This window comes from Glycomyces sp. YM15 (assembly GCF_016918015.1).
Classification (GTDB): Bacteria; Actinomycetota; Actinomycetes; order Mycobacteriales; family Micromonosporaceae; genus Glycomyces.
This window is the reverse complement of the sequence record NZ_JAERMK010000007.1, coordinates 1-57671: the sequence shown is the minus strand read 5'-3', so window position 1 is coordinate 57671 and position 57671 is coordinate 1. Positions and strand designations below refer to the sequence as shown.

Sequence of the window (57671 nt, the reverse complement as noted above, 5' to 3'; positions counted from 1 at the left end):
TGACGCGGGCGGCCTGCGCGAGGGTCGGGGTGCCGCGGGGCGTGATCTGGTTGCTCGGGTGGAGTCCGTACAGGTGCGAGACGTGTCGGTGGTGCTGCTCCGGCGCTCCGGCGTCCCAGTCGGCCTGCCATTCGCGCAGCTGCCCCTGGGCACCGGTCCGGTTGGGCACCAGGCGGGTCGCGAGGGCCCTGACTTGGTCGCGGAAGCCCGCGTCGGTGCCGAGGACGTCCGCCGCGGCGGCGACCGCGCCGAAGAGGTCCCGGAGGATCTGCATGTCCATCGTGGGCCCGGCGCAGACCGAGACGCCGCCGTGGTGGGAGTTCTCCGGCGAGTTCGACGGGCAGGTCACCATGTAGCCCGAGCCGGGGTCCTGCACGAGCGAGTCGACGAAGAACTGCGCGGCTCCCTTGAGGACGGGGTAGCGGGCGCGGAGGCCGTCCACGTCGCCCGTGAAGCGGTAGTGCTCCCAGATGTGCAGCGCCAGCCACGCCCCGCCGGTCTGCCACATCCCCCACAGCGCACCGTCGACCGGGGCGGTGCCCCGCCAGCCGTCGGTGTTGTGGTGGCAGACCCATCCCCTCGCCCCGTACTGGAGTTCGGCGGTCTCGGCTCCGGCGACCGCGAGTTCGGCGAGCATGTCCAGGACCGGCTCGGTCAGTTCGATGAGGTTGGTCGGCCCGGCGAGCCAGTAGTTCATCTCGGTGTTGATGTTGACCGTGTACTTCGAGCTCCACGGCGGGCGCAGCGCGTCGTTCCATATCCCCTGGAGGTTCGCCGGCTGCGTGCCGGGGCGGGACGAGGCGATGAGCAGGTAGCGTCCGAACTGGAAGAACAGGGTGATGAGCTGCGGGTCGGTGCCGTTCGCGAAGGCGGCGACGCGGTCGTCCGTCGGGTTCGCCGCGGCCGCGGTCGTGCCGAGGTCGAGGGTGGCGCGATTGAACAGCGCCTGATAGTCGTCCACATGCCGGGAGCGGAGCTGGTCGTACGTGCGGGACGCGGCGGCCTGGATCGGTTGCAGTGCCCGGGAGTTCTGGTCGCCGGTGAGGTTCTGGTAGTCGTCGTGGTTGGTGCCGGTCGACACCAGCAGGGTCACCGAGTCGGCGCCGTTGACCGACAGGCGGCCGCCGGAGCTGCTGACGGAGCCGCCGGTGGCGACCGCCCGCACCAAGGTGCGGAAGCGGATGCGGCCGGGGATGCCGCTCACGGTCTCGCCGGAGCCGTCCATGCCGATGGTCTGCTGGTCCGGCGAATGGACGGTGTGCGCCTGCGGGCTGTCGAAGTCGGCGGTGAAGGACAGGGCCGCGGCCCTGTCCGCGGTCAGGCGGAGGACGATCACCTGGTCGGGAGCGCTCGCGAAGACCTCGCGGGTGAAGGTGACCCCGCCCGAGGTGTACCGGGTGAGCGCGACGGCGGTGGTGAGGTCGAGTTCGCGGTGGTAGCCGGTGGCGTTGTCCGCGCAGTCGAAGTCGAGGTTGAGGTCGCCGACGGTCTGGTAGGGCAGCTCGCCCAGCGGGCTGCCCATGAACTCGGCGTCGATGAGCGACTGCGCTCCGCTCCAGTCATTGGCGAAGACCCGCCGCCGGATCTCCGGCAGGTGGTTCACGCCGCCGACGTTCGCCGGGGAGTACGGTCCGCCGCCCCAGACGGTGTCCTCATTGAGCTGGAGCCGTTCGCTCGCGGTGCCGCCGAACACCATCGCTCCGAGCCGCCCGTTCCCGATCGGGAGCGCCCGGAGCCATTCGGAGGCGGGCTCGTTGTACCAGAGACGCAGCTGGTGGTCTTGGGCTGCTTGCAAGTCGGATTCGGATTCATTGGCGACGGCGGCCGCGGTGCCGGCCGCGGCACCCGCGACGGCGGTGGCCGCGGCCAGGGTCAGGAAGTTCCTGCGATCGGTGGAGAGCGCCATGCTCACTCCTTTCAGGAGGCGATGACGGCGAGACGCACGCCGGTCGCGGCGCTGCCCGGGACCGGGCGCGCGATAGGTCGCGAGCCGGAAGCCGACGTTCAGTCACCGCTAGGGGTGCGGGGTTCGATGTTCGGTCAACTGGGTCAGCCGCCTGTTAGCGTTCACCAGCGCAAGGCGGATTCGAAACATTCGATGGAAGTTTCGAAAACAAGATACTTCAGACTATAGATAGTTATCGATACATAGTCAACGCCTCGGCACTGTCCCGGCCTGCCCGGCCGAGCCGAGGACCGGTCGCGCGTCTCGGCGCCCTACGCCGTCCACAGTTGCAGCAGGGCCCGGCGTCGCGACGCGGGGGCCCGGAGCCCCGGAGGGCCCGCCCCGCACCGCCCGCGGCCCGGGCGGGGGGACGGGGCGCCCCCGGCCGCCCCCCGTTCCTGCGGGCCCGGGCGTCGCGACGCCGGGCCCTGCTGCAACTGTGGACGCTCCCGTCCCTGCACGCGGACGAACCGGAGGAGCCCGGAAGATGCCGAGCACCAGAGCCCGTCCGCACCGACGGCTTCCGCGAACGACCGCTCAGCGCCGGAGGATCCGGGCCAGCAGACCGGGTTGCTTCTCGTGGCCTTCGCAGCGCTCGGCCTTGGGGACGCCGCTCATGACCTCTTGAGCGTGCTGGCCGCAGCCGGCCCAGGTGGTATTGCCGCACTGGCGGCACTTGACGGTGTAGCACATGGAGGATTGACTCCCTATTCTTCTCGGTCGTCCAGGCCCGGCGGGTCGCTCAGGCCAGCATGAGGAAGAGCTTCTCGAGCTCTTCGGCGGTCAAGCCGTCTTCGTCCGTGGCGACCCGCTCGGGGTCGGCGATGCAGTCCTTCATCGCTGTGGACACGATCGCGAAGCCGGCGCGGTCGAGCGCGGTCGAGACGGCGGCGAGCTGCGTGACGACGTCACGGCAGCGGCCGCCCTCCTCGACCGCGGTGATGACCGCGTCGAGCTGGCCGCGGGCGCGCTTCAGCCGGTTCAGGACGCGACGTTGCGCTTGCGGGTCGGGGATCGCCATGGTTCGGCTCCTTCTCGAGGTTCCATCTGCTGTCAGAGTCGGTCGGCCGCGGAAACGGGTTCCTCGGCGATGACCCGGTCGCCCAGCGCGGCGCGCAGCGTGAGCATGCCTCCCGACAGCGAGGCGCTGTCGAAACCGGCCTGCGCGAGCACCCGGTGGGCGATGTTCGACCGCACCCCCGACTCGCACAACACGCGCACTGGCCGCCCGCCCGCGGCCGCTCGGACCTCGTCGAGGCGTTCGCGCAGTTCAACGTGCGGTACATGCATCGCACCGGGCAGGTGGCCCGCGTCGTACTCGCCGCGGGTGCGCACATCCAACACGAGCGCCGCGTCCGACACGCCGTCGAGGTCGTCGGCGTGCCACGACCGGAGGGTCCCGTCGAGCACGTTCGAGCCGATCAGGCCCGCCAGGTTGACCGGGTCCTTGGCCTGGCCGTAAGGCGGGGCGTACGCCAGGTCCAGATCGATGAGGTCGGCCACGCCCATGCCGGCGCGCAGCGCCGTGGCGAGCACGTCGATCCGCTTGTCGACGCCTTCGCTCCCGACCGCCTGAGCGCCCAGGAGCAGCCCGTCCCCCTCGCGGTAGTGCAGCAGCAAATGGACGGTCGCGGCCCCCGGGAAGTAGGCGGCGTGGTGCTTCGGGTGCAGGTGCAGCGTGTGGAACGCGATCCCGGCGGCCCGCAGGCTCGCGCGGTTCGCGCCGGTGAGCGCCGCGGTCAGGCCCCCGACCCGCACGATCGCGGTGCCGACGGGCCGCGGCAGCGGACGGGCGGAGCCCGGCCTGAGGATGTCGTCGGCGACCAGGCGCCCGGCCCGGTTCGCCGGCCCCGCCAGCGCCACCGGCCGGTGCGCGCCGGTGACCTGGTCCGTGCTGGCCACCGCGTCGCCCACGGCCCACACGCCGGGAGCCGAGGTGCGGCCGTGCTCATCGGTGACGATCGCGCCGCGCTCGCAGGCGATTCCGGCCTGCTCGAAGATCTCGGTGTCGGGACGCACCCCTACCGACAGGACGATCAGATCTGCCGCGATCGTCGTGCCGTCGGTGAGGTCGACGAGGTCGTGATCGGCGCCCGATCGCACCCGTTCGGCGGCGACCCCGGTGCGCAGGTCGATTCCCAGTCGGCTGAGCTCGTCCGCGACCGGCTGCGCCATCTCGGTCTCCAACGGCGGCAACGGATGCGGAGCGAGTTCGACGAGGCTGACCTCGATGCCGCGCTGCGCCAGCGCCTCAGCGGTCTCGACGCCGATGAAACCGGCGCCGATGACCACGGCCCTCGCCGCGCCGAGATCGGCCGATCGCCGCAATGCGACCGCGTCCTCGACGGTCCGCAGGGTGCGGACCCGCGCGGAGTCCAGGCCCGGCACCGGCGGGACGACGGCCCGTGCACCGGGTGAGAGCACCAGGGCGTCGTACCGGAGCGGTTCGGTCCCGGTTTCGGTGCGCACCGTCAGCGTCTTCGAGGTCGTGTCGAGCCCGATCACCTCGTGCCGGGTCCGCACGTCCAGGTTCAGCGCCGCGCGCAGCGACTCCGGGGTCTGCACCAGCAGTGCCGACTCGTCCTCGATCTCGCCGCCGACGTGGTACGGGAGTCCGCAATTCGCGAACGAGACGTGCGCACCCCGCTCGAGCACCACGATCTCGGCGTGCTCGTCGAGGCGACGCGCCCTCGCAGCGGCGCTCATACCGCCGGCCACGCCGCCGACGACCACGATCCGCATCGGCTCGCCCGCGGAGGCGGCGCTGGTGTTCTGGCTGTCCTTCATATCGCAAATATACCCCCGGGGGTATTCGATCGACAAGGTGACCCGCCTCTCGGACACTCTGCCGTGGCGGATCCGCCTCTTCGCCTACGACGCACCGCAGCGCTCGGAAGCATCCGCGCGACACCCATGAGCGGTCGGCATGGTCCCCCGTTGGGATGACATCCGATCGTCTTCTCTTGTGGCACCGGCATATTCACCGGATGATGATGACGAGCCGAGAGAAGGGCCCCCATGACCTCCCGTACCACGAGCGAGCCGGAAGTCCCCGAGTCCAACGGTGCGGTCCTCATCGCGGCCGGAGTCGCCGACCTGGTCGTCAACGGCATCACCACCGCCCTGGGCCTCCTCGGCCGCAACGACGGGTCCGCGCTCGCCGAGGACGGCATCACCGAGCTCAAGGCCCGCGGCCGACTCGCTCTGGACCGGTACGCCACCGCCCCGCCCGCCTATCTGGAGGTCCTCGCGCAGCACGTGGAAACCGGCCGTGGCCACCGCGACCGTTGACGTCGAGCCCGGGACGAACCTGAAACAGCGAGTCGACCTCGTGCTCGGCGAATTCGTCGAGACGGAGACCGGCCACCTCCTCGCCATCGACGAGGACCTGCGGCCCGTGGCCGACCAGCTCCGGATCGCCACCGCCCACGGCAAGCGCCTGCGAGCCGCGTTCTGCTACTGGGGCTGGAGAGCCACCGGCCAGCCCGACAGCGCCGCGCTCGTCCGGGCTGCTGCCGCAATGGAACTGGTGCACGCGGCCGCGGTCGTCCACGACGATCTCATCGACAACAGCCGCCTGCGCCACGGACTTCCGACCGCGCACCTCGCCTTGCGGGACGCCATGGCCGGGCGCCCGCGGCCGGACGGCGCCGCCCGGTCGCTCGCGATGCTCACGGGCGATCTACTCATGTCCTGGGCCGGTCAACTGTTCACGGACAGCGGACTCCCCGCCGCCTACCTCGCGCGAGCGCGCCTCCTGTGGCCAGTGCTCGCCCGGGAACTGGTCGCCGGCGAATGCCTCGAGATCCTCCGCACCGGCGCACGGCCCGACGTCGACGCCTCACTGGAGGTGATCCGTTACAAGACCGCCAAGTACACCGTCGAGCATCCGCTCCATATCGGCGGCGTTCTCGGGGGCGCCTCCGCGGAACTGCGTGAGTGCTTCACCGCCTACGCACTGCCGCTCGGCGAGGCGTTCCAGCTGCGGGACGACCTGCTCGGCGTGTTCGGCGACCCGGACCGCACCGGCAAGGCCAACACCGATGACATCGCCGCGGCCCGCCCGACCGTGCTGGTCGCCCTCGCCTGGCATGCCGCCACCGGCGCCGAGCGGCGCGACCTGCGCCGCTTGCTCGGGTCCCGCCGCGCCGAAGCGGAAGGCCTGGAACGCGTCCGAACGATCATGCGGCGCACCGGAGCCCCTGCGCGCGTTGAGCGGATGGTCGCCGATCGCGTCGGCACCGCCGTCGACGTCGTGCGCCGCGCGCCCTTGCCCGGCGGCACGGCCGAGGCCCTCGTCGAGCTGGCGCACACCGCGACCGTCCGGCAGAGCTGAACCGGTACCGATCCAACTCGTGATTCAAGGAGCCCCGATGCACTACGACCCGAGCGACATGGACCGGTTCCGCAGTTACGGCGACGAGCTCGCCGACGCCACCGTGGCGGCCCTGTTCGAGCGAGGCGAGATCGGCGAGTTCAACACGCTCATGCGCTACTTCTCCAGCGCCGGCCAGGACCTGCCCGACGGACTCCCCGAGCCGGCACGCGAATACCTCGAAGCCACCTCGATGCCGCCGTCATGGATCGACTGGGACCAGATGGAGCGGGCGCGGTTGTTCTTCATCGACAACAACGTGCACATCTCCACGGCGCTCTCGTTCGCGTCGATGCCCGCGTGCTACGTCGTCCCGCATGTCGCGCGACTGCTCAGCGCGACGCACTCGCTCAAGTACCCGTCGAAGCGGATGGCCGAGACCGGGCAGTTCACCGTGTTCCTCATGCAGCCCGACGCGTTCGAGGCCGGCGGCCGGTTCATCCCCGCCGCGCAGAAGGTCCGGCTGCTGCACGCGTCCATCCGCCACCACCTCGCCCAGGGGGGCCGCTGGGATGTCGCCCGGCTCGGCACCCCGATCTGCCAGGAGGACATGATCGGCGGGCAGATGCTGTTCTCGCTGCTGGTCCTCGACAGCCTCGACCGGCTCGGGATCCAGATGAGCACCGAAGGCGCCGAGGCGTACTTCTACGCCTGGCGGGTGGTCGGCGCGATGCTCGGCGTTGACCGAGAACACGCCCCCGCCGACCTCGAGAGCGCCCGCCGCTTCCTCGACCTGTACCTGACCCGCCACATGGGACCGTCACCCGAGGGCGCCGACCTCACCCGCCAGCTCATCGAGTTGTACGAGGAGGTCGTACCCGGGACGTTCTTCGACCCGATCGTCAGCGCCATGATCCGCCACCTCATCGGCGACACCTGCGCGGACTGGCTCGACGTGCCGCGCTCCACTTGGGACGCCGTTGCGAGGGTGGCGCCGTCGCTGCTGCGGGCGGTCGAGTCGGTCGAGGAGCGCTCGCCGCTGGGAGCGTGGGGCGTCGACCGCCTCGGTCACCTCGCCACCGTGTTCCAGCTCAGTTCGCTGACGCGCGGCCGGGTCATGCACTACGCCATCCCGGAGGAGCTGAAGCCGGACTTCGGGGTGCCGACCAGCGGCGGGCGTTGGACGCCGCCGAGGACGACCGTGAGGTCATGACCTACGGCCGCTTCCGTCAGCTGCGCACGTGGCCGCAGGAAGCCGGGACACGTGCCGCGCCTGGTCAAAGCCGCGGAGCCCGAGAGAGCGCCCTCCCAACGGACCGAGGCGCGCGAGGGACCGGGTCCGACGCCAATACTGCTTGCAGACCAGGCGGTCCCGGGTGAACACCGTGAAGTTGTTCCCGTTGACGAAGACGTTGCCCGCGAGCGGAAAGGAGCCGTTCAAGAGCGGGGAGCCGTGAGCCATGGCGGCTTCATTCCTCGTATCCCGAATAACAACTGGAGCGCCAAATGGAGGACTTCGCCGGACTTCGCCGATTCGATGCTTCAAGAACGGGATTTCTCGTGCTTCAGTACATCTCCACCGGCCATGGAATCGATTCCATTCTCGGCCACGAAATGATTACGGACCGTTGTGCGAGAATATCGCCGATCCCTTATAACCGGCAGCCTAACCGGAGGCGAGACATGCCGAGCATACCGACCAGTACGAAACTCCTCAATGCACTGTTGCGGCCCACGCTCGCCGGTCAACGCACTCCGGACCGCATATTCAATCTCCTCCTCACCAAAGCGGAACGCGACGCGAACTGGAGCGCTCAAGGCGATGAGGCGTTCGTGGAGGACTACCGCCGGCTCTTCCACGCTTTCGCGGAGATGGACCGCCTCACGGCGATCGGCTGGCAGGCGGTCCAGGCCGATATCCAACTGCGGCTTCAGAACCGCCTGCGGATTCGGCGACTGCATCACGACCACCCGGAAATCGGCCGCGAGAAGATCGCCGCGCCGATCTTCATCGCCGCCCTCCCGCGCACCGCCGCCACCCTCACCCGCGGCGTCCTCGCCCGCTCGGCGAACCACCGCGCCCCGCTGCTGTGGGAGATGGTTTTCACCGACATCGAACTGCCCGAGCGCGAGCGGCGCGAACGCATCAAATCGGTGGCCGCTCTGTACAGGCAGTTGAGCAGGCTCGCCCCGAAGTTCCACGACACCTATGGTTTCGATGCCGAGCAGCCGTGGGACTGCTCGCAGTTGCTGCCCCACGGCGCGCAGCACCTCACCCGCGCGATCCTCCCGGATTACGTCGAGTGGTTGTACAAGCGCGATTTCAGGATCGACTACCGCCACCTCAAGGCGGCGCTCCAGGTCCTCCAGTACGGCCGGCCGCCGACCCGCTGGGTGGTGGAGGCGTCGGCGAACCTGGCCAACTTCGCGGTGATCAGGGAGATCTTCCCCGATGCCAAGATCGTCTGGCTCCACCGTGATCCGGTCACCGTCGTCGGGTCGATGTGCAGCCTGATCGAGACGTCCATGGCGCTGCATGTCCGCGGCCCCGATCGGCACGCGATCGGGGCCGTGTGGCTGAAGCTCATGGCGACCATGATCGAACGAGCGCGCGCCGACCGCATGGAGCTGCCGCGCGACGCCGTCATCAACGTGCCGTACCCGCAGCTCGACGCCGACGCACGCGCCAAGCTGCCGGTGCTGTTCGAGCGGGTCGGCACCCCGTGGACCCAGGCGGACTCCGGTCGGCTCGAGGAGGTCCTGGCCGGCCCGGGGATCGGGCGCGCCCACGAGCACGATCTGAGCCGCTACGGCCTGACGAGCACCGACGCCGAGGCCGCCTTCGGCGATTATCCGCTGACCATCCCGTACATGCGGCTCGACTGAAGTGGGCAGAGGAGCACCGACATCGCGGTCAGTCCGTGGTGAGCGCACGCATTGCCGTGCCGCGGAGCATGCCGAGGAACGCCCACGCGGTGTGCTCGAAGCCGTTCACGATCGTCTCGGCCCCGGCGCGGCGGCCGACGCGCCGTTGCCGGTCACGGACCCGTACGCCCTCGATCCGGCCGAACACCGCCTCGCGAGTCGGACCGGCGCCGAACGTCCCGCGACCGTCGACCAGGACCGCTGAAGGTCAACGAGTTCGATCGTCAAAGGTGCGGCTTCGAGCCCCGGTAGTACGCGACGGCGCCCGGGTGCAGGGCGACCGGATAGGTTGCGATGGCCACGCGGACGTTGAGGTGTTCGGCTTCCGGGTGCGCCTCACGCAGCGACAGGCGTTTCTCGAACAAGGACTCGGTGATGTCCTGCGCGAGCTCGGCGTCCATCGATTCGTGCACCAGCAGCAGGTTGGGCACTCCCACCGTGGCCACCGCTTCCGCTTGGCCGTACGTGTGGGCCGGTATCGACAGCTCGGAGAACAGTTCGCCGTACCGCTCGCGGAGCGGGGCGACGTATTCGCTGAGGCTGATGAGGCGGATCGGTTCGGATTCGGCGAACTCGGCGATGGCGGTCGTCGGCAGGCCGCCGGACCAGAAGAAGGCCGCGATTCGCCCCGAACGCAGCGCCTCGAGGGACTCGGCCAGGGAGAGCTGAAGCGCCGTGATGTCGGTCTGGGGGTCGATCCCCGCGATGTCCAGGAGGCGGTCGGCCATCAGTTCGGCCCCTGAATGCTCGGCGCCGACGGCCACCGCGTGACCGCGCAGATCGTCCAGAGTGGCGATCGGCAGGTCGGCGTCGACCACTAGGTGCGTGTAGTTGTCGTACAGGCGAGCCAGCGCGGTCAGCGGTTGGGCCTCGCCGAACGGTGCTTGGCCGTCCACTGCCAGGGCCGCCGCGTCGGCGAGGGCGAAGCACAGGTCGGCCTCGCCCTCAACGACCATTCGCAGGTTCTCCAGTGACGCCGCGGTCTCCACCACCGCGACTTCGGTGTCGAGTTCCCGGGTCAGTAGTTCGGCGATGCCGGTGCCGTAGGCGTAGTAGACCCCGCCCGCCTCACCGGTGGCTATGGACAGTGGCGGCGCTTCGGCGCTGTCGCTGCACCCGGCGCTCAGGGCGACCAGCAGTACCGCGGCGAGTCGGCCGATCAGGCGGGTCGCGATGCCGTTCATGTGCGCGGCCTCGATTCGATTCCGTCAGGATCGGTGCGGTGCAGCGAATCCGGCAGCGTCGCCTGGGGCGGCGGCAATGTGATCCGGGCGTCGATGCCGCGGGGCTCGGCCGGTGCCAGGTGCAGTCCGCCGTCGGCCATGTCCAGGAGGGTGGCGACGATGGCCAGCCCGAGTCCGAACCCGCCGGTGTCGCCCGGGTGGTCATGGCGCCACAGCGGGCGCACCGCCGACTCCAGGTCGGTCTCGGGCAGGCCGGGTCCGTCGTCGATGACGTGGACGTGCACCGGGCCGTCGGCGGACCGGCGCACGTCGACGGTGACGGTGGCGTGCGGGCCGGCGAACTTCAGCGCGTTGTCGATGAGCACGTCCAACGCCTGGTCCAGGGTGCCCGCGGGTGCCAGAACGGGGGCTGCGAGGTCGCCGGTCTGCCGCAGGCTGCTGCCGCTGCGGGCGGCGACGGGCCGCCAGGCGAGGATGCGCCGCGCTGCGATGTCCGCGGCGTCGGCGACGAACCGATCGGTCGGTTTCGCTCCGGTCCTGGCCACGGCCAGCAGTCCGTCGCAGATCCGGGTGAGCCGGTCGACCTCGTCGAGCGCCAGGGCGTGATCCGCTTCGCCGCGCTCGCCGAGATGGGCGTTGAGGTCCTCGACTCGGAGTCGCAGGGCCGCGAGCGGGTTTCGAAGTTGGTGGCTCGCATAGGAGACGAAGGTGCGCTGCCTATCGACCAGTTCGGTCACGGTGTCGGCCATGGTGTTGAAGGAGTCGGCCAGCCGGCGGAGTTCGGGTGGTCCGGCGTCGCCGCGGACGCGGGCTCCCAGTCTGCCCTCGGTGATGTCATGGGTCACCTGGTCGAGTTCGGCGACCGGCCGCAGCATCCAGGCGGTGAGGGGGCGGGCCGCCGCGAGTCCCACGGCGAGCGCGACGAGCACGGCGATGCCGAGCACGCCCCAGCTTCGCATCGTCGCGGCGCGGAGCGATGCGGTCGGTGAGACGGTGGCCACGGCCCCGATGACCTCACCGCCCCTGCCCACCGGTTCTGCCACGATGATGGGCCGGCCCTGCCAGGGCCACAACGGTTCGATATCGGCCGACCGCTCCCCCGCGAGGGCCGCTCGCAGCCGTCGCTCCAATCCGTCGTCGGTGAGGTCGGCCTTGGAGCCGGAGGCCGCCACCGGTACTCCGTCGCGCCCGATGACGACGGTGCTGATGCCGTAGATCTCCTCGTATCCGGTCAGCTCCGCGGTGAGGGCGACCAGCTCGCCGGTGCGGATCGCGGGTTCGGCGATGCTGGCGAACCGCGCCGTGTCGCCTTGGCGGTCGATGAACATCGTCTGCGTCTCTTGTGTCGCCAGAGTCGCGGCCAGGGGCACCGCCAGGCCGGCCATGATGGTGAACAGCAGGGACAGGTAGGTGAGCAGGAGTCGACGGCGCATCAGCTCACGGCCTCCCGGCGGAGGTGTCGGCCGCGGGGCTGGGCACGGCGAGCCGGAATCCGATGCCGCGCACGGTCTCGATGAGCGGCGGTGCGCCCAGTTTGCTGCGCAGCGAGGACATGTGGACGTCGAGGGTGCGCCCGCCGCTCCAAGTGCTCTGCCACACGTCGATGAGGAGCCGTTCGCGTCCCACCACCGCCCCCGGGCAGCGGGCGAGGGCGAGGAGCAGGGCGAATTCCTTTCGGGCCAGGGCGAGGGGGGAGCCGTCGCGCCAGGCTTCTCCGGTGTCCGGATCGATGCGCAGCGGGCCGACGTTCATCGCCCCGGAGAGCCGCGGCTTCGCCCTGCGCAGGACTGCCTCGATGCGCGCTTCGAGTTCGACCATGGAGAAGGGTTTGACGACGTAGTCGTCGAATCCGTTGCGCAGGCCCTGGACGCGATCGGTCACCTCGCCGCGGGCGGTGACCGCGATGATCGCGGTGTCCGATCGGGAGCGCATCGCTCGGCAGACGTCGATGCCGTCCCGGTCGGGCAGGCCGAGGTCCAGCAGGACCACATCGACCGGTGGCACCGCCAAGGCGGCAGCGGCGGTGGTGGCCTTCAGGACTTCATAGCCACGCCGCTTGAGCGCGGCGCACAGCGCATCCGCCATCCGGGTGTCGTCTTCGACAAGGAGGACCTTCACTCCACCGAGAGTATCGGAAAGCGACACAGGTCACATTGGCTGAAACTTCCGATTTGTCATGGTATGCAGGCGGATTCGAGCGCTGGTAACACCCTTTCCGGCGACCCTACCGACGCGTGAGCAGCCGTGATACCTGTGCGACATCAAACGAAAGATCAGTCAGGACAACCCTTCCGGGCGAGGGCATATCAACTGAACGGATGACTGTGTGTAAGGCCTTCCTCAAGCTTGTCGACATTTCATTGTGATGAGTGTCGTGTGTCACCTACGTTTCGGTTCAACCACCTCCCATGTCCAACCTCTCGAGCGGCGTCGCCCACCGGCCGTCGCCGAACCAGAAGGAGCGAATGTTGAAACGAGCCCGAACCGCCGCGATGCTCGCAGCGGGCACTTCCACAGTCCTGGCCGTGGCCCTGGCCGGCTGTTCGCAGCCGGCCGAGAGCGACGCCGCCGCCGAGCACGAGATCAGCAGCCTGTCCATTGCGACCGGTACGACCAGCGGCGTGTACTACCCCGTCGGCGGCGCGATGGCCGAGATCATCAGCGACCACGTCGACGGCGTCACGGCCACGGCCGAGGCCACCGGGGGATCGCTGGAGAACCTCCGGTTGCTCGAATCGGGCGACAGCGAAGTGGCCATCGCGCAAGGCGACGTGGTGTACCAGGCGGTCAACGGCGAAGGCGCGTTCGACGCCCCCATCGACCTGAGGGTGCTCATGGTGCTCTATCCGAACGTGTACCACGGGGTGTCGCTGCAGTCGATCGACGAGTCGCTCGGCCTCGACTGCTTCGCGGACATCGAGGGCACGCGCTTCTCGGTGGGAGCGCCCGGCAGCGGCAACGAGGTCGCCACCGACCTGGTGTTCGACGCCCTCGGCATGTCCTTCGACGATGTCGACGTCCAGCGCTACGCCTATGCCGAGACCGCCGAGGCGCTGCGGGCCGACCAGATCGACGCGGGCTCATGGGTCGTCGGCGAAGGCCACGGCAGCCTCCGGGAGCTCGAAGCCACCGCCCCGATCCACCTCATCCCGATGTGCCCCGACGAAGTCGACGCCGTGACCGAGCAGTACCCCTTCTACACACCGCACACCATCGCCGGCGGCACCTACGCCAGCGTGCCCGACGACGTGGACACGATCGCCCTGTGGAACGTGCTCGTCGTCGACGCCGACTTCCCCGACGATCTCGCCTACGAGCTCGTTGAGGCCATGTACGGCCAGGTCGCGATGATCGACCAGGTCTACGAGCCCGGTGCGCCCTATTTCGTGCCCGACAGCTTCGCCAACAGCCCCGTCCCGCTCCACCCGGGCGCGGTCCGATACATCGAGGAGCAGGGACTGGCGGTGCCGGACCACCTGCAGCCGTAGCGGACCGGCCCGGCATCGGGCCGCCGCCACGACCACTCCCCCTCCAAGCGCGAGCGGCGGCGGCACTCCCGCTGGCGCGGTCCGCCGCCGCTCCGCACCGTTCAAAGCCCCCGCGAAACTCGGAGAACCCGATGTCCAAATCCGCCCGGTCCCTGCCGGACGCCGAAAAACCGAAGCAAGTCGAAGCGAACGTCCCCGAACCGCCCGACCCGCGGCCGCTGTGGCAGCGCCTGGCCGCCGACCGCTGGGGCGAGACCGCCCTCGCCCGACCGGCGGGCGTCGTCGTCCTCGCGGTGGCCGTCCTGCTCGGCGCGTTCCAGCTCTACACCGCGCTGTTCCTGTCGCTGAACTCCTACCACCAGCGCGTGGTCCACCTGATGTTCGTGCTGGTGCTGGTGTTCATGCTCAAACCCGCCGCCAAGCGGCGATGGGCACGCCGCCTGCCGATGGCCATCGCAGACCTCGTCCTCGTCGCGGTCGCCGTGGCAGTCAGCCTCTACCCCGTGGTCGAATACGACTCGATCCTGCTGCGCATCGGCGACCCCAGCGACCTCGACGTCGCCATGGGCACGGTGATGGTCCTGCTGCTCCTGGAGGCGTGCCGCCGGACCATCGGCCTGTTCATGAGCGTTCTGGTGGCCGTGTTCCTGGCGTATGCCTGGATCGGGCCGCTGCTCCCCGACTTCCTCGCGCACCGCGGATACACCTTCCAGCGGATCTCCTACCACAGCTTCCTGTTCCAGGAGGGCATCTACGGTCTCGCACTCGGGGTGGCGGCCACGTTCGTCTTCATGTTCATCTTCTTCGGTGCGCTGCTGGAGAAGACCGGAGGCGGCAACTTCTTCATCGACCTGGCGAACTGCCTGACCGGGAAGTACCGCGGAGGTCCCGCGAAGGGCGCCGTCGTGGGCAGCGCCTTCATGGGTTCGATCTCCGGCAGCGCCATCGCCAACACCGTCACCACGGGCGCGTTCACGATCCCGATGATGAAGAGGGTCGGCTACAAGGCGCACGACGCCGGCGGAGTGGAGGCGGCCGCGTCCACCGGTGGACAGCTCCTGCCGCCCATCATGGGCGCGGGCGCCTTCGTGATGGCCGAGATGATCGGCGTCCCCTACGCCGAGATCGCGCTGGTCGCCATCATCCCGGCGCTGATGTACTTCGCCGTCGTCTTCCTCTTCGTGGACATCCTGGCCCGCAAGCAGGGCATCGGCGGCATTCCGGCCGGGTCGCTCCCTCGGGCCAGAACGATTCTCGCCCAAGGCTTCCACTTCCTGGCGCCGTTCGCACTGCTGGTGTACCTGCTGTTCCAATACGTCGCGCCGATCAAGGCCGGACTCTGGGCGGTCGTCGCCCTGTTCGTGGTGGCCATGCTGCGACGGTCCAGCCGACTGAGCCTGCGCGATCTCGCCGAGGTCTTCGTACTGGCGGCCCGGAACACGCTCACCGTGTCGGTGGCGACGGCCGCGGCCGGAATCGTGGTGGGAATGGTCGGGCTCACCGGCCTGGGCCTGCGATTCTCCGGCATGATGGTCGACTTCGCGGGTGAGAACCTGCTGCTGATGCTGCTGATGATCGCCCTCGCCTCCTTGGTGCTCGGCCTCGGCCTCCCGGTGACCGCCTCCTACGTGGTGCTGGCGGTGCTCGCCGGCCCGGCACTGCTCGACCTGGGGCTGCCGATCATCGTCGCCCACATGATCATCTACTGGCTGAGCCAGGACTCGAACGTCACGCCTCCGGTGGCGCTGGCGGGATTCACCGCTGCGGGCATCGCCGGAGCCAGTCCGATGAGGACCAGCTTCTCGGCGTGGAAGTTCGCCAAGGGCCTCTATCTGATACCGCTGCTCATGGCGTATTCGCCGCTCCTGCTCAACGGCAGCCCCGCGGAGGTGGCGCTGGCGGTGGTCACCGGCATGGGTGGACTGTTCGCGTTCGCCGTGGCGCTGGAAGGCTACTGGCTCACCAGGACCACGCTCGTCGAGCGCGTGGCCATGGTCGCGGCCATGGCGCTGATCGTGGCACCCCGGTTCGTGTTCGACGCGATCGGGTTGGCGCTGGTCCTGGCGGTGGCGGGCGTGCAGCTGTGGCGGCATCGGACCGCCGAGCCGGCGCACCGTTGAGAGTGGTGCGAACGGTGTCGCACCGCTCCATGAGCTCGGTGCGACACCGACAGCGGCGGTCGGCCCCTCCGCGGCGCGGTCTCCTACGCCGCAGTAGGGCGGCACACCTTCAAGCCCTTGGAGGCCCGCAGTCTGCGGGACGGCACAGCTCGGTCAGAGTCCTATGTACTCGGTTCGCGCGACGATGGGCCTGCCGGGAGCGTTCGGCATCTCCCGGAGGGGCCGGCACCGAGGGGCCGCGGTCCGGGCGGGCTCATCGTGGTCGACAAGCTGCCGCCGGACGTACGCCTCCCCTGACCGGCAACGACAGGTTCACGGAAGCCACACGGTTTCACCAAACGAACGCTTGTCGGTCCCCTTTTCTATGCTCACTCGCATGGAACACAACGACCCCGTTCGCCTTCCTGACAGCTGGACTGCGCACCTCCTGCCGTGGCGCGGCAAGCGCCTCGGTCCCGACATCGACACCGACGCCACCGCGCCGACCCAGGTCGCCGAGCGGATCGCCCACCACCGCAGCCGGATCGAGACGGCGCTGCGCCGGCCCGAGAACAAGCGGTGGGCCGACGCGGCCCTCGAACACCTCGACGGCAGCCCGAGTCCCGAGGGCGCGGCCGTGGTCTTGAACGTCGCCGAGTCGGGTCAGTACTCGGGCCAGATCGCCCCGGACCGGCGCAACCTGCACCTGGACGCGTGGCTCCGCGAGCACGGCCTGCCGTTCGCCGCAGCGGCGACGGTCGGGGCGATGCCGCTCCAGAGCTGGTTCCCCGATTACCGGAAGATCATCGCGGACAAGCATCTCGGCGAGATCGAACCGCACCATGCGGCCTGGTACTGGTTCTACATGCGCGACACGATCATCCGCGTGCGCGCGCTCCTCGCGCGCGCTAGCGGCAGCGAGTACGCGGCGGCCGTCGCAGCGGTCGGGGCGCACCGCACGAGTCCGGTGCGGCGCATCGCCGCGGCGCTGCTCATGCCCACCGAGCTCGACTGGGTCGCGGAGGCCTGCGCCGACCAGTCGGCGGGGGTCGGCTTCGAGTGGGCCCTGCGGTCCATGGCCACCACCCCTGAGCACGTCGCCGCCGCCAAGCGGCCGTTCATCCGCAAGGACGCCCTCAGCGAGCAGACCGTGGCGATGCTGGTCGACGCCATGGGGGTCGACGCCCTGCCGGTGCTCGGCGCGACCCTGACGCAGGCCGAAGCGCTCACGGCCGCCCAGCGCTCCCTGGTGCTGCAGGCGATCGGCCTGCTGCCGGGCGACGCCGCACCGCTGTTCCTGATCGACCACCTGCGGGTGCCCGGCACGCTCAACGCGCTGTTCGCGATGGCCGCACTGACTCCCGAGCGGGTGGCTCGGGCCGTCGCCCAGCGCTCCCGCGACGCCGCACCGGGGCTGCGAGTCAAACTCGCCGGGTTCGCCAGGACCGCCCCGGGGCTGCTCGAAGCCGCAGCGCAGGACCTCGAGTCCTGGCACCGGGAAGCGATCGCCGAGCTCGTGGACGACTCCCTGCTCGTTCCGTCCGCACCTGGTGAGGCGCTGCCTCCGCTGCTGGTGTCCCCGCCCTGGGCAAGGAAGCGCGCCAAGCGGAAAGAGGTGGTCATCGAAGGGCTCGCGCCCTCGTTGGCGGACCGTCTCGTCTGGACCGAGGAGGAGCGGCTGCGCTGGGCCGGGCTTCAGGAAGAGGACATCAGCTGGATCCAGGATGGCTTCTGGGACAACGATATCGCCCGCGCCCGTAAGCATTCGCGGTTCCGGGACGCGACCTACTTCTTCGCGTGGGCGCCGTTCGACGTCGCCGAGGAACTGCTCGACAAATGGGACGGCTCGGCCGAGGACCCGCACGTGATCGAGATCGAGCGGATGCTCGGCCGGTTCGGACTCCGGGTGCTCGAGCGCTTGACGCCGCATCTCAAACGCGGCACGAGCTACACCCCGGCGATCATGCCGATCCAGAACCTGGAGGCGGCGCGGCTCGCCGCCGACAGACTGACCCGGCTCAAGTCCCTGCGGCCCTTGGCCAGACAGTGGTTCGTCCGGCACAGCGCCGCGGCCGCGCATCTGCTCGTTCCCGACGCGCTGGGCAGCGACAAGACGTTGCGCCGCAACGCCGCGAACGCACTGCGGCACCTCATCGCCGTCCACGGTGCCTCGGTGGTCGTCGATGCCGCCAAGGAGTACGGCGACGAGGCCGTCGCCGCGATCGGCGCGCTGATCGACGCCGACCCGCTCGACCCCGGCGAGATCAAGATCCCCAAGGCCCCTGTCTGGGCCGACCCCGCGATGCTGCCGCAGGTCCTGCTCAAGGATCGCGAGACGGCGCTCCCGGCCGAATCCGTCCGGCACCTGACCACGGTTCTCTCGCTCGCCTCCCCCGATTCGCCCTACGCCGGAATCGATGTCGTCGCCGAGACGTGCGACCGCGACTCGCTCGCCGCGTTCTCCTGGGCACTGTTCGAGCTGTGGATCGCCGCCGACGCGCCGTCCAAGGACGGGTGGGCGCTGACGCAGCTCACGCACTTCGGCGGTGACGACGCGGTTCGTGAACTCACGCCGATGGTCCGCGCCTGGCCGGGTCAGTCCCAGCACAAGCGGGCCGTGGCGGGCCTGGAGGTCCTCGGAGCGATCGGCACCGAAGCGGCGCTGCGCGCGATCCACGGGATCTCCGAGAAGGTGAAGTTCAAGGCGCTCAAGGAGAAGGCGACCGAGCTGATCCAGATGATCGCCGCGGACCTGGGATTGACCACCGATCAACTCGGCGACCGGCTCGTGCCGGACTTCGGCCTCGGCGGCCCCTCCGAGGAAGGCGGCTCCGCCTTGGTCCTGGACTACGGCCCCCGCCAGTTCAAGGTCGGCCTCGACGAGCAGCTGAAACCGTTCGTCACCGACATGGACGGCAAGCCGCGCAAAGACCTGCCGAAGCCCGGGGCGTCGGACGACGCGGAACTGGCCGAGGCCGCCCGCAAACGCTTCTCACAGTTGAAGAAAGACCTGCGCACCGTCGCCAAGGACCAGATCGGGCGCCTCGAACGCGCGATGATCGCCGGACGCTCCTGGACCGCGGCCGAGTTCCGCGCCTTCTTCGTCGACCACCCGCTCACCTCGCACCTCGCCCGCCGCCTCATCTGGCTCGCCGAGACCGACGGCACGCAGGCGGCCTTCCGTATCGCCGAGGACAAGAGCCTCACCGACGTCGAGGAAGAGGACTTCACCCTGCCCGAGGACGCGACCGTCAGCCTCATCCACCCGGCGCGGCTCGGCACCGACCTCAGCGTGTGGGGCCAGATCCTGGCCGACTACGAGATCCTCCAGCCGTTCGACCAGCTCGGCAGGCCCGTCATGGCCTTCACCGAGGAGGAGCTGGCTACCGGGCGGCTCACCCGCTTCGTCGGCGCCACAGTCGAATCGGTGCGGCTCCTCGGCATGACCCACTGGGGCTGGCAGCGCGCCGCCCCGGAGGACGGCGGTTGCGAACCGGGCCTGTGCTTCCCGCTGCCAGGAGGCGGGTTCGTCGTCCTCTCGCTCGACCCGGGCATCTACGCCGGCAACCCTGCTGAGCTGCCGGAGCAGCACGTCGTCGGAGTCTGCCTGTCCCACATCGAGGACTACTCGGCGTACGAGCGGCAAGGGCGCTCGCATCCGACCGAGATCGACCCGGTGTCCGCCTCCGAGATCCTCATCGGCCTCGCCCGGATCACCCAGACCTCGTGAAGGAGAACCAGACCGTGGCCCCCCTCCCCGACGAGGACGAGCTCGTCCTGCCCGACACCTGGACCGCGCTGCTGCTTCCGAAGCGCGGCAGACGGCTCCACCCCGATCTGCGGCTCTACGCAAGGGCCGCCGCCGACGTCAAGAACCTTCTGCGGCGCTACGATCAGCGGCTCCGCCGGCGCTGGCCACATCCGAGTACGCCGGCTACACCGACGCCGCCCACGCCTATCTCGCGGACGAACCGGATCCGCGCGGCGCCGGGGCCGTCACCGCACGCACCCACCACTGCCCGAACCGAGTACCGCGACAACCGCGGTTGGGTTCGTGAGGACCTGAACGTCTGGCATGCGGTCGAGCGCCCGAGCATCCGGCCGCCGCCGGTCTGTCCAAGATCGACCGCCACACGGTGGACCGGACCGCTGTCGCCGCCCTCATGGACGGGATCGGTACCGCCAGTCTGCCGATCCTGGCTGCGACGCTCGAACAGTCCGCCCCGCCCTCCGCCGAATAGCGCCGCACCGTCCTCAAGGGCATCGCCTTGCTGCCCAGCGACGACGCCGCGGCCACGAGACCCCCAGTGAGACGATCACGCAGGTCACAAGCCTGCTCGACGCGGAACCTGCGGCCGATCGAGGACTTCCCTGGCGCGTCACCGGGGCCGGATGACGGCTCTGGCCTGGCCGTCAACGCTCATACTCGGTGCTGTGCATGTACGCCGAGCAGTTCGTCGAGGTCCGCCAGCGTCTGCATGGTCGCTTCAGCGTCGGCGGCGGTGAACGCGTCGCCGACGGCTTTCCTCAACGCGGGACCGGTGAACCACCGGACGACCTGTTCGTCATGGTCGTCCCAGAAGGCGTTCGCCAAGCGCAACGCGCCGGCGCGCAGGCGAGTCGAGTAACCCAGCAGGTCCAGCAATGCGGCTGCCGCGGCCGGCTGCCGCAGCGCCGCCGCCCACTCGTCCAGATAGGGGGTGAGGTCGTCCTCTGCGTTGGCGATGGCGCACAGCACTGTCTCGGCGTCGGGGAAGCCGGGGTAGGCGGCGAGGGTCTTCCGCCAGAAGGCTCGCAAGAGGCCGCGGACGGCCGATTGCTCGTCGGCGGCCCAGTTCGCCCACTCCGCGATGCGCAGTCGGCCGACCAGCGGTTCGAGGTCAGGCCAGTTGAAGCCGCTCGTGCATGCGATCTCGAAGATCCGGGGAAGGTAATGGCGGAAGTCGGCGACATCGCCGACGGTGAGCAGGACGTGGTCGGCATAGGGCCGGAGCGTATCGACTGTCAACGCGTGCAGCGGAACGGGGCCGAGCAACCGCGACGCCTCCGCTTCGGTGAGGCAGCACGGGCACCAATTGATCGCGGTCGGCCTCGGCACGGGCGCGAACACGGCATACAGCCGGTCGATCGCCTCCGCCAAGGGGTCGGGTGAGGGCATTCGCCGACTATAGGGCGAGGGCAGGTCTCACCCGGAGGGCCGCCCGGGTGGTCGGACTGCTTGACCTGGTCGGCCTGCCGGACGACTTCGCCGGCCGCCCTGTGCAGGAGCTCGCGGTTCTCGAACAGTGATCTCGTGATGGCCTGGGCGAGTTCGGCGTCCATGGATTCGTCCCCCAACAGCAGGTGGAGCACTCCACCGTGGCCACCGCCTCCGCTCGGCCGTAGGTGTGGGCGGCATCGACGGGTCGGTCTTCGAACAGTCGAATGTCGCAGCCGTACGATACCGTCGCGCCAAACGATCGTTTGTATGTATCCTCGCGTACCGGACCCGAAGGAACCCCGTGACCGATCCGACCGCCTCCCGGCATTTCGGCATGCCCGTGCCCACTGCGATCGCCGACCACGATCCGAGCCTGCTCGCCTATTGGACGGGCGGGAGCGAGGACCTGGTCGAGGCGCATCTCAACATCAACTACGCGTACTTCGGCGCCGTCGACAAGTCCTTGAGCGGCTTCGTGGTCGTCGACGATGAGGGCGACGACTACACGCTGGTGGACGTGCGCGGCGGCGGGCAGGTGTGGTGGCAGAGCCACGAGACCCGCGACCTGGAGCTCCAGTTCGATTCGTTCGCGGATTGGAAGGCGTTCAAGCGCGAGGTCGAGGAGGCCGACGCCGACGAGAACGACGGCCGCGACCAATGGGACATTCGAGAGGCGTGGGGCACGCCGAAGGAGGTCGAGCGCGACGGGACGGCACCGACCTCGACGGAACTGGCGGACCGCTACCAGTGGCTGGTGTGGTTCCTCGCCCAGCCGCTCATCCATGAGGGAAGGCCAACGCAGCAGGCAGAGGATTTCGCCTCCAGCGGAGCCGGGCACTACATGCGCCTCTGGCCGAACCCCGAGGCCGAGCGTCGGGCCTTCGAGGCGGAGCTGCCGCTGACGGCCGTGGACCCGCATCTTGCCGTCTACTGGTTGCTGCACACCGGGATCCTCGCTCAAGACGAGTACCGCGCGCGGTTGCTCGCGGTGCTCGACGAGCGGGAGCAGCCGGAACTGGTGCAGTCGTTCCGGGCCGTCTTCGGGGAACTGGCATTGGACGGGGACGTGCCGGTCGTGCCCGACTTCCGGGAGCGGCGGGCGCTCGTGCAGCAGTACCGCTGCGCCCCCGAGTACGGCGAGCGCGCATGGGCTGCGCTGCGGGCCATGGTGATGGACCCGAAGCATCTCTCGATCGGGCGCGCCAGCTGGGTCCTGCACGCGCTCGACAATGAGCTCCTGGACGAAGGCGAGGTCATCACGTCACTCGTCGGTGCGCCGGTCACCGCCGGTACGGAGCTCGTCCGGGCCGAGATCGACCGGCGCGCAGGGAGGGAGTCCAGCGACCATGCCTCCACTGCAATGCGGATGGCACTCGCGAGCGAGGACGACTGGCCCGCCCGGTTCTGGGGATTCGACCACACGTTCAAACTCGTTGAGGATGCGGGCCTGCTCGCCGAGGCCGGTGCGCTCGCGCTCGGCAAGGACCCGTACGTGCGCATCGGCCTCGACATGCTCGCCCGCGCCCATGAGCTCGGGGCGGACGACGCGGTGCTGACCGCTGTCGAGTTGCTGGGTCGCAGGCCGCTGGCGGAGGCTTCAACGGAGGTCCTCAAGGCGCTCAAGGAATCTCCTGAAGCGGGCCGCGAGATCCTCGGAGCCGTCGCCGATCCGGAGGTCGCCGAGGTGCTGGCGCAGCGGCTGCTGTGCCGTGCCGACTTCGACAAGCTCGACGCCGCCGCGGTCGAGTGGGCCGTCACCACCACGCTGGCCGGGAGCCATCCGGACCGGGTCGAGCTCGCCGGGCGGGGTCTGGAGCAGCTGCCGCTCGACGCTCTTGCGAGTGTCGTCAAGGTTCTCGGCGATTCGGTGGATGCCGTGGACAGTCCGCTGGTACCGGTCCTGGCGCGGATCCTGGAGCGACTGCCCGAGCCCGACGCCGGGGACTTCCTCGCGGGGATTCAAGCCGACGACGTCAAGCAGGCCGTGTTCCGCATCCTGTTCCCGTTCGCCCACGAACCCGTGGTGTTCGACGCGTTCATGAGGCTGGCGGCGGAGCCCGCGCCCGAATCCACGATCGAGCAACTTTGGGAGAAGCTCTTCAACCCGTTCGAGGAGAGCACGTATCTGCTGCCGCGTCTCACCGACGAGCAGGCCGAGCGCGCCGCGCGGGCGATGATCGGGACCATTCTCGAGCACCCCGGCATCCAGGCGCGGAACACGGCCGGCCATCAGCTCTACCGGTTCCATCACCTCGGCGCGCAGGATTTCCTGCTCGCCGCGCTCACCGAATACGGGGACCGCTACGCACACGCCACGCCCGGCGGACGCGAGCTGAGCCACGGTCAGACCGAGGAGAGCCAGCTTGAGAGCGTCGTCGACAACCTGTATTCGGCGGTCGCGAAGCTGAAGACGCCCGAGTCGCGGGCGGCGCTCATCGAACGGCTGTGGACCGAGCGGCGCAGCATCTGGCGGATGGGCAACGCCATCGGCGACATCTACTCCCCCGAGGTCCACGTGGAGGTCATGCGGCGACTGCGCGAGACCCGCGACCACTTGGCGGCCGCCTACTACGCCTACGCACTCGACGACCACGTCGAGAAGCGCCACCCGAAGGTGAAGCTGCTCGCCGAGATCGCCACTTGGCCGCTACCGGAGGAGCCGGAGGTGCGGCGGCAGTTCAAGTACGCGCTCATCGTCGGCATCGAGGCCGCCTTGGCCGCCAAGGAGTTCGAACTCGTCCGCACCGCATGTTCGCTCGCTGAGTCCATGGGTGACGAGGCGATCGAGCCCGATGCCCTGGTGCGGCACCGCGACTGGACGAATCCGCTCGATAAGGACGAGACCAAGCGCGCGCTGGAGCAGGTGCTCTCCGGGGAGGCGGACGCGGTCCGCAGGCAGCTCGTTCAAGCTGGAGAAGCCGCCAGGGCCGCAGGGGAACCGCTCGTCAAGATCACCGACGAGGAGCTTGAGACCCTCGCCGGGTGCGCCGTCGCGCGCAGGCTGCTCGCCGACAAGGGCACCGGCGAGATCTGGTTCCTCGACACCGAAGGCGAGATGCACGCCTTCGACGGGTACGCCCTCACCGAGCCGCCGTTCCGGATCGAGCCGCTCGGCTCGGAGCAGACCTCGGCGTTCCTGGCGGGCGTCGAGAAGCGGACCGAGCACGCGGTCCTGTGGGCCAAGGGCGCGCAGGAAGTCGCCGACCTCGCCCGTTACGGCGAGCGGATCGCCTACCACTGGGGCGTCAACTGCGGCAGGCTCGACGGCCGCGGCCTCGTCTTCGACGGTTCCGAGTCGGCCGCCGCCGCCTACGCGCGGCTCAAAGCCACCGCCGAGGCGGCGAAGTTCACCGAGCGCGAGCCTTGGTACGTGCCGGGCACGGGCGCGGTCAAGCGCCGCTTCCACAAGCCCGGTGGCGACGTCGCCGAAGCGATGGCGTTCGACCCGGCGACGTTCGTCGTCGATGCAGCGAAGGCTCGCGAACTGGGGCAATGGGAACTGACGGCCCAGCGCGACGAGGGCTACGCGCTCTCGGTGATCGAGACGACCACTTGGGACGGTTACAAGGTTCGCGAAGACCTGACCGTGGAGGAATGGATCAAAGCCAGGATCCGCCACGACGGGCAGAGCCCGGCATGGCATGTGCGGTCGTTGAGTGAGATCGCCGATTACCTCGGGTCGCACGGCTTCGCCGAGGGAGGACTGTCGTCCCTGGCCGTCGAGATCGGCTCGGGCGCATCGGAAGCCGAGATCGCCGCGTTCGAGGCGGGCCGTGAGCACCCGATCCCTGAGCAGTTGCGGGAGTTCTGGTCGCAGGTCGGGCATGCGAGCTGGTCGCTGAACGGGCGGGGCACGCGGATCCTCTCCCCTGCCGAGTCCATCGCCCGCCGCTCCGAAGTGCGGGCCGCGGGCGCGGCAATGGTCGCGAAGCTCCCGCCGCACGTGGCCGAATCGCTCCTGCCGGTCGCCGCGTCGCTGGACGTGCTCTCAGTTCGGCCCGACGGCGAACCGGATCTGGCGTTCTCGGCGGTGCCTCGGTCCGCAGAGGACGACCGAGTGTTCGTACAGCTCGGCGGGAACCTCTCCGACGCCTGGTGGGAGAGGTCCTTGTCGTGGATGTTCGCGGTCGGCGCCCTTACGGCGTTCGCGGAGGCCGTCGTCGCGGCCGCACCCGAGACGCGGATGCTGTTCGGCGGGCAGGCACTCGGAGCAGGGATGTCGGTGCGGCGGTTCGAGGCCGATACCAAGAACGGCCGCAAGTTCTGGGAGGTCGTCACCGATCCCGGACTGGACTTCGTCGCGACCCGCTACGGCACGCTCGGTTCCGACGGGAAGGTCGACACCAAGCGCTACGCCGACCCGGCGAAAGCCGGGAAGAAGGCGGCGAAGCTCATCGCCGCCAAGGAGAAGCAGGGCTACCGGGAGATCTCGGCGTGATCCCGGCGCAGGCGCTACTGAGACGATCGCGGTGTGGAACCCCGCGGCGGCGACCCGGTCGACGCTGATCACCGGCCAGCCCTTGGCATGACCCGGAGGCCCCGGCCGCCGCACGGGCCGGGGCGTCCCGATCGTTCACCGGCCGCCTCCCGAAGCCGCGTGCGCCTAGAATCCTGGAAGGTCTACATCTGATCGGTGAGGAGGCGGCGGCGCAGTGGCAGGCGATGCACGCAAGAGGACCGATCAGGAGCGCAAGCGCGTGCTGCAGCGGAATGCCGAACGCGGCCCCACGACCACCGGAGCGGCGGGCACGCTGCTGCCGCCGCGTGCGACGAGCACTGGAACGCTGCGCAAGATCCACGAGGAGGCGCTGCTCCAATTCGGTGCCCGCGGGTACCACGCCGTCTCGATCCGCGACCTCGCCGGTGCGGTGGGCATCCACCCGAGCACGGTCTACTCCCACGTCAAGTCGAAGCAGGAGATCCTGGCGCAGTTGATCCGGATCGGGCACGAGGAACAGGCCCAGCGCCTCACCCGTGCCGTGGCGGAAGCCGAGGACGACCCGGTCGAGCAGATCACCGCGATGGTCGCCGCGCTGGTGCGGCTCCATGCCGACTATCCGCTGCTCATGCGAGTGTCGAACCGGGAATTGGAGGCGCTGGCTCCGGAGGATCGCGAGGCGGCGTACGCGGCGCGGGTCCAGGCCGAATCCGCCGCGGTGGCGATCATCGAGCGTGGACGGAAGCAGGGCCTGTTCGGTGATTTCGAGCCCGTGCTGGGGATGACCGCGTTGGGTTCCATGGGCATCCGAGTGGCCGAGTGGTGGCGCCCGGAGCTGGGGATCGACGTGGACGAGCTGGCCGAGACGTACGCGAAGTTCGCCCGCAAGGTCCTGAGCTGACCGGGAACGGCTTCGGCGTTTCCACGAAACGATGGACCATCCGCCTGAAACCATGATCCGCATCCCGCTTGCCGCTGCTACTCGAGGTGCGAGGCGCATGCTGACGCCCCGCAGTTCCTGCGCCGAAAAGGATGATGAGGACCTCCATTCCCTGGAGGCGAAGCGAGCCTGCTTGCCGTCGCGGTGACCTCCTTCGACGGGAGCAGGACCGGTCCTGTCACCGTTGCGCGGCAGAATCACCCCATGTCCGACACGACCGGCCGCGCGCTCGCGCTGCTCAATCTGCTGCAGTCCCATCGCCACTGGCCCGCCCCCGAGCTCGCCGAGCGCCTCGGCGTCACGGTACGGACCGTGCGCCGGGACGTGGAGCGGCTGCGCGGGCTCGGGTACCGGATCGACTCCACGGTTGGGGTGCACGGCGGTTATCGCCTCGAAGCGGGCGCTTCGCTGCCGCCGCTGCTGCTCTCCGACGAAGAGGCGGTCGCGATCGCGATCGGCCTGCGCCTGGTCGCGGTCGGGCGCCTGCAGCGCGGGGCCGAGTTCGCGCTGTCGGTGCTCGCCAAGCTCGAGCAGGTTCTCCCGACGAGACTGCGTCGCCGCGTGAGCGCCCTGGCGCCGGGACTCCATGGCGTGCACGGTGGCGGCGGGATCTCCTCGGCGGTGCTCACCGATCTGGCGCTGGCGTGCCGCGACCGGGAGCGCGTGCGGCTCGGCTACCTGCCCAGTGGTGGCGCACGGCAGGAGCGGCGCGTCGAGCCGCAGGCGCTCATCCCGGTCGGCGGGGACTGGTACCTGGTGTGCTGGGACCTCGATCGCGCTGACTGGCGGACGTTCCGGGTCGACCGCCTGGCCGCCGTCGAACCGCTGCGGGTCGGGTTCGCACCACGAACGCTGGCGCCGGAGCGGGTGGACGAGCTCATCGCCGTGGTGCGGACCTGGGGGCCGCGCGCGCACGAGGCGGTGGCGGTGGTCGACATGCCGATCGAGCGGTTCAATGCCGCCTTGGGCGAGTGGGCGCGGGGCGCGACGCCGGACGGTCCGGAGCGGACCCGTTGGCCGGTGGGCGGATCGAGCGCCCGCGACGTCGCCTACGGCCTCTCGTGGCTGCCGGAGGGTACCTCCTACCGGGTCGAGCTCGCCGACGCCGACCGGGAGGAACTTCGGGAGTCGTTGCGGCGCATGCTCGCGGCGCTGGACCGGTAGCGGTGCGGGCCGCCGGTCCAGCGCCGGCGCGTCAGCTCGCAGTCCTCGGATCGGTGAGCGCGCTCAGCGACTCGTGCAGCGTGGCGTTGATGTACTCGAGTTCGGGTGTGGTGAAGCTGCTCCAGTCCTCCGCGGGCGCGGCGTCGTCGGCCGGCCACTCCCCCGCCTCGTCGCTCGACCAGTCCTGGACCGCTTCCGGGTGGTGCCGGTAGACCCACCACAGGTTCGCGGCGGGGTCCTGGAATCGGGCGAGGGTGTCGCCGAAGAAGTCGGTGGGGCGGGTGAGCACGCGGCCGCCGCGCTGCTCGGCGCGGGCGAGCACCGCGTCGACATCGTCCACGTAGACCCGGATGAGCGCGGGCGTGAACGGCCAGTCGGGCTTGCGGTCCGCGACCGTGAGCAGTGAATCGCCGACGCGCAGTTCGGTGTGCAGGAGGAGCCCGTCGGTGTCGAAGGTGCGGGCTTCGGCGACCTCCTCGGCCTCGAACACCTCGATGAGGAAGCCGACGAGATCGGCGGCGCCGTCGGCGATGATGAACGGGTTCACGGTGTTCGACCCTGCCGGGACGGGAGGCATTGCGGTCATCGCTGGTCCTTTCGCGTACTGGTTGACCTGGCCATGGTCGCCGTGAACCAGGTCGGATCCTGTCCGCGTTCGGGAGGATGGATTCGCGGCCTCGTTCGAGCCTCTCGTGCCAACGCTCAAGTGCACCGCCCGCAGGCTTCCCGGGACGACTCTTGACGATGCCGGCGCGCCAGGCCGGAGGGAGCGTGAGGAGGGATTCGTCGGGCAAGGGCTTCGGTACTTGTTCGAATGGGGTTCGATCGCCGTGTCGTCAGGCCGGGTCGGGCGGGTAGTGTGCGGTCGGGCGGGGCGGTCCCGCCCTCGACATGACTTGCGGCGAGGGTGTCGCAGAGAGGGAGGGATCGCGGATGGGCCGTGACGGTGGCGACCTGATGGAGTGTGCCGGGGAACGGGCCGGTGCCCGTTGAGCGGCGCGCTGCTGTGGGGCTTGACGGGTCTGGCACTGCTCGACTCGGTCAACACCGCCACGATCTGGATCGTCATCGTGATCCTGCTGGGCGCCAAGCGCCCCGCGCCGACTGGTTGGGCTTTCATGCTCGGGGCGGCCGCGTCGTTCCTGACCTTCGCTCTGATGTTCTACTTCGGATTGACGTTCGCGGACTCGGTGCTGGACGGGTTCACGTTGTGGCTGCGCCGTCTGTTGTTCTTCGGCCTTGCGGTGGCGCTGGTCGTGATGGGTGTGCGCAGGCTCAGGCCTCGCGAGCGCAAAGGCTACACGTTGCCGCCGTGGGTGAACGCCTGGAGCGCACTGCCGTTCGGGGCGCTCGCCACGGTCGGCGACCTCCCCAACGCGTTCCCGATGGTCCTGGCCGTCGAACGCCTCATCGAGGCCGATGTGGATACCCTGGTCGCAGTGGTCGTCCTGGTCGGCTACACCCTGGTCTATGCGCTGCCTTCGGCGCTGATCCTCGCGGCCGGTCTGGCGTTCAACGAGGAGTTGCGCGAGCAGCTCCAGTCGATGCTCAACGGCCGCACCTCCGGGACCGCCGAGCCGAGTCCGAAGGCTGCCGCGGCCTGCTTCGCGGGGGCCGCCGCGAGCCTCGCCACCCTGTTCCTGTGGGTCGGCTGAACCGAACGGGAGACGTTCGGTCCCCTAAGGGACGGGCGCACCGAAGACGGCGCCCAGGCGGGGGTGTAGGGATCGAGATAACGCCGTCAGCGGGCAGCATTGCACGTCATAGCCCTATTCAGGCCACTGCCAGCGCGAGGCGACGGTCCCCCGCGACACGCGGCTGACCGCTAACGTTCGGGATGTCACCCCGAACGCCCCGCAGCTGGAACCGAAGGACGAACCATCATGGAGCAGACGCAGTACCGCGGCTTCGATCCCGATCTCGACGCACGGCCGGTGATGCACTCGCAGTACATTCGCCCCGGCGAGGAGCTCCTGTTCGCGGTCGGGGTCTCGCCCGCGAACGCCGCCTACGACGTGCGGGGACGGGAGCGCGACGGGAGCCCGAAGCGCTTCGTCCTGTCCGCGTTGAAGACGACGCTGGTCACCACGACCAAGGTGACCGCCAAGCTGATCGAGATCTACCTGCGCCCGTACTTCACTCCCGAGCTGGTGCGCAGACGTGTCGTGCCGGTGACCGTCTCCGGTCCGCGATCCGACTGCCGGGCAGCGTCGCTCGCCGACGCCGCGCGCAGGAAGACCGGCGTCTGGATCCTCACCGACCGGCGCTTCGCCTTCGTCGAGGTGCGCGACGACGACCGGCGGGAGACGGCCCCCGAATCGACCGAGGACCGGCTCGGACTGCTGAAGATGGACTTCGACCTGCCCGGCAAATGGTCGCCTGACCAAGAGAACCGGCAGCTCGGCCCGGTGACGACCATCCCGGCGTTCGAGCTGTCCGCCGATCGGTACTGGGACCGCGGCCGGGACCGGCGCAAGCCCAAGGGATCCGTCGAGGGCGTTTTCCATCTCCTGGAGTTCCCCGACGGCTCCAGCATCGCCTTGGGCGTCGACAGCCCGGTCTGACAAGCGGCAGCCCCGCCACTCGAGTGAGAGGCGGGGCTGCACCTGGCGGCCGGCCCGCATCCGGCGACATCGCGTTCGCCGACGGACTCTCGAACATGTTGTCCTGGTAGGCCCGGTACTTCGAGCCGGGTCACGGCGACGGCGTCGTCACCGTGACCGCTCGCCCAGGATCTGCCGTCCCGGACGGTTCACGACCGCAGCGAGCGGATGTCGTCGGTGATCAGCGCGGCCAGTCGAGATCCCCAGGCGCGGTGGGCACGGTCGCTGACGACGGTGACCACGCAGCGCGGGCCGTACAGCGTCATGGTCACGGCCAGCGGGCTATTCGGGCTCAGTGGTGGTATGCCGGAGAGCCCGGTCATTCGTGCCGGTCCCAATGCGAGCCTTTCCACGTGGCTCCGCACGCTGCTGCAGAGCAGCGAGGAGTAGTACGGGGAGTCCGCATAGCGACCGAACGCCTCATTCAGCAGGTCGCGGCGCCGAGGCCGGGAGTCGACCAGCGACGCCTGGGCCTGCGCCCTCCTCTTGAGTTCGTCCCGTGCGGTGCGGGAAACCGCCGCCGACAGCCGCTGCAGCGGCCCGCCGCGGAGAGGGAACGGCAGCCTGACCGTCGCATAGTGGTTGCCCAGCACGCCCTCCCGGCCCCGGCCGCGGACGTCCACCGGCACCAGCGCGCACGCCGTCGGCAGCAGCGGAGCCCGGCCCACCGCTCCGAGCTCCCGCAACGCCCCGGCAGTAGCGCTGAGGAGGACCGCATTGGTCGAAGCCCGACCGGAGGGCAGCGCACCGCGCGCCGCCTCCATCTCAATGCCGTCCAGCTCGCTCCATGACACTGCCCGGTCGGAGTCCACCCGGCCGTGAAACGGCAGCGGACGGGCCATTGGCAGCAGGTCGACAAGAGCGCGGGCCTTGTCCGCCAAGGGCAGACGTGCCGCCGTCTCGAGTGCGCCGGCACCGTTCGACGGCCGTGCTGACGAGTCGTCCCCGTCAAGCAGGGACCGCATCAGCGTCATCAACGAGACACCGTCCAGCAGCGCATGGTCGGCGAGCAGGAGCAGCGCGAAGCCGCCAGTGCGAGGCAGGAGCAGCAGTCGCCAAGGCGGCACTGCCGAAGGCAAAGGCAGTGCGATCAGACTGGCGACGACTGCGTCCAGTTCTCCGGTCGAGCTCATGGGAGCGGAAGGCGCCGCTGAGACGTGCTGGTCCATGTCGTCGTCCGCTCGCGGCGCCCAATGGGGCCACGAATCGCCGCCCGGCGCCGTTGCAGCCATCAGCCTGAGTCGCTCGAATCCGCTCCAGCGGGTCCTGACGCGCCCGCGCAGTTCCCGAAGCGTCGGGCAGGGGCCTTCGAACCAGGCGAGCAGCCCGCAGGTCGTACAGGTCCCGCCCTCGCTCTGCCTCCGGTGCAGCCAAGCGTCCACCTGCGGCATCGGTATCGGGACGGCGACCGAGCTCAATTGCCCGCCTCGCTGATCGCTCGGGCCACGATGCCCGCACCATCCTCTCGGGCCAGACGTCGGGCCAGCGCGGCCGACCGTCGGGCGAAGACCGACTCGCCAGTGGCCCGGCGCAGCGCCACCGCCAAACGCTCGGCGGTCAGGTCGCGGTACGGCAGCGCCGCAGGGGCCGTTCCCATCCGGATCAGATGGGCGGCCCACCACGGCTGGTCGGTGAAGACCGGCACCGGAATCGCCGGCACCCCGGCCCGCAGGCCCGCCGCCGTCGTCCCCGCGCCCGCATGATGCACCACTGCGACCGTCTGCGGCATCAGCCAGTGATGGGGGACGGACCCGACCGTGATGACGTCATCACCTTCCACAGTGAGTCCGGCCCAGCCGGATTGGACCACGCCGCGCAGACCCGCCAGGCGCAGCGCACGCTTGGTGAGACCCGCCAGCCGCTCCGGATCTCCGAGCTTCATGCTCCCGAACCCCACGAACACCGGCGACGGACCGGAGGAGAGAAAGTCACGCAGACGAGCCGGCGGCTCCCAGGCCGGGCACTCGTGCGGCCACCAGTAGCCGGCCACCTCGAGGCCGGGACGCCAGTCTTTCGGTCGGGCCACTACCGAGGGGCTGAAGCCGTGCCAGATCGGCCACCGCTCGCGCTCGCGTTCCAGGCGCATGCGCATGCCGCCGAGTCCGGAGCGACCGAGCCTTCGCCCGAGGTGCCGGTAGACGCCGGCGGACAGCATGTCGAGGCCGGCATTGATGGCCCTGCCGCGCTGGCGGTTGAGGCGGCTCGGCGCTCGCAACGCCATGAGACAGGGCGAGAACGCGGCTGTAGGGGTATCCGGCTGCAGGAACACTCCCATGCTCTCGACCCCGTGGTGCCGGGCCACGACTCTGCCGATCGGCGCTGCGATCGAGGACAGCAGGATCAAGTCGGCCTTCGGGTCTGCCGCCGAAAGGATCGCATCGGCCAAAGCCACGGCCGCCTCCCCTGCGACACGGACGAACCTGAGCAGCGCGCCGGGAGACCATCCGCCACGAAGACTGTTGTGGACACCCATGAGCGCCTCGAACGGGTCCGCCGCCATCGAGTGCACCTGGAGCCCGCAGCAGCCGGCCGATGCCGCGAACTTCGCGTGCACCACGAGCTCCACCTCGTGTCCCTCCGCCAGCAGCCGGTGCCCCAGACCGGTGTAGGGCGCGATGGATCCGGTCGTACCCGCCGTGATGATCTGGATGCGCATGCTCCCCGTTCCTTCCTGCCGCCCTCTATGAACAACGAACGCGCCCGTTCCCCGATACGGCGCAGTTCGCACGCGAAGCTCCCTCGACAATCCAACGGCTCAGTCCGTCAAGCGGATCGTTGCGGGCTTCTGGTCGTTCGGCGCGACGGTCCGCCCCGGCCTGCGGATCCGGGAGCTTGTCGCCGGTCTGGAGGTCTGGGGCGTAAGAGGCCGTACAGCCGCAGCACGAAGTAGATCGCGCCGCCGACCATCAGTTACGTCACGGCCCCGCTCACGGTGCGGACCCCACCGCCGGACCGCCCCGATCGGGCCGGTTCGGCCCGAACTGAGCGATCCGGCTGGTTCGCCCTGCGACCTCCTAATTCAGGGTGAAGCTGATGAACCGGGGCTTGTAGATGCTCGGGTCGGTGTAGTGGGACCCCTCGGCGGTCATTCGGCTGTCGAAGGTGTTGACGTTGTACGACATGACGAACCGGTTGCCTGAGCTCAGCGTCGCGTGGATGTGCGGGTTGTAGGCGAAGATCCGCTCGTCGTAGTACGGGACGCCGAACATGCCGGTCTCCGGCATCTGGTAGAGCAGGCTCTGGTTGGTGAAGGGCCCGGCCGGCGAGCACGAGGTGTAGGCGTACACCTTGTTGCTGAACCCGACAGTGGAGTCCTGGCTGACCAGGAGGTACTGGCCGTTCCACTTGGTTACCGAGTACTCGTTGGCGATGCCGTTGAGGCCGATGCCGGTGTCGGATTCATAGGCGGTCCAGCCGTTCGCGGTCCAGAACTGCCATTTCTCGGTGGCGCCGATGTCGCTGCCGTGGACGCGGGCGATCCGCTGCTTCTTGTCGGTGGGGGCGTCGGCGAGCCCGTAGATGTAGGTGTAGCCGTCCCCGGACTGGCTGGCCGGGAGGAGCGCCGAGCCCCACGCGCCCGCCTGCGAGGGCAGGGCCTCGACGCGGATCGGCTCGCTCAGGTCCGACAGCGAGAACGTGGCGACGACGTTCTGGTCGAACCGCCAGTCCCAGTCGCCGTCCCCGAACCGCAGGTACTCCTGGAAGATCACCTGGAGGTAGTCGGTGCCCCCCTGGCGGGAGATCATGCCGTCGCCGAGCCAGTACCAGTGGTTGGCCTCCGGTGGGGGCATGATCGCCTCGGGGTTGGCGGTGGTACCGCCCTGGATGGTCGAGAACGTGCCGCCTTCCTGTCTGACGAAGGTGCTGTTGATGAGCGGCGCGGTGACCGGTCTGGTGCCGTCGTCGTTGAGCGGCCCGAGGAACGTGTCGGAGAACAGCCACAGCAGGTCGCCGTCGGGCAGGCGCACCGAGTAGGTGGAGTCGCCGCCGGTCCAGCCGTTCGGGGTGTCCTCGGCGTAGTCGAGGAACTGCTGCTCGGGTGCCACGCCGTCGTCCTGGAGGTTGCTGACGGTCAGGTTCGAGAGGTTGCACGACGGGTTGTCGAGCGGGACCAGGGCTCTGACGCGGAAGCGGTACTCGCGGCCGTCGCCGTCGGCCTCGACCGAGTTCGTCTGGAGGTCGGTGCGGGTGGCGATGAGGGTGACGACCATCGGGTAGGCGTAGTCGGTGATGGTGATGACGTTGTTGACGGCGGGGTAGACCGCCCGCGCGGCGTAGGGGTATTCCGAGAGGGTGCCGGGGCTGCCCTGCGGTGACCAGACCATGGCCACGTACTCGAGGTCGTCGCGGTCCTCGGTGGCGATGGTGAGCTCCGACTGGTAGCCGTCGGTGGGGTCGCCGGAGTTCTGAACGGCCGAGAAATCGAAGTAGGCGGAGCCTCCCGGTTCGATCATGGCCGTGTAGGTCTCCTGGGTGCCCATGGGGACGGCGCGGGTGGTGCGGTAGGGGCGGTAGTCGCCGAGCAGGTGGTCGTCGGTGCGGGAGTCGCCCATGAGGAAGTCGCGCCACACGGTGCGCTCCAGATCGGCGTAGCCGTAGCCGGCCATGGGGTTCGGCGGGGCGCCGCCCTGCTCTTCCGCGAGGCGGTAGTTCGCCACGGAGAAGCCGAGCAGTGTGGACGGGATGTCGAGGCCGTACCCGGTGAGGACGGCCTTGATCGCGGTGATCGGCGTCGAGTCGTGGTCGCGGATGTGCTCCCAGGTCTTGCGGACCGCGTTCATGCTGCCGGTGGTCTCGTTCATGTAGAACGCCAATAGGAACGTGCTGTACTGGCGCGAGCTGCCGAGGTCGTCGGCGGCGTTGAGCGCGCGCCCCGGGTCGCCGAGGAACTCGGAGATCGAGTCGGCGTACATCATCGCGGCGGTCGGGTTGGCCGGGTCGTACGGCTGGAGCCGGTAGGACATGAGCGCGGCCCACTCGGCGGTCGACTCCATCCACCAGTTCATGGTCTTGAAGTCGCTGCCGCCCATCCAGTCCCGGACGTAGGCCCAGCTGATCTCGCCGGTGTCGTCCCAGTACTGGTACTGGACGATGTGGAAGAACTCATGCCGAGGCAGGTAGTCGTAGTTGTCGCTGTCGTCCAGGCCCGGGTCGGAGGGCAGGATGATCATCGGCTGGTCGTTGGCGCCGAACGGGAGCGCGAACGCCCCGCCGTTGAACCAGCCCTCCTGGGTGTCGTTGAGGCCCACGATGACGGCCCACGGTCCGTCGCCGGGGTCGACGTCGTAGCCCATCTCGCGGTAGGCCGACTGGGCCTCGGCGATGGCGTTGACCATGTCGACCACCGCGTTCGGGCGGCCGTTGGGGCCGGCGGCGGCGGGGACGCCGCGGGTGTCGCCGGGGTTGTCCTTGATGTCGTAGAGGAACACGAAGTCGCCGACGAACGCCTGGCACTCGTAGTCGTGGAAGTTGTAGTTGTAGGAGGAGGCGCAGTCGTCGGCGGCCGCGGTGGCGGCCTCCTTGATCGCGACCGGCTCGACCCCGAGCGACTCGGCGGTGATCTCCTGTCGCACCGGGCTGTTCTCGGCGGCGAGCGCCGAGCTCCAGCCCGCTTCGGTTGCGGCGGGAGCGAACTCGGCGTCACCCTCGTCGGTGAACGCGTCGAAGGCGGCCTGGTCCCAGGGCTGCGGTTCGGAGACGCCCTGCTGCTGCAGCTCCTCCGTCTCCGCTGCGGCCCCGGTTGGGAATGCAGGATCAGAGGCCGCCCCCGGAGGGGCGGCCTGGGTGGGCTGGATGACCAGCATGCTGACGAATACCGCTGCAGCGCAAGCGATCGGAAGTCTTCTCAAGACTGCCCTCCGTCCGATGGTATCGATACCAATGAGTATGGCAGCGATCGCCGCATTCGGATAGAGCTCAGTGGAGGAGAATTCCGTGCCCGCCGCTGGACGCAGCTCAGGTCGTCCCTTACGGTTACCGTTACAGCTATGCGCAGCGCCGTGCCGACAACGGCGCAGCGCCCCGACGTTCTGCGGGATCTCATGGGACACAGGACGCTGCAAACGACCCTGAGGTACTGCAGGGTCACTGAGAAGCGGGTGCGCGGCGCGGTCGCCCGGCAAGAGTCGTCCTACTCCTCTCCCTGCACGACCACCGCCAAGCTTCCCGAACTGTAGTCACTGGACCCTCGAATTCCCGAAGCCGTACCTCGCCTACGACCCCGCGAGCAACGAACTTCGCATGCTCGACGCCTTCGGCGTCAAGGACCGCGTCTTCGGCGGGCCGGTCGGCGAGCGCGTGGGTGGGCAGTCGCCGTGTCTGCTCGGTGATGGCCAAGTGGTTTGCATCGCTGCCACGCCTTACCGAGTGGACTCGAGAGCAGGGAGCAGAGCGGCGTGAGGGTCCTCCTCGTCTGAGAGATCCTCACGCCGCCGTGTCAGTGCCTTCTAGGAGGCCGTTCCGGTCACGGTCGAGCCATTCTTGGTCACCGTGTAGGTGACCGAGTCGCCACCCCAGAAGTGGTACGTGATCGTGACGGGCTCGCCGTCCCTGATCGCGTTCACGAACTGCTCCGGAACGGTGATCGTGCCGCCGCTGTAGTTCGGCAGCCAGCTCACGTTGGACTCTTGGTACGGGGTCCAGGAGGCGGGGCCGGCGTTGGAGCCGTCCGCGTAGTGGGCCTCCATCTGCTTGATGTGGTCGCCCTTGAACTGGGTCGGGATGACCAGCGAGGTCGTCCCGGTCGCGTCCGAGAGGACGGGCGTGTCGTAGCTGATGACGTTGATGCGCCACGGGACGCCCGCCGAGAAGCGCGCCTCGATCACCGCCTTGGTGCCGTAGGCGCGGTCGCCCGCGAGCCGGGTGAGGGTCGCGGCCTTGAAGGTGAGCGTGTCGCCCGAGAGCGTGTAATCGGTGCCCTCGACCAGCTTCGTGTCGCCGTGCCACAGGCCCGTGAACTCGAGGCCGTTGCGGTTCAGCGTCTGCGACACATCGGCGATGGTCCCGGCCTTCTCGAGGTAGATCCGGTCGAAGGAGGTGGAGCCCGAGCGGGTGGTCCAACTGGAGGCGATGCGGTCGGCGATGTACTGGTCGCGCCACTGGAGGGTGTTGCGGTTGAGGAACTGGCCGGCGTCCCAGATCATCGTTGTGAACTGCTTGTCGCGGGCCTCGAACTGCATCTCCTCGAAGAACTTGATCATCTCGCCGTACTCGACCACCTCGGGACCGGTGTAGCCGTAGTTCAGAATGGCCCACTCGCCCACGATGACCGGGATGCCGTTCGCAACGAAGGTGTCGTGCGTCCGCTGGAAGGCGCCCAGCAGGTCCGCCCGGGAGACTTCCTCGTAGGTCGGGTACCCGGCGGCGTTCACGGAGAACGGCCAGAAACCGTAGTAGTGGATCGTCGCGCCGACCATGTCGTCGTTCAGGCCCTCGATCATCGCCTTGACCGGGTCGAGGCGCTCCTGCGCGGCGTTGGTGTTCAGCGTCGGCAGGATCAGCAGCCGGTCGGCGTTGCCCCCGCCGGTGCCGCGGACCACGTCGTAGAAGGCGCGGTTGAGCTCTTCGTTGTACGGGTCGCCCGCGTCGTTCTCGGCGCCCACGAACTGCGGCTCGTTGTTGCTCTCGAACGACAGCTCGGCGGGGTAGTCCTTGAAGCGGGTCGCGATCTGCGTCCACATCGCCTCGAACTTCGCCATGACGTTGTCGTGGTCGTTCGGCAGCTCGTCGAGCCACATCCACGAGTCGTGGTGGAGGTTCAGCATGACCTGGAGGTCGTTCTCCAGGGCCCAGTCCACGACCTGCGCGACGCGCTCCATGCGCTCGGGGGCGATTGTGTAATCCGGTGCCGGGCCAGTGAACTCGTCCCACGTGACGGGAAGGCGGATCGAGTTGTACCCCTCGGCCTTGTAGGTCTGGAGCAGTGCTTCGGTGATCATCGGGTTGCCCCAAGCGGTCTCGCCACCCAGCGCGTCGAGCGTGTTGCCGATGTTCACGCCCGGCTCCATAGCCGCGACCTGCTCCATCGCGTTGTCCCACTGAGAAGGTCCGCCCGTGGGCGTCTCCGTAGGCTCCCCGACCGTCCCGTCGCAGAGGCGGCCGTTGAGGCGGTACTCGGTCGGGTCGGTGTTCGCACCGGACCACGAGCCGGTGAAGCCGAACGAGGTCGAAGCGCCGGTGGCGATCTTCTTGTTGTAGCCCAGGCTCTCGGCCGTGGCGGTCTCGCCCGAGGCGGTGTGCTTCGCGTTCCACATGTCCGTGACGCGCTGGCCGTCGGGCCAGGACCATTCGAGGCTCCAGCCGTCGACCGGCTCGCCGAGGTTGGTGACCTGCACGTCGGCGATGAAGCCGCCTGGCCACTGGCTGGTGACCTCGTAGTCGACCTCGCAGCCTTGGGCCGCTTGAGCGCTGACCGCGCCGAGGAGGCCTGCGGAGAGTGCGGTGACGGCCGCGGCGGCGATCACGCCGAGGCGCAGGCGCCGTCTGTGGTCAGTGGTTGGACTCATTCAAGACTCCTTGCCAGGAAAGGGGATTGTGCGAGGGCCAAGGATCGGGTGCATCGAGATATGTAGATGTTGGCCCGCCGAGAGTACGGTACGCAAACGCCATGGTATTTGTCAACCAATGAAACGAAAGAAAGCATGATCGAGGCTTATGCCCGTGGAAGGCAGGCGACACTGCGCATCAAAGCGCCCGATTTACGGCGTTTTGACGGGACCTGAGAAGGATGTGACTATCCTATTTGTTGCTGGATCTAATTAATCACCATGGATTCATGAATGTCGCGGGATGAAGCCGAGTTCCTCGAGGAAGGCGTGTCCTTCATGCGGCGCAGATCGCTCCTCACCGCAGCACTGGCCGCACCGCTGTCCGCCGCGGGCGCCGTCGGCGCCCTCCGCTTCGGCGCCGACCAGCTCATCGGGTCGGCCGGGTTCTTGCTGACAAAGTACGAGGGCGGGCCGGTCTGGTAGACCAGGTACCACTCGTCGCGCGGGGCGAAGTAGAACAGCTGCGGCGCGGCCGTGTACCAGCCCCTCAGATTGGGGTTGTCGCTGAGGAACCGCTGCGGTGCGCTGCCGGCCTGGGACCAGTCGGAGAAGCTGGTCATGACCATGCTCCAAGCGCCGTTGCCGTCGGCGGTGGTCATGTACACGATCCACTGGCCATTGCAGCGGACCACCGTGAGGTCCTTGACCGCGACGACGGGATGGTTCGCGTCGGGCTTGGGCCCGATCAGCGGCCCGGTCGAGGACCACTGGAACGAGGTTGTGAGGTCGGCCGCTTCGATCGGCGGCGATTCCTGGGCTGTGGCGGGTTGGGCCGCCGCCGTCGCGGTGGTGATCATCGCGACGATCGCGAGCGCCGCCAAGGCGATCCGCGAGGTGGGTGGGGCTGCCTGCCCCGGGGTGGGGATCGGACGGGGAACCGGGAAATCCGCCCCGCGGGAAGGGGGGTGTCCGGGCAGGGGCGGCGAAGTCACTGAGGATTGCGACGGGTCCGGTTGTATCGACATATGCACATTCCTGATCTGATGCGGAGTACGGTACGCAGCACGTATCGAATTTGTCCACAGATGAAACTACTTCCTGCGCAGCGGAGTTCGATGGCGCTCGCAGTAACGGACAAGAAGGGGCAAATATCTTTCGGCGTCGCAGGGGTTACCGTAAGTCCTGAACAAATCGAGGGGGATCGGGATGGAGCAGACGTCGGCTTCGGCGACCAAGGAGCCACCGGCGCGGGCGGCGATGACCGGCCTGGAACGCAGCACGCTTCGCGAGCTGCTGATCCGCGGCCCGCAGACCCGCGCGGCGATCGCGCGGGAACTCGGCATGTCGCGGGCCAGCCTCACTCGTGTCACCCGCACACTCATCGAGCAGGGCCTGATCGGGGACAGCGCGGTGGAGCTGCGCAGCGCCGCCGGTCGGCCCGGCGAGGTCCTGCGCATCCGTCCCGAAGGCAGGCGGTTCCTGGGCGTCAAGCTCACCGGCGACCGGCTGTTCGCCGTCGTCACCGACCTCACCGCGCAAGCCCTCGCCGAGTACGACGAGCCGCTGGCGTCGCAGAGCGTGGAGCAGGTTGTCGGGCAGATCGGCGCCGTCCGCGAGCGCCTCGCGGGCGAATACCCAGACATCACCGCAGCCGGGATCGGCCTTGCCGGCGACGTGGCATCGACCAACGGGCGCCAGATCGTCCTGGAGTCGCCGTTCCTCGGGTGGAGCGACGTGCCGCTGGCCGACCTCGTGAGCGAGCGCCTGGGCATCCCCACCACCGCCGAGAACGACGTGCACGCCCTGACTGCGGCCGAGCACTGGTTCGGCGTCGGCGCGGGATACGACTCCATGGTGCTCATCGCCATCGGCGCCGGGATCGGCGTGGGGATCGTCGTCGACGGCAAGGTCGTGACCGGCACCAGCGGCAGGGCCGGGAGCCTGGAGCACCTGCTGATCGACCCGGTGGGACCCCGTTGCGAGCACGGCCACCGCGGCTGCGTCGCAACGTACCTCCCGAAGCCCGCGATCGTGGGAGCACTGCGCACCCCGGGTCTGGACTACGCGGCCGTCCTGGATCTCGCGCGAAGCGGGGACCCCGCCGCCAGGCAGGCGTTCCGCGACGCCGGGCACGCGCTCGGCGTCCTGACCGCGACAGTGGCGAACTTCATGGATCCCGAGAAGATCGTCATCACCGGCGACGGCATCGCGGTGGCCGAGCTCGCGCGCGGCGAACTCGACGCCGCGATCGCGATGTACCGCCGCCGCCCCAACGACGCGCCCGCCGCACCCGACATCCAGCCGTTCGACTTCTCCGAATGGGCGCGGGCCGGAGCCGTCCTCGCGATCCGCGACTTCCTCAAATTCTGACCACCACCCGACAAATACGGACGTGCTCGTCAAGTTCGACGGCGACACCTGGATTCATCGACCTACAGTGCAACATTGCAGATTCTCTACACCCTCCACAAGGGTTTCGTGCTCTCGGTTCGCCCGGCGCTCGTGGCGGTTCCGGATGGCGCGCACGGCTTCCTTTGGGGGTGAAAGCGAATGGCTCGCCGAAGGACGCTGGCGCCAGCACCGCTCGCGGAGCTGCTGCTGGACGTGAACGCGGCGTTGCACGGCCAGTTCTCGGTGACCAGCCACGACCTGGATCGTGTACCGCCACCAGCGCCGACCGGTCATCACCAAGGGGGCCGACCTGATGGACGCAGCACTCCAGGAGGAACACCTGGATCCTCAAGAAACGTTTTGACTCCCAAACCAGGGGCCCGCACAAGCGGCGCCTTCGTATCTGTGCACGAGGGAGACTTGAACCCCACGGCCGACCACACCGCCCCGTCCAGGAAGTACTGTGCCCCATCGGGGTTCGGATCTCCAGCGGTCTCGGAGAGCTGCCAGGCGGTGTCTTCCGCTCGATTGGCGCCAAGAGGCCCGTCAGACGCTCTCGCTCGCCACCGCACGCTCGCCGTTTGAAGACGCCCGCCATCAGAGCGAACGCATCATCGAGCCCCGACCTCCACATCGAGATGCAATCCGCAACTCGAGGGTGATGAACACCTTGCAGTGCAATGGATTACGGGTGTCCTGCTAGGCAATAGCTTCCCCTCAGAGACCATCCTCGCGCCGCACACGCCCGTCCGGTTCCTCCTCGCCGCCATGAACCGCGACGAGACCGCCTTCACCCAGGCAGCCGTCTTCGACCCCGACCGGGCCCGCACATCGCATCACGTCGCCTTCGGCGAAGTCATCCACTCCTGCGCCGGCGCTCAACTCGCCCGCTTCGAGATCGCCATCACCCTCACCACTCGCCTCCCCCGCGTCCATCACGCGGGGCGCCGACCCGGCGCTCCGTCATCCTCTGCTCGAACGAAGCCCCGCCCGCTCCTTTGTGCCTTGTCGTGCCTCTCTCGTCCCCGCCAAGCTCGATGCGGAGCCTTCATGGCGTTGCGGCTGTTGGTGATCGCCCACGACGGCCAGATGAGGGGTCGACTGCTTCCCGCCGGTTTCCCGCCGGTGAAACGCCTCGAAATCACCACTTCCTGCTGCTGTACTTGGCGTACGAAAACGGCGGCGGCCTCAAGCCGCCACTACGGAATGGAGCGAACATGCGAAGTCTCGCCAAGGCAGCGGTCGCCCGCATCATCGGAGGCAAAGTCACCGCTGGCCGCTGGTACGTGGCCTATTACACGGAGTAAGAATGAGTTCTGACGGTCGCGGTGCCGGCGCAAATCCGGTGCCTGTCTCCACAAGCGGTGCAAGGGGATCTGTTCAACCCCTTCCGGGACCGGCGCCGCGGCCGTTCGGCCTCCCTCCTGACGACTTCGACCGCGACCCGGTTGCGTCCCTGGCCCGCCTGCGGGGCGAATACGGTGACGTCTACGCCTTCGGAGCAGGCAAAGTCGCGCTCGCCCGACCCGAATGGGCGCGCTGGGTACTGGCCCACACCAATCGCGAGACCCTCGTCGACCCGCCCGAACCGCCCCGCGCGGTCCAGCGCCGGGGTCTCGTCCGCGACAACGTCGAGACGTGGATGGCCACCAAACGCACCGCCCAATGGCACCGCCTCGGCCGCGACATCGCCGAACGGACGGTCCCGGGCATCCGTCTGCACCTCGAACAATTCCTCGATCGCGCCGAACACGCGGCCATCCGCATGCGCGACTGCGAGCGCGTCCTTCTCGACGCTGCCGGTGCGATCTTCATCCGCGATCTGGAAGGCGATCTGCGCGCGAAGATGATCCGCGCGGCGGCCCTGCTCATTCCCCAGGGCATGTCCTCGATCGCACCGCCCGCCTGGCTCTCGCTGTGGACGCACCGTCGAATACGCGCGAACGACGCGATGATCGAGGCGCTCCTGGCGCACGTCGCATCGCGCCGGGCGTCCCGCAACCCCGATGAACCTCCGTCGGACCTCCTTGACCTGCTCCTCGACGCTCGCGACGACGACGGTCCGGCGTTCACCGATCTTGATGTGGCGCAGACGCTCTCAATCAACCTCGGAAACCTCTACACGGTCGGCGGCGCCGGACTGGCGTGGCTGCTCGCAGCCCACGGCGCACACGACTTCGCCAGGCCCGAGACGACCAGCCGCGAGGACTGGGCGCGGGCAGTCGTGAAGGAGACCCTGCGGGCCTATCCACCGGTCGCGCTCACCAGCCGGGTTCTGGTCGAGGACAGGGAGTTCGGGGACTACACGGTCTCAGCCGACAACTCGGTCTTCATCAGTCCTCTGCTGTTCCACACCGATCCCCGCTGGTGGCGCGAGGACCCGAGCCGGTTCGATCCGGCACGCTGGCTCGCCGACAAGGTCCACGAGCCGCACGCATACCTCCCGTACGGCGCAGGCCCCCGGATGTGCACCGGCGTGCACATCTCCAACGCCGTACTGGAGACCGCGGCCGACCTGCTCGACGGCAGGACCGTGACGTCGCGTTCGGGACCGATCAAACCACAGTGGGACGCGATCGCCAGACCCCGCCGGTTCCGCGTTCGAGTCGGCCGCGACGAGTCGGCGAGGCATCGAGTTCGTCCGTAGGGCGCTTTCCGATTCGGGGGATGCCGTCGACGCCGCGGACACGGTTGGTGTCGGTGCTCCCCGGCGTGTCCTCGCCTTCATTGAGCCGCAGAGTCATGCGGATGTCGTGCTCTGCCCCGTCGCGTTCGTAGTGCGGCCGGTAGGGGAGCCGGCGTCCGGCGCGGAGGCTTAAAGCTCAGGCAGTTCACGGCGGGGGCTCCTGGGGGCTCAGGGCACGAGCCTGGTCACGCCGGGCGCGGGACGATCTCCGGGTCAGTGGCGCAGTCGGCGAGGAGCTGGAGCGACACCGCCTCACCGGCGCGGTGGCCGGTCTGACGGTGGATCTCCATGGCCCTGGTCGCCCGGTCGGCGGCTTCGGCGAGCCGTCCGGCCCGCAGGTCGATCTCGGCGAGCACGTTGAGCGCCCGGCCTTCCAGGAACCGGTACTCGGCTTGCCGGGCCAGCTGCAGTGCCTGGACGGCAGCGTTCTCGGCAACGGGGGCGTCGCCGCCGCGCAGCAGCGCCCCCGCGCGGCCCACCATCCCCTCGACCCGGTGAAAGACGGTGGCGTCGTGCTCGGTCATGGCGAGCACGCGGTCATAGAGGTCGACCGCCTCCTGGTGATCGCCCGCGGCGTCGAGGGCGGCGGCCAGGGTGACCATCGCGGCGGCTCGGATTCGGTGGTCGGCATCGCCGGTCCGCTCCGCGACCACCTGGCTTGCGAGTTCCAGGGCCTCAGCAATCCGCCCCGCGGCCAGCAGGAGCCGTGCCCGCGCCCCGGGGATGTCGCTGGTCCTGTCGATGCTGACGCTGCTGCGCTCCAGGTCGGCGGCCTCGTCGAGATGGGCGGCCGCGAGGTCGAGGCGCCCGCGGTGGATCTGGATCTCGGCCAGGTGCGTCAGCAGGAGCAGGCGGATCGGGTCGTTGTCCGCCTCCGTCGCGAACTTGAGCGACTGTTCGAGGTAGTCGATGCCCGTGTCGAGTTCTCCCATGAGGGAGTGGAAAAGTCCGATCAGTTGCAGGTTCGAGCCCTCGGAGCGACGCTCGCCTATCGCCCGGTACGCACGCAACGCACCGTAAGCGTGGTCCAGTCCGTCGCGCATCCTGCCTTGGCGGTAGCAGGCCATCGCGGTGTTCCCTTCGCTCGCCGCGGCGCCGGCGGGCCAATCGGCGCGGCGAGCGAAGTCGGCGGCGTCGCGCAGGTGGTCGACGGCCTCCTCGAGCAGGTTGGAGCGCATCAGCGCGCAGCCCAGCGCGAGCGCTGACGAAGCCATGCCGAGCGAATCTTCGGCGTCTGACGCCGCAGCATAGGCAGCCCTGCTCATGCGAACGCCGTCATCGCCGAGCATGTGGAGCCACACGTATCCGCGCAGCACATCGGCCAAGAGCCAGGTGAACCGCGCCCGTCCGTGCGCGGCGGCGAGTTCCACGGCCGCGATGAGGTTCTCCCACTCGGCCTCCAGCCACTGCGCCGCCTCCGCCGCCGTCGGCTCGAAGGTGTTCCCAGTGTCGGGAAGGGGCAGGCTGAGCATCGCGGGGTAGAGCGCCGCACGGCACGCGGCGGCCGCGTGCAGGTACCAGTCGAGCAGCCTGTCGAGGGCGGCGTCGCGATCGGACTGCGACACTTCGGATTCGAGGAGTTCGACCGCGTACGCGCGGATCAGGTCGTGGAGGCGGTGGCGGCCAGGGCGGCCGTACTCGACCAAGTGAGTGTCCGCAAGGGATCGAAGTGCCCGCACGGCATCCGCCTTGGTGCCGCCGTGGAGCCGCACGGCCGCAGCCGTGTCGAAGTCGGGGCCGGGGATGACGGCCAGCAGCCGGAACAGCCGAGCCGCGTCGGGTTCGAGCGAGCGGTAGGACCAGGAGAACACCGCCCTGAGGTCCATCGACGGCTCATCGATCGCGAGCGCGTCGAGCCGCGAGGCGGCCAGCTCGTCGGCGACGGTGCCCAAGGGGAGATCGGGCCGTGTCGCGGCCCTGGCACCGGCGATGGCGAGGGCCAGCGGCAGTCCCGCGCACGAGGCCAGCACCCGTTCCGCCGCTTCGGGTTCGGCCGCGATCCGAGCCGTCCCGAGCTGACGCTCGAGCAGCGCGGCGGCTTCGGCGGTGTCGAACGTCCCCACCTCGATGGACGCCGCGCCGTGCGACGCCGCGAGCCCGACGAGCCGGCGGCGGCTGATCACCACGGTGTGCACCTGGGCGCCGTCCGGAAGCAGCGGCCGCACCTGCTCCGCGTCGCGGACGTTGTCGAGGATCAGCAGGCGGCGCTCGCTGCCGATGAGGGTGCGGTAGAGGGCCAGCTGGGCATCGGCCTCGGTCGGCAGCCGCTGTGGCTCCACGCCCATCGCGCCGAGCAGGTGGCGGACCGCCTCGGCCGGCTCCATCGCGATCGCGCCTGGGGCGAAGCCGTGCAGGTCGAGGTAGAAGCGCCCGCCTGGGAACCGGTCGGCGGCGCGGTGTCCCCAGTGCAGGGCCAGCATCGTCTTGCCGACGCCCCCGGTGCCGGACAGGATGACAAGCGGGCTCGACGCCGCGTCCGCCGCTTCGTCCAACGTCGCGAGGCTCGCACTGCGGCCGGTGAACGCGGTCGTGCCCGACGGGAGCGTCATCGGTGCGAGGTCCCGCGCCGTGGGTTCGTCCGGCACTCTGGCCAGCATCGCCCGGTCGGCCTCGTCCAGGTCCAGCGCTTCGATCAGCAGCCGCAGGGTTCGCGGCTGCGGCCGGACCTTCCCTGACTCGATGTCACGCACGGTCCGCGTCCCGACCCCCGATTTGAGGGCGAGCTCCTCTTGCGTCATCATCGCCCGCAGCCGCAGCTGACGGAGATTGGCGGTGGCTTTGGACAGGGGGTCGGCCATGCGGCAATGATAGGCCGACCGGGGAGGCTCCGCTGTCGGCTCAGGCGGCGAGGTGCCACCAGACGTCCGGCTCGTTGCGCAGGAACTCTTCGAGCCCTGGAAGATCGGGACCATCGCCCGCGCATTCAGTAGGTTTCGGTCCCGATGCCCTTGCGCATCGTGGCGACGTTGAACGCCTGCCAATGGGACTTCGACGTTCCCAGGTAGCCGCCCTTGCCGATCCGCTCCAGGACCTCGTGCGAGTGCCGTTTGGCCTGGTCGCTCCATACGCCGTCGATGGCGGTCCCCTTGCCCCAGATATAGCGGCAGCTGGCCTGAACATGCAGGATCTGCGACTTGGTCCTGGTGAAGGAAGTGGTGCCGGTGCCGGACGTCATGTTGTCGACGTAGAGGCTGACTCTGCTGCCGTTGAGATAGGTCCGCACCGTTCCGAAGTGGTAGTGGAGGGTCGCCGCAGTCGCCCAGTAGTTATTGCGGGCGTAGGTGAGGCCCGAACCGCTCCCCCTGCCCCAGATCTCGTAGTTGGCCTGGAAGGCGCCCTGCGCGTTGGGGCCGCCGTGATTGACGTAGATGTGGTCGAGGAGGAGCGCCCTGCCCTGCTGCTGCGCCGCATTGCCGCTGTCCTTGTGCACTCCTGAGATCCACACTCGGAGCGGCTTTTCGTACGGCGTGTTCTCGAACCAGAGCTGCAGCCAGGCGTTCAGCTTGTCGTGGAACGCCGGTCGGTACCTGTATGACTTGAGTTGAGCGTTGGCCGAGTTGACCGTCTTCTGAGCCCAGATGCCGGAGTAGTACCGGAGTTCGCCGTGCGCCTGCGCCGCAGTCGCGGGGAGGAGGATGCCCGAGGCGGCAGCGGCCCCTCCCGCCGCGAGCGTGAAGAGCCGTCGGCGGTCGAAGCCGCCGACGGAAGCGGTGGAGCCGTTAGGAGTGTCGCCGTTGTCGGCCATGAGCTGGTACGCCTTTCTCAGGTGGGTTGCGGTGTCATGGCTGGGGAATGCGCTCGACTTGTATCGCGAACGATTCCCCGGCGAAGCCATAGTTCGCCGATGAGGCTCCGCATGGGAATCGGTCAGAGCAGTCAATCAGCGATTGGCTGCTCGTTCAAGGCGGAACGGCGGCAGGATACCGGCAGGTTCAGGAGCCCGGGGGTCCTCGGCGGTTCGTGCCGCCGATGCTGACCAGGACGGCGGCGCAGGTGACATCAGGGGTTTCCCTGCATCTCAACAGGATTCGGTCACGTTCGGCACTCAACGGATTGCTCGGAATTCCCCAATCACCCGCTGTTGTCGCGAGCTGCCAGCGGGTTCAGTGGCAGGGCGGTTTCAAGTTCCGTGGTTGCGTAGAGAGCCTGGTTGAGATGGCTTGGGGTGCATATCAAGGCAGACACGGGCTTCGTGATCATTGTGGTGCTGAAGCCAAACAATCACGAAAGCTGCCCGTGCCTGCCGATGTATCCTCTCCGATCCCTGCCGTGCTCGCGAAACTGGGTCCGCTCGATGCCGACCGGATCGCCGACCTTCGCCCCTACCTCGATGCAGTGCCCGATCCCCGGTCGCGGCAGGGCCGGCCGCGAACGATCTCGTGGAACGCGACTTTGAGCTCGTCGGTGGCCAAATTTTGCCAATAGGTCAATCTTCGACACCGACTTCTCCGTCTCCTGCCGCGGCTGGGCGCGGTCAGAGATCGCTTGCAGGCCTTCAGGAAACGACCGTGAAGCCGAGACTCGACGCGACAGTTTAACGCCAGGTGTGCCAACAAACCTCAGTCGAGCCGTTGACTACACATCGAGATCTCTCTATAGTTTGAATCGCCGGAAAATCATCAGATGTTTTGGAACTAGGTTGTGATATGTGAACGATAACAAGCATTCTCCGTACCCGCGTCCGCTAGGGAGCATCCGATCTCTCGATCCTGTCCCGCTGGACCCGAGGCATGGCCGCGCTCGCGGCGGCCTCCGCTGACTGACCGATCCGGGACCGGACCGCGGCGGCGGACCCGCCGGTCCGCGACCGCCCGGTCCTGTCCCACCCGTAGCAATGAACCCGCATCTCCATGACCCGACGAACCTCAACTAAGGAGGCCACCATGGCCTGGATGGAAACCCCCAAGAGCCGCAGGCGGATGCTCATCGGCGGAGCCGGCGTGCTCGCCGGGGCCGCCGCCGCGACCGTACTCAACCCGTTCACCGGCCCGGCTGCAGCCGCCACGGTCGACACCTCCGCCTGGTACGTGCTGCTGAATCGCAACAGCGGCAAGGTCCTGGACGTCAGCGGTGTGTCCACCGCCGACGGAGCCCTGCTTCACCAGTGGACACGCACGAACGCCGACAACCAGCAGTTCCAGTTCGTGGACGCCGGCGGCGGCTACTACCGGATCAAGGCGCGGCACTCGGGCAAGGTGCTCGACGTGTCCGGCTGGTCGACCGCCGACGGTGCCGCCATCCACCAGTGGACCGACCACGGCGGCACCAACCAGCAGTTCCGGCTGGCCGACTCCGACAGCGGCTACGTGCGCCTGATCAACCGCAACAGCAACAAGGCCGTCGAGGTCCAGAACGCCGCGACCAACGACGGCGCAGGCGTCGTGCAGTACAGCGACTGGGGCGGCGCCAACCAGCAATGGCAGCTCGCCCGCGTCGACGGCGGCAGCGGCGCCTGCGCTCTTCCGTCGACGTACAACTGGACCTCGACCGGCCCGCTCGCGGAACCGAGGAACGGGCAGGTCGCACTCAAGGACTTCACCGCAGTCCGCCACAACGGCCAGTACCTCGTCTACGCCACGACGCACGACGCCGGAGACGCCTGGAACGCGGTGGTCTTCAGCCCGTTCACCAACTGGTCCGACATGGCCTCGGCCGGCCAGACCATGGTGACGAGCTTCAACCCGGTGGCCCCGACGCTGATCTACTTCGCCCCGAAGAACGTCTGGGTGCTCGCCTACCAGTGGGGCTGGCCGTACAAGTTCTCCTACCGCACGTCGACCAACCCCGCCGACCCCAACAGCTGGGGCCCGCACCAGGAGCTCTTCAACGGGGAGCTTCCCGTGAACAACCCCATCGACCAGACCCTCATCGCCGATGACCAGAACATGTACATGTTCTTCGCCAACGACGAAGGCCAGATCTACCGGTCCAGCATGCCCCTCGGGGACTTCCCGAGCAGCTTCGGCACGGACTACGAGCTCGTCATGAGCGACACGAAGGCGAACCTGTTCGAGGCGGTCGAGGTCTACAAGGTCCAGGGCCAGAACCAGTACCTCATGATCGTCGAGGCCATGGGCGACCAGGGTCGCTACTTCCGCTCGTTCACGGCAACCAGCCTGGACGGGACGTGGACGCCGCAGGCCGCGACGGAGAGCAACCCCTTCGCGGGCAAGGCCAACAGCGGCGCCACCTGGACCAACGACATCAGCCACGGCGACCTGGTGCGTAACAACCCCGACCAGACCAAGACCATCGACCCCTGCAACCTGCAGTTCCTCTATCAGGGACGCGACCCCAGCTCTGACGGGATGGACTACGGCCTCCTGCCCTATCGGCCGGGTGTGCTGACCCTGCAGCGCTAGCGGCGCGACGCAGGTCCGGCTCGGGTGTTCCTGAGGTAGCGGGCGGGCTGGGTGCGAGACCGAGCCCGCCCGGATCAGACTGGCCTTCCAGGATTCGTAGAGTGCGTCGACCGATGCTGGGGCGCCGCCGACCGCCAAGCACAGCTCGCCGGTGCGGACCGTCGTCGCGGCCAAGGAGTGCGGCTCCGCGTCGAATACCGGCGACCGGGCGAACCCACGCCTCGCAGGACCGTGGATCGCTACGGGCTCTTGACGCACTGCGGCCGTCCCGCACTGCCACGAATTGGCGGACGTGCGCAAGCTCCTGCCGTTCGCCGACACCGTCACCGTCCTCGACCCGCGCAGCCGCGTCAGGGAGTGCCCGACGACGTCGACGCCTGGCTCGACACCATGGCCGAGGCCCAAAGCGCTCACGCACGATCAGGGCAAGGCACTTCCGGCTGCCGGCAAGGGGCGACCGATCCATGCCTACGCCCTGTCGATGTTCACCGGCGTCCGCACTGAGGAAGCCCGGCCCCTGGAATGGGCCCACACCCACCTCAACCCGGTCGAGGGACAGACCTGCTCGTGCGGGAGCGAATGACCGCCTCGCCGGCATTTAGATGTGGCTACTTCCGCCAAGCACCACAAGCCGCAGATAGGCCATTGGTTCGATCCCGGTTAAGCCCACGTCATATTTATATTCATGAATATCATTCGGATTCGTTGCGTTACAAGGTATCTCGTGTCGTGTTCGTTGATGTCACGAGATCCGCCAAACGGCCACAATCGAACTGGTCGCACGGCTCGACTGCGGCAGTCCCTGCACCGTTGATCGAAATACCCGCCTTCATCATGTCGGCCTTACGGTCTGACTACGAGCACGAAGCCGTTAGCCTGCGTCTTCCAGGATCCGCTCCAGGAATGCTAGGAGCAGGTCGGGAAGGCCGTACGCGAGCGTGTCAACCGCAAGGTCGAGATATTCGGTTTCGCCATAGACATATGCCAAAAGGCACAGGTGAGCCGACAGCTCGGTAAGTGTGAGGATTCTGTTCCAGGCCTCCTGGCCCTCAACCTCAGGGTAAATGAAGAATGCGCGGGCGTCGGCTGCGACAACGGTGAATACCCCGCAACGCTCGGGAACCAGTATCTCTTGTGTCGGGTCCGCGTCCACCTCTTGCAGCCCTGCGATGGCGTTAGTGAGCCGCTCGGTGAGGTCGGATCCACCTTCGGTAAACCACGCGTTCACCTGCGCGGACAGCATCTCTGGGGAGGCATTGAAGTCGACGGTCGCAAACACGTCCATGTTGAGAGCCGAAGGGGCGGTGTCCAGGCGGGCATCGCCTACGCCATCCCAAATGGTGAGCGCGAGGACTACGGCCGACGCGGTCGCGGCGGCCGTCAGCCGTCCAACCTTTCGCCTCCGGCTTTCGCGACGCGTGGTCGTAATCTCACGCAACGGTGGGCGCTTGCGGGCCTGGTGCCATGCTGACGCCGCCAGGGCCGTGAGGACACATATGACGGCCGTGAGAACCGGGAAGGAATCGAACACTGCTGCGAAAATAGCCCACACCACTCCCGCGGAATCAATACAGGAGGTGTCGCTGCTGCGGCAGGACATGGCGATGTCGATCAAGAGGGAGCCGCCGACCGCGGTCAGTGCCGCAGTCTGGCCGACGACGATCGCGCTGAGTAGCCGGTGGCTGCGCGCCCCGAAGGCGGCTGTACCCCCTGCCAGAAGTGCCGCCAACAGGGCAAGTGTGAGCTGCCAGTGCACGTACAACACGAACCAAGGTTCGACCGCTGGAGTTCTCGACATCGGCAGGCCGTCAAGCACTGGCTGGAAAAGCCAACTGACAAACGCAGCCGTAATTCCGAGCTTGATGGCGAACGGGAGCATCTCCGGCTGTGACTCAGCGCTGAACCGACCGGTGTAGACCACCAGTAGTAGCGGCAACGCCCACAAGATTGCGACCCCGGTCAACACCACAGGCCCAAAGAGGACTATCTGCAGGGTCGACCAGGCGGCAAGGACCTGCACGCCGAGATCGTCGGTGCTGAGGCTCCAGCCGAGAGGCGGAAGCCCGACGACGGTGTACGCAGCCCAAAACTCCCGCAACTCGGCGAAGTCAAAGACGTTGCCCGCCATCAGCAAACTGATCTGGTCCCACAGTTCCCACACGCCGGCGAGAACGATTGCTCCGGCACCTGCGACCACGGTAGTCCGTGGCCAGACTCCGCGAACGGTTCCGCGGGTCCAGACGTGCAGGGTCTGAGCGGTCCACCAGCCGAATACGGCGAGCACGGCGGGAAGGACGAGGAGGACCTCCGGATGCGGTGGCAGGTCGCCAAGCGCGAACCGCGGACTGACCAGTGGCACCGCAAGCGCCATCCCCGTACCAGTCCACAATCCGGCCGCGATGCCGACAGGCAGGCGCGTCGGCCCGGGCGCGCTGAGAGCCCGTTGAAGGGCGAGCGTGAGCACTCCTGCGAGGATTGCCATCGCTAGAAGATCAGCAAGATAGGGGGCGATCGCGGCGGCGGTCACCGTCAACTGGATATGTTCCCGCACGAGGACCGCACCGAAGCCGGTGAGTGCCAAAGTCAAGGGCTGTATGCGCCCGCTGGAGGCCGGGTCGCTGAGGGCGTGACGGCGCATAGCCCAGGTCGGGTGGGTTCGCCACAGTACGACGAACCGCTGCACCGGCAGGGGTAGTCGCAGGAGCCAGCGGGGATCGTTGTCGGGAGAGCATGCAGGGTCGGTTCCCGGAAGGTGCGCGGCCGCGTCAGCTTCAAGTTCTCTCGTGCGGAGAATGTCCGCGCGCGTGAGGTGGACCAGCACGGTCATGACTGCGGCGGCACCGATGGACACGGTGGAGGAGCCGAGCGTCGTAGCACCCCAAGGAAACCGTTCGGCGGCCACGAATGCTACATAGACCTGTGCAGCGATGAACGGCAGGAGGATCAAAGCGACGAAGGCCCGCCAGGCGGCGATGACACTGTAGGTGAGTGTGATGTCGCGATTGAGGATGTGGGCAAGTTCGTGGCGGAGCACGGTGCGGAACCGGTCGGTGCCGGCGAGGGCGGTCAATCCGCCGTGAAGGCGTAGTACCGGTCGTCCGGTGCGGCCGAACACGCAGCCCCCGCCTGAACTCGCGAATGGTTCTACGACAACTCGTGGACTTTCACGCAGTCCGGCTTCGCGGGTGAGGACGGCAAGTTCCATGCGGATGGCGCCGGAAACGTCAGCGTCGGCGATCGGGCTGTAACGGCTGCGGCGTGTACGCCAGAGTGGCAATGCTGCGAACACGGCCAGAGCGGCAAGGGCAGTGAACGTGGTCCAGGCGAGGGCGAGAAGGAGCGTGGGGGAATCGTCATGGCGGGCGAGACAGGCGTCGATGGCCGGTCCGTTGAGGGCCAGGGCCTGCGCGAGGTTGGCGACAGCCGGGTGTTCGAGGTCGACTCCGGCGGCAAGGAAGCAGGCGCGTTCGCGGCCGGTAGGTTCGAAAATACTGACGATGTTGCCGCTCATACCGAAAGCGGCGGCGGTCGTCAGCAGGAGCAGCTGCATGAACTGCAGCGAAGTCCTGGTGGACGCTGATGTGGTTGCCAGTCGGGGGCTGGTCATAAAGACTTGGCTGGCTCGGGGGGTTCAGGTTTGTCTGACTCGTCGGGGGGCGCAGGGTCGGTGACCGGATCGCCGGAAATGCGGAGGTGGAGTGGCAGGCGCGGCCAGATTTCGTCCGTGATCCGTTCAGCGTCATCGTCATTGACGCCGTACTCGGCGGCAACCTTACGGACGATCTTGCGAACAGCGTCTTTGTCGACCTGCCGTCGTTTGCTTCTGCGGAACAGCCGCAGGACGAGCTGGGCGATCCGTTCGCCAAGGGAGTCTGCGGCACCTTTGGCGATCTTCTCGACAGCAACCCAAACCACAGGGGCGAGAAGAACGACAGCTTCACTCCAGCCGAACCCGACCCGGTCCGAACGGGGCCGCCAGCGCGGCCTGCGACGTCGGCGTTTGAGCGCGATTGCGGCATCGACGATCGGGAGTTCGTTTGGCGCGAGCACCTCGACGACTTCACGTATGAGGCCACCGTACAGATCACTGACAGGCTGGGGTGCTGTCATGGTGCGTTCCTTTCGCGGAGAGGGGAAGGTCTGCGAATGGTTGAGAGGCGAATCCTAGTACGGTGATCGGGTTTTTCGCTAGGGTGCGGAGTTCATGACTGTTGTGCCCTGCAAGCGTTGGCGCCTCCGCGCGGCCGCGGTGTTCCAGGTTTGCCCGGGTGATGGTTAACTGTCCGTGCAGGTAGCACCTACTGCCAACACGATTGCCAGGCCAGCACCGGACCGAAAGTGCGACAACATCGTTCCCGCAGGTAGGGCAGTGATGTCGCCTTACCGACACTTGAAGGCCTAGCCCCTTGCGTGCCACCCGAATTACGCTCACGAGAAGCGCATCCCCCAGATGCGCGGCCAGCCGGAGCCGGGAAGACGCCCGTCCCCGGCGAACCCGACGACCACGCCCTGGGCCACTCACGCGAGAGCTGGACCACCAAGATCCACCTCGCAGACGACACCTCCCAGACCGTTATGTCACTCAACCTGGCGAAGTCCGGCTGAGTGGCAGAGAAGAACAAGTCCTTCGCGGCGGTACTCAATCGCCAGCTGTACGTTCGCCCCGACGCCGAGTTGGTGAAGGCCCCGAACGTCGTGGATCGGGGCCCGGTTGCACCACGTCGGGTGGGGCAGCAATAACGGTTGTCCGGATGAACGTATCAAGACCAATCTCGGCCGCTTTACAACTCAGGTCATTACTTGTTCATGGCCTGCAGGGATTCGAACCCACACGCCTCGCACGGTGCGCTCGACAGCGGGTGCAAACTGCGACGACCAGGGTCGCTGCCTGAAACCGCCGGGAAAGAGCCCTGGCGACACCGCAAGGTCAGCTTCCTTCACCGGCCAAAGTGAGCGTGGGTTCGGCTCCTGCCCGGGTCATGTCACAGACTCGTACGCCCCCGAACTGGCCGAACACGACTCCTCCCCGAGTTTCCTCATCCAGGCGACATACGACAGGGACGGCAGCGAGCTCACCGCTGAAGTGACCAGCGTGAACACCCCGCTCCCCCACCGGCCACGACCGCCACCAGACTCCTCTGACGCCCGTGAACTGCAGGTAGCATCTCCTGGCCAGACCACCAGCACCGGCCCTACTACTCCAACTGGCAGAGAGAGCGGACTCAAAACCCGCACATTCTGAGTTCGAATCCCAGGTAGGGCACCCACTTGTCGAGGGCGCATTTCCATGTCTGCGATCGGGTCAAAATGCGACTGTCGCGTGAGGTTGTGTAAGCGCAGAACGAACCGTGTCGGAATCGTGTCGGGCAGGTGCGCTCGGAGTGATGAGGACCAGCAGCGCACAGGCGCGCAGCGCCAATCGCGCGCACAGCTGCTTCGCCCTCGTCAAGACGAGCGTTGATGAAGTTGCGGAGGTCATTCATGCTGGCGAGGGGTTTCTCCTCGGTAGCGGCAGCGGTCGCGCCGTTCGCGATGGCGATTCGAGGAAAAGCGCTGCATGCAGTGAGCGTAGTGCCTTCGCACGCTCGGGACCAGCCTCCCTCTGCAGCTCCTTTGGCCCGCAGCAGTGCGGGATTTCCTTGACCGCTCCCATGGCGGGGTCTTCCGGCTCGGCTTTTCGAGCCAGGCCTTGGGCCCGTTCCCGTTCGGCTTTCGCGAGCCGGATGAGGACTCCGGCGATGCGGTGCGCGTCGATGGTCTCGAGCCGCTCGCCAAACACGCTGATCCGACGCTCATAGCCTGCCATCGCCCGACCATAACGCCAGAGCCCTCACCTCTCACGGAAGCGACCGTGCCGTGTCTCCACTCAACCCGTGAGCAGGCGGTGGATGCTCCGGCGACTGATGCCGAACTCGGCCGCAAGCGCCTTCCTACAGGCCCCACCGCGAGCCGCGGTCAGCAGACGATCGAACTCCTCAGGCGCGAGCCGATCCCTGATCGCCCGCGGCCGGCCGTTGCAGGAAGCAGCCGCCAGCGTAGAAACCTGCGGGATTGACTGGTGCCGTTCCGGGGCCGCCGCGGCCGAAATGACGTCCCGTACGCGCCACAACAAGGCCGTGACCTGCGGCGATGAGTTGTAGTAAGCGGTACTAAGGTCCACCGGACATTCATAATTATGAATATCATTCAGATTCGGTGCGTTGCAATGGATCTCGGTCGGTGTCAGCTCATTCCATTCTGGCCTATGCGTCAAAACGGTATCGAGGTTGTGTGAGTTTGATTCCCCTCGCTGTTGTCTGGCAGACGACGCAATTCGAGGGGGCGCGCACCGAGGGGAGGCATCGTGCTCATAGAGCGCGGTCTCCGCAGTTCGAGGGTTTCGGCGCTACTCCGCCGGAACAATGCGGGCGGTCGCGCCAAGTCCTACCAAGGTCTCCTGGGCTTGAGCCGCAGTCGCATGATCGACTCCAGACAGCAAAGTAGAAGGTGTGTTGTCTACCAGGGCGACAGCGGGCTTGAGGCCCATCCCAATCAATGAACGGATCTCTGTGATGACACGGATTTTCGTAACACCTGCGCCTGCGGCGTCGAGGACGACCGAATAGGCACCTGATCTGCCTGACGACCCCCGGACGCGCTGCTTCTGCCAATCGAACTCGTCGCGGGTGATCAGATCGCGAGCAAGAAGATCAGCAAGTTTGGTGAGCTCGTCGGCAGTCGAAGGTCCTGGGCTCCCTCCAGCAGGGGACGCGTCACCGGACGGTAGGGCTCGACGAAGCTCAACTTCCTCGCTGCGCCCCCACAATTCCCGAACCTTCCGCACGAATTCCCAGCCCTGCGCGCTATACATGCGCAGAACCTTGTCGCGCTCCCGGCCCGTCCGTCTGGGATAACGTTTTGGTATTTTGACCGTTTGGAACTCATATCTTGGCTGACCCATCGAGACGCCTCCTTTAAGTTCAGTTCCGTCCGGCGAGCCTTCACCTGGATGACCACCATCCGACCTCAAGCGTCGTGTTCAGGATCGTTCGTGCCACCACACCGTCAGCATGACACCGCGACTGGGTTCCGCGAGCGATTCATGAGCATTGATCGTGACGGCACCTCCGCTCGCGGGTGGATTACCTGCGTCGATGCTGACCATCGGGCGGGAGGTCCGGTGTTGGGCTGGGCGTATGAGGCGAATTGAGGGCATTCTTGCTAGGGGCAGCATTGCGTCGAAAGACCGTTTCTTCGGTGAATCGGATCGTTCAGGTCGGGGGTTTGTCGTCCTCGACTTGAATCAAGCGGCATTGATCTTCGTACCGCAGTCCGCGCCGCTACTAATCCGGAACTGTGAAGTTGGTTGTTCTGGTGTCATTCCGGTTGGGCGGCAAGGATGTAGGCGAGTTCGGGGTGGTTGAAGAAGCGCTTGACGGTCTCAGGGAGTTTCTGGAGACTGCGCA

At 68.1% G+C, this 57671-nt stretch carries 38 protein-coding genes and 1 tRNA gene (1 of these 39 running past the window's edge); 18 read left to right on the top strand and 21 right to left on the bottom strand.

The features are described 5' to 3' along the window. From JHY01_RS09790 to JHY01_RS09775, 4 genes are all read right to left on the bottom strand, one after another. On the bottom strand, nucleotides 1–1906 hold the 5' portion of the coding sequence (locus JHY01_RS09790) for a glycoside hydrolase N-terminal domain-containing protein (protein ID WP_205325450.1). The gene continues 497 nt to the left of window position 1, outside the view; only the first 1906 of its 2403 coding nucleotides appear in the window; the start codon lies at nucleotides 1904–1906; the stop codon falls past the left edge of the window. 576 nt (nucleotides 1907–2482) lie between these two features. Then, nucleotides 2483–2638 carry a hypothetical protein gene (locus JHY01_RS09785; protein ID WP_205325449.1) on the bottom strand — a complete coding sequence of 52 codons (156 nt, stop codon included), beginning with the start codon at nucleotides 2636–2638 and terminating at the stop codon, nucleotides 2483–2485. 49 nt (nucleotides 2639–2687) lie between these two features. Further along, nucleotides 2688–2966: a metal-sensitive transcriptional regulator gene (locus JHY01_RS09780; protein ID WP_205325448.1), complete on the bottom strand. Its 279-nt coding sequence runs from the start codon at nucleotides 2964–2966 to the stop codon at nucleotides 2688–2690. Between the two features lie 32 nt (nucleotides 2967–2998). Further along, nucleotides 2999–4687, bottom strand: a complete 1689-nt coding sequence (locus JHY01_RS09775) for an FAD-dependent oxidoreductase (RefSeq protein WP_374199515.1) — start codon at nucleotides 4685–4687, stop codon at nucleotides 2999–3001. 276 nt (nucleotides 4688–4963) lie between these two features. Here JHY01_RS09775 and JHY01_RS09770 point away from each other — a divergent pair, with 276 nt between their 5' ends. From JHY01_RS09770 to JHY01_RS09750, 5 genes are all read left to right on the top strand, one after another. Beyond that, entirely contained in the window at nucleotides 4964–5236 is a 273-nt protein-coding gene (locus JHY01_RS09770) for a polyprenyl synthetase (protein ID WP_205325446.1), read from the top strand. After that, a complete protein-coding gene (locus JHY01_RS09765) occupies nucleotides 5217–6281 on the top strand; it encodes a polyprenyl synthetase family protein (RefSeq protein ID WP_205325445.1) in 1065 nt (354 codons plus the stop codon). Before JHY01_RS09770 ends, JHY01_RS09765 begins: the two co-directional genes overlap by 20 nt. Nucleotides 6282–6318: 37 nt before the next feature. Then, nucleotides 6319–7473: an oxygenase MpaB family protein gene (locus JHY01_RS09760; RefSeq protein ID WP_205325444.1), complete on the top strand. Its 1155-nt coding sequence runs from the start codon at nucleotides 6319–6321 to the stop codon at nucleotides 7471–7473. A 293-nt stretch (nucleotides 7474–7766) separates the two neighbouring features. Next, a complete protein-coding gene (locus JHY01_RS09755) occupies nucleotides 7767–9146 on the top strand; it encodes a sulfotransferase (RefSeq protein ID WP_205325443.1) in 1380 nt (459 codons plus the stop codon). A gap of 91 nt (nucleotides 9147–9237) precedes the next feature. Next, entirely contained in the window at nucleotides 9238–9390 is a 153-nt protein-coding gene (locus tag JHY01_RS09750; RefSeq protein ID WP_205325442.1) for a hypothetical protein, read from the top strand. A gap of 19 nt (nucleotides 9391–9409) precedes the next feature. On the opposite strand, the gene JHY01_RS09745 is transcribed toward JHY01_RS09750, so the two are convergent. The 3 genes from JHY01_RS09745 to JHY01_RS27690 are packed head-to-tail and all read right to left on the bottom strand — an operon-like array spanning nucleotide 9410 to nucleotide 12487. Continuing rightward, on the bottom strand, nucleotides 9410–10369 hold the full coding sequence (locus tag JHY01_RS09745) for a TAXI family TRAP transporter solute-binding subunit (RefSeq protein ID WP_205325441.1): 960 nt from the start codon (nucleotides 10367–10369) through the stop codon (nucleotides 9410–9412). Next, nucleotides 10366–11802, bottom strand: coding sequence for a HAMP domain-containing sensor histidine kinase (locus tag JHY01_RS09740; protein WP_205325440.1), 1437 nt, complete (start codon nucleotides 11800–11802; stop codon nucleotides 10366–10368). Before JHY01_RS09740 ends, JHY01_RS09745 begins: the two co-directional genes overlap by 4 nt. 4 nt (nucleotides 11803–11806) lie before the next feature. Then, nucleotides 11807–12487, bottom strand: a complete 681-nt coding sequence (locus JHY01_RS27690) for a response regulator transcription factor (RefSeq protein ID WP_205325439.1) — start codon at nucleotides 12485–12487, stop codon at nucleotides 11807–11809. A 350-nt stretch (nucleotides 12488–12837) separates the two neighbouring features. On the opposite strand from JHY01_RS27690, the gene JHY01_RS09730 reads away from it, so the two are divergent. The 3 genes from JHY01_RS09730 (at nucleotide 12838) to JHY01_RS09720 (ending at nucleotide 19686) form a co-directional block, all read left to right on the top strand. Then, nucleotides 12838–13857: a TAXI family TRAP transporter solute-binding subunit gene (locus tag JHY01_RS09730; protein ID WP_205325438.1), complete on the top strand. Its 1020-nt coding sequence runs from the start codon at nucleotides 12838–12840 to the stop codon at nucleotides 13855–13857. 131 nt (nucleotides 13858–13988) lie between these two features. Next, the gene (locus JHY01_RS09725) at nucleotides 13989–15977 is read left to right on the top strand and encodes a TRAP transporter permease (RefSeq protein ID WP_205325437.1); all 1989 of its coding nucleotides are present in this window, start codon (nucleotides 13989–13991) and stop codon (nucleotides 15975–15977) included. A 376-nt stretch (nucleotides 15978–16353) separates the two neighbouring features. Continuing rightward, on the top strand, nucleotides 16354–19686 hold the full coding sequence (locus JHY01_RS09720; RefSeq protein ID WP_205325436.1) for a DUF4132 domain-containing protein: 3333 nt from the start codon (nucleotides 16354–16356) through the stop codon (nucleotides 19684–19686). Between the two features lie 690 nt (nucleotides 19687–20376). Here the strand turns inward: JHY01_RS09720 and JHY01_RS09715 are convergent. Continuing rightward, nucleotides 20377–21114: a hypothetical protein gene (locus JHY01_RS09715; RefSeq protein WP_205325435.1), complete on the bottom strand. Its 738-nt coding sequence runs from the start codon at nucleotides 21112–21114 to the stop codon at nucleotides 20377–20379. A 343-nt stretch (nucleotides 21115–21457) separates the two neighbouring features. Between JHY01_RS09715 and JHY01_RS27685 the strand changes: the two genes are divergently transcribed. The 3 genes from JHY01_RS27685 to JHY01_RS09700 all read left to right on the top strand — a co-directional run bounded on the left by JHY01_RS27685 (nucleotide 21458) and on the right by JHY01_RS09700 (nucleotide 27698). Next, nucleotides 21458–25594 carry a WGR domain-containing protein gene (locus JHY01_RS27685; RefSeq protein ID WP_205325434.1) on the top strand — a complete coding sequence of 1379 codons (4137 nt, stop codon included), beginning with the start codon at nucleotides 21458–21460 and terminating at the stop codon, nucleotides 25592–25594. Nucleotides 25595–25808: 214 nt separating this feature from the next. Further along, nucleotides 25809–26495: a TetR/AcrR family transcriptional regulator gene (locus JHY01_RS09705; RefSeq protein ID WP_205325433.1), complete on the top strand. Its 687-nt coding sequence runs from the start codon at nucleotides 25809–25811 to the stop codon at nucleotides 26493–26495. 243 nt (nucleotides 26496–26738) lie between these two features. Continuing rightward, nucleotides 26739–27698, top strand: coding sequence for a YafY family protein (locus JHY01_RS09700; RefSeq protein WP_205325432.1), 960 nt, complete (start codon nucleotides 26739–26741; stop codon nucleotides 27696–27698). 31 nt (nucleotides 27699–27729) lie between these two features. On the opposite strand, the gene JHY01_RS09695 is transcribed toward JHY01_RS09700, so the two are convergent. Continuing rightward, nucleotides 27730–28284, bottom strand: coding sequence for a glyoxalase/bleomycin resistance/extradiol dioxygenase family protein (locus JHY01_RS09695; protein WP_205325431.1), 555 nt, complete (start codon nucleotides 28282–28284; stop codon nucleotides 27730–27732). A 403-nt stretch (nucleotides 28285–28687) separates the two neighbouring features. Between JHY01_RS09695 and JHY01_RS09690 the strand changes: the two genes are divergently transcribed. Both JHY01_RS09690 and JHY01_RS09685 read left to right on the top strand, forming a co-directional pair. After that, nucleotides 28688–29353 carry a GAP family protein gene (locus tag JHY01_RS09690; RefSeq protein ID WP_205325430.1) on the top strand — a complete coding sequence of 222 codons (666 nt, stop codon included), beginning with the start codon at nucleotides 28688–28690 and terminating at the stop codon, nucleotides 29351–29353. 228 nt (nucleotides 29354–29581) lie between these two features. After that, on the top strand, nucleotides 29582–30262 hold the full coding sequence (locus JHY01_RS09685) for a hypothetical protein (RefSeq protein ID WP_205325429.1): 681 nt from the start codon (nucleotides 29582–29584) through the stop codon (nucleotides 30260–30262). Nucleotides 30263–30450: 188 nt separating this feature from the next. Here the strand turns inward: JHY01_RS09685 and JHY01_RS09680 are convergent, their stop codons facing one another. The 5 genes from JHY01_RS09680 to JHY01_RS09660 form a co-directional block, all read right to left on the bottom strand. Then, nucleotides 30451–31692, bottom strand: coding sequence for a wax ester/triacylglycerol synthase domain-containing protein (locus JHY01_RS09680; protein WP_240192597.1), 1242 nt, complete (start codon nucleotides 31690–31692; stop codon nucleotides 30451–30453). A 23-nt stretch (nucleotides 31693–31715) separates the two neighbouring features. Further along, nucleotides 31716–32957: a glycosyltransferase gene (locus JHY01_RS09675; RefSeq protein ID WP_205325427.1), complete on the bottom strand. Its 1242-nt coding sequence runs from the start codon at nucleotides 32955–32957 to the stop codon at nucleotides 31716–31718. 358 nt (nucleotides 32958–33315) lie between these two features. After that, nucleotides 33316–36105, bottom strand: coding sequence for a hypothetical protein (locus JHY01_RS09670; protein ID WP_205325426.1), 2790 nt, complete (start codon nucleotides 36103–36105; stop codon nucleotides 33316–33318). A gap of 642 nt (nucleotides 36106–36747) precedes the next feature. Then, nucleotides 36748–38805: a cellulase family glycosylhydrolase gene (locus JHY01_RS09665; protein WP_205325425.1), complete on the bottom strand. Its 2058-nt coding sequence runs from the start codon at nucleotides 38803–38805 to the stop codon at nucleotides 36748–36750. 248 nt (nucleotides 38806–39053) lie between these two features. Then, the gene (locus JHY01_RS09660) at nucleotides 39054–39668 is read right to left on the bottom strand and encodes a non-reducing end alpha-L-arabinofuranosidase family hydrolase (RefSeq protein WP_205325424.1); all 615 of its coding nucleotides are present in this window, start codon (nucleotides 39666–39668) and stop codon (nucleotides 39054–39056) included. Nucleotides 39669–39993: 325 nt separating this feature from the next. Between JHY01_RS09660 and JHY01_RS09655 the strand changes: the two genes are divergently transcribed. Continuing rightward, the gene (locus JHY01_RS09655) at nucleotides 39994–41157 is read left to right on the top strand and encodes an ROK family transcriptional regulator (RefSeq protein ID WP_205325423.1); all 1164 of its coding nucleotides are present in this window, start codon (nucleotides 39994–39996) and stop codon (nucleotides 41155–41157) included. A 738-nt stretch (nucleotides 41158–41895) separates the two neighbouring features. On the opposite strand, the gene JHY01_RS09650 is transcribed toward JHY01_RS09655, so the two are convergent. Next, nucleotides 41896–42114, bottom strand: coding sequence for a hypothetical protein (locus JHY01_RS09650; RefSeq protein WP_205325422.1), 219 nt, complete (start codon nucleotides 42112–42114; stop codon nucleotides 41896–41898). A gap of 409 nt (nucleotides 42115–42523) precedes the next feature. Here JHY01_RS09650 and JHY01_RS27680 point away from each other — a divergent pair, with 409 nt between their 5' ends. Continuing rightward, nucleotides 42524–43825, top strand: a complete 1302-nt coding sequence (locus tag JHY01_RS27680) for a cytochrome P450 (protein ID WP_205325421.1) — start codon at nucleotides 42524–42526, stop codon at nucleotides 43823–43825. A 224-nt stretch (nucleotides 43826–44049) separates the two neighbouring features. Here JHY01_RS27680 and JHY01_RS09640 read toward each other — a convergent pair whose 3' ends face one another. Next, complete coding sequence (locus JHY01_RS09640; protein ID WP_205325420.1) at nucleotides 44050–46662, bottom strand: tetratricopeptide repeat protein; 2613 nt, start codon at nucleotides 46660–46662, stop codon at nucleotides 44050–44052. 125 nt (nucleotides 46663–46787) lie between these two features. Further along, nucleotides 46788–47609, bottom strand: a complete 822-nt coding sequence (locus JHY01_RS09635; protein ID WP_205325419.1) for a hypothetical protein — start codon at nucleotides 47607–47609, stop codon at nucleotides 46788–46790. A gap of 1147 nt (nucleotides 47610–48756) precedes the next feature. Here JHY01_RS09635 and JHY01_RS09630 point away from each other — a divergent pair. Both JHY01_RS09630 and JHY01_RS09625 read left to right on the top strand, forming a co-directional pair. Continuing rightward, entirely contained in the window at nucleotides 48757–50226 is a 1470-nt protein-coding gene (locus tag JHY01_RS09630) for a non-reducing end alpha-L-arabinofuranosidase family hydrolase (protein WP_374199514.1), read from the top strand. A gap of 292 nt (nucleotides 50227–50518) precedes the next feature. Next, nucleotides 50519–50809: a hypothetical protein gene (locus JHY01_RS09625; RefSeq protein WP_205325417.1), complete on the top strand. Its 291-nt coding sequence runs from the start codon at nucleotides 50519–50521 to the stop codon at nucleotides 50807–50809. Nucleotides 50810–51097: 288 nt separating this feature from the next. Here JHY01_RS09625 and JHY01_RS09620 read toward each other — a convergent pair whose 3' ends face one another. Together JHY01_RS09620 and JHY01_RS09615 are read right to left on the bottom strand one after the other, a co-directional pair. Beyond that, nucleotides 51098–53776, bottom strand: coding sequence for a M48 family metalloprotease (locus JHY01_RS09620; protein WP_205325416.1), 2679 nt, complete (start codon nucleotides 53774–53776; stop codon nucleotides 51098–51100). A 53-nt stretch (nucleotides 53777–53829) separates the two neighbouring features. After that, nucleotides 53830–54336 (bottom strand): hypothetical protein, encoded by a 507-nt coding sequence (locus JHY01_RS09615; RefSeq protein ID WP_205325415.1) that lies wholly within the window; start codon nucleotides 54334–54336, stop codon nucleotides 53830–53832. A gap of 1079 nt (nucleotides 54337–55415) precedes the next feature. On the opposite strand from JHY01_RS09615, the gene JHY01_RS09610 reads away from it, so the two are divergent. Further along, nucleotides 55416–55489: transfer RNA gene (locus tag JHY01_RS09610), tRNA-Leu, on the top strand. A gap of 216 nt (nucleotides 55490–55705) precedes the next feature. Here JHY01_RS09610 and JHY01_RS09605 read toward each other — a convergent pair. Together JHY01_RS09605 and JHY01_RS09600 are read right to left on the bottom strand one after the other, a co-directional pair. Then, nucleotides 55706–56032, bottom strand: a complete 327-nt coding sequence (locus JHY01_RS09605) for a hypothetical protein (protein WP_205325414.1) — start codon at nucleotides 56030–56032, stop codon at nucleotides 55706–55708. Nucleotides 56033–56611: 579 nt separating this feature from the next. Next, complete coding sequence (locus JHY01_RS09600) at nucleotides 56612–57166, bottom strand: ribosomal protein L7/L12 (RefSeq protein ID WP_205325413.1); 555 nt, start codon at nucleotides 57164–57166, stop codon at nucleotides 56612–56614. Nucleotides 57167–57671: the final 505 nt, after the last annotated feature.

What these genes read in the sequence shown, in the direction of transcription:
- JHY01_RS09640 (WP_205325420.1), bottom strand. Translation starts at nt 46,662, where the DNA reads ATGGCCGACCCCCTGTCCAAAGCCACCGCCAATCTCCGTCAGCTGCGG.
- JHY01_RS09665 (WP_205325425.1), bottom strand. Translation starts at nt 38,805, where the DNA reads ATGAGTCCAACCACTGACCACAGACGGCGCCTGCGCCTCGGCGTGATC.
- JHY01_RS09605 (WP_205325414.1), bottom strand. Translation starts at nt 56,032, where the DNA reads ATGGCAGGCTATGAGCGTCGGATCAGCGTGTTTGGCGAGCGGCTCGAG.
- JHY01_RS09775 (WP_374199515.1), bottom strand. Translation starts at nt 4,687, where the DNA reads ATGCGGATCGTGGTCGTCGGCGGCGTGGCCGGCGGTATGAGCGCCGCT.
- JHY01_RS09755 (WP_205325443.1), top strand. Translation starts at nt 7,767, where the DNA reads ATGGAGGACTTCGCCGGACTTCGCCGATTCGATGCTTCAAGAACGGGA.
- JHY01_RS09780 (WP_205325448.1), bottom strand. Translation starts at nt 2,966, where the DNA reads ATGGCGATCCCCGACCCGCAAGCGCAACGTCGCGTCCTGAACCGGCTG.
- JHY01_RS09745 (WP_205325441.1), bottom strand. Translation starts at nt 10,369, where the DNA reads ATGAACGGCATCGCGACCCGCCTGATCGGCCGACTCGCCGCGGTACTG.
- JHY01_RS09650 (WP_205325422.1), bottom strand. Translation starts at nt 42,114, where the DNA reads ATGGACGCGGGGGAGGCGAGTGGTGAGGGTGATGGCGATCTCGAAGCG.
- JHY01_RS09615 (WP_205325415.1), bottom strand. Translation starts at nt 54,336, where the DNA reads ATGACAGCACCCCAGCCTGTCAGTGATCTGTACGGTGGCCTCATACGT.
- JHY01_RS09635 (WP_205325419.1), bottom strand. Translation starts at nt 47,609, where the DNA reads ATGGCCGACAACGGCGACACTCCTAACGGCTCCACCGCTTCCGTCGGC.
- JHY01_RS09785 (WP_205325449.1), bottom strand. Translation starts at nt 2,638, where the DNA reads ATGTGCTACACCGTCAAGTGCCGCCAGTGCGGCAATACCACCTGGGCC.
- JHY01_RS09720 (WP_205325436.1), top strand. Translation starts at nt 16,354, where the DNA reads ATGGAACACAACGACCCCGTTCGCCTTCCTGACAGCTGGACTGCGCAC.
- JHY01_RS09680 (WP_240192597.1), bottom strand. Translation starts at nt 31,692, where the DNA reads ATGCCGCAGGTGGACGCTTGGCTGCACCGGAGGCAGAGCGAGGGCGGG.
- JHY01_RS09740 (WP_205325440.1), bottom strand. Translation starts at nt 11,802, where the DNA reads ATGCGCCGTCGACTCCTGCTCACCTACCTGTCCCTGCTGTTCACCATC.
- JHY01_RS09655 (WP_205325423.1), top strand. Translation starts at nt 39,994, where the DNA reads ATGGAGCAGACGTCGGCTTCGGCGACCAAGGAGCCACCGGCGCGGGCG.
- JHY01_RS09770 (WP_205325446.1), top strand. Translation starts at nt 4,964, where the DNA reads ATGACCTCCCGTACCACGAGCGAGCCGGAAGTCCCCGAGTCCAACGGT.
- JHY01_RS09760 (WP_205325444.1), top strand. Translation starts at nt 6,319, where the DNA reads ATGCACTACGACCCGAGCGACATGGACCGGTTCCGCAGTTACGGCGAC.
- JHY01_RS09670 (WP_205325426.1), bottom strand. Translation starts at nt 36,105, where the DNA reads ATGCTGGTCATCCAGCCCACCCAGGCCGCCCCTCCGGGGGCGGCCTCT.
- JHY01_RS09700 (WP_205325432.1), top strand. Translation starts at nt 26,739, where the DNA reads ATGTCCGACACGACCGGCCGCGCGCTCGCGCTGCTCAATCTGCTGCAG.
- JHY01_RS09620 (WP_205325416.1), bottom strand. Translation starts at nt 53,776, where the DNA reads ATGCAGCTGCTCCTGCTGACGACCGCCGCCGCTTTCGGTATGAGCGGC.
- JHY01_RS09695 (WP_205325431.1), bottom strand. Translation starts at nt 28,284, where the DNA reads ATGACCGCAATGCCTCCCGTCCCGGCAGGGTCGAACACCGTGAACCCG.
- JHY01_RS09685 (WP_205325429.1), top strand. Translation starts at nt 29,582, where the DNA reads ATGGAGCAGACGCAGTACCGCGGCTTCGATCCCGATCTCGACGCACGG.
- JHY01_RS09725 (WP_205325437.1), top strand. Translation starts at nt 13,989, where the DNA reads ATGTCCAAATCCGCCCGGTCCCTGCCGGACGCCGAAAAACCGAAGCAA.
- JHY01_RS09630 (WP_374199514.1), top strand. Translation starts at nt 48,757, where the DNA reads ATGGAAACCCCCAAGAGCCGCAGGCGGATGCTCATCGGCGGAGCCGGC.
- JHY01_RS09715 (WP_205325435.1), bottom strand. Translation starts at nt 21,114, where the DNA reads ATGCCCTCACCCGACCCCTTGGCGGAGGCGATCGACCGGCTGTATGCC.
- JHY01_RS09600 (WP_205325413.1), bottom strand. Translation starts at nt 57,166, where the DNA reads ATGGGTCAGCCAAGATATGAGTTCCAAACGGTCAAAATACCAAAACGT.
- JHY01_RS09675 (WP_205325427.1), bottom strand. Translation starts at nt 32,957, where the DNA reads ATGCGCATCCAGATCATCACGGCGGGTACGACCGGATCCATCGCGCCC.